50 protein-coding genes and 1 tRNA gene are annotated in these 47,101 nt (G+C 60.8%); 18 read left to right on the top strand and 33 right to left on the bottom strand.

All coding sequences use genetic code 11. The features are described from left to right. Positions 1–171: 171 nt before the first annotated feature. Positions 172–247 (top strand) — tRNA-Lys (locus PKKP23_RS23400). Between the two features lie 254 nt (positions 248–501). Continuing rightward, a complete protein-coding gene (locus PKKP23_RS23405; protein ID WP_126878604.1) occupies positions 502–984 on the top strand; it encodes a DUF488 domain-containing protein in 483 nt (160 codons plus the stop codon). Here PKKP23_RS23405 and PKKP23_RS23410 read toward each other — a convergent pair. Beyond that, positions 941–1,771 carry a hypothetical protein gene (locus PKKP23_RS23410; RefSeq protein ID WP_126878605.1) on the bottom strand — a complete coding sequence of 277 codons (831 nt, stop codon included), beginning with the start codon at positions 1,769–1,771 and terminating at the stop codon, positions 941–943. The two genes, PKKP23_RS23405 and PKKP23_RS23410, sit on opposite strands and share 44 nt — an antisense overlap. Before the next feature lie 302 nt (positions 1,772–2,073). Next, positions 2,074–3,165, bottom strand: a complete 1,092-nt coding sequence (locus PKKP23_RS23415) for a hypothetical protein (RefSeq protein WP_126878606.1) — start codon at positions 3,163–3,165, stop codon at positions 2,074–2,076. 346 nt (positions 3,166–3,511) lie between these two features. On the opposite strand from PKKP23_RS23415, the gene PKKP23_RS23420 reads away from it, so the two are divergent. From PKKP23_RS23420 to PKKP23_RS23430, 3 genes are all read left to right on the top strand, one after another. Continuing rightward, on the top strand, positions 3,512–4,120 hold the full coding sequence (locus PKKP23_RS23420; protein ID WP_126878607.1) for a DarT ssDNA thymidine ADP-ribosyltransferase family protein: 609 nt from the start codon (positions 3,512–3,514) through the stop codon (positions 4,118–4,120). Between the two features lie 6 nt (positions 4,121–4,126). After that, on the top strand, positions 4,127–4,819 hold the full coding sequence (locus tag PKKP23_RS23425) for a DarT1-associated NADAR antitoxin family protein (protein ID WP_126878608.1): 693 nt from the start codon (positions 4,127–4,129) through the stop codon (positions 4,817–4,819). A 109-nt stretch (positions 4,820–4,928) separates the two neighbouring features. Beyond that, positions 4,929–5,279 carry a hypothetical protein gene (locus PKKP23_RS23430; protein ID WP_126878609.1) on the top strand — a complete coding sequence of 117 codons (351 nt, stop codon included), beginning with the start codon at positions 4,929–4,931 and terminating at the stop codon, positions 5,277–5,279. On the opposite strand, the gene PKKP23_RS23435 is transcribed toward PKKP23_RS23430, so the two are convergent. Then, positions 5,276–5,551, bottom strand: a complete 276-nt coding sequence (locus PKKP23_RS23435; RefSeq protein WP_126878610.1) for a hypothetical protein — start codon at positions 5,549–5,551, stop codon at positions 5,276–5,278. The genes PKKP23_RS23430 and PKKP23_RS23435 overlap by 4 nt on opposite strands. Positions 5,552–5,557: 6 nt before the next feature. Beyond that, positions 5,558–5,842 (bottom strand): hypothetical protein, encoded by a 285-nt coding sequence (locus PKKP23_RS23440; RefSeq protein ID WP_126878611.1) that lies wholly within the window; start codon positions 5,840–5,842, stop codon positions 5,558–5,560. Between the two features lie 129 nt (positions 5,843–5,971). Between PKKP23_RS23440 and PKKP23_RS23445 the strand changes: the two genes are divergently transcribed. Together PKKP23_RS23445 and PKKP23_RS23450 are read left to right on the top strand one after the other, a co-directional pair. Beyond that, on the top strand, positions 5,972–6,553 hold the full coding sequence (locus PKKP23_RS23445; protein ID WP_126878612.1) for a hypothetical protein: 582 nt from the start codon (positions 5,972–5,974) through the stop codon (positions 6,551–6,553). Positions 6,554–6,556: 3 nt separating this feature from the next. Beyond that, positions 6,557–7,483, top strand: a complete 927-nt coding sequence (locus PKKP23_RS23450) for a Kiwa anti-phage protein KwaB-like domain-containing protein (protein WP_126878613.1) — start codon at positions 6,557–6,559, stop codon at positions 7,481–7,483. A 290-nt stretch (positions 7,484–7,773) separates the two neighbouring features. On the opposite strand, the gene PKKP23_RS23455 is transcribed toward PKKP23_RS23450, so the two are convergent. Genes PKKP23_RS23455 through PKKP23_RS23470 form a run of 4 tightly spaced genes read right to left on the bottom strand, consistent with a single transcriptional unit; the run spans position 7,774 to position 13,467 of the window. Next, complete coding sequence (locus PKKP23_RS23455; protein WP_240659110.1) at positions 7,774–8,385, bottom strand: suppressor of fused domain protein; 612 nt, start codon at positions 8,383–8,385, stop codon at positions 7,774–7,776. Continuing rightward, positions 8,366–10,009: a PAAR-like domain-containing protein gene (locus PKKP23_RS23460; protein ID WP_126878614.1), complete on the bottom strand. Its 1,644-nt coding sequence runs from the start codon at positions 10,007–10,009 to the stop codon at positions 8,366–8,368. Before PKKP23_RS23460 ends, PKKP23_RS23455 begins: the two co-directional genes overlap by 20 nt. Then, a complete protein-coding gene (locus tag PKKP23_RS23465) occupies positions 10,002–11,345 on the bottom strand; it encodes a DUF2169 family type VI secretion system accessory protein (RefSeq protein ID WP_126878615.1) in 1,344 nt (447 codons plus the stop codon). The genes PKKP23_RS23460 and PKKP23_RS23465 overlap by 8 nt, the downstream gene beginning before the upstream one ends. A gap of 10 nt (positions 11,346–11,355) precedes the next feature. After that, positions 11,356–13,467, bottom strand: coding sequence for a type VI secretion system Vgr family protein (locus PKKP23_RS23470; RefSeq protein ID WP_126878616.1), 2,112 nt, complete (start codon positions 13,465–13,467; stop codon positions 11,356–11,358). 132 nt (positions 13,468–13,599) lie between these two features. Here PKKP23_RS23470 and tssF point away from each other — a divergent pair, with 132 nt between their 5' ends. After that, positions 13,600–15,477, top strand: coding sequence for a type VI secretion system baseplate subunit TssF (tssF, locus tag PKKP23_RS23475; RefSeq protein ID WP_126878617.1), 1,878 nt, complete (start codon positions 13,600–13,602; stop codon positions 15,475–15,477). An 8-nt stretch (positions 15,478–15,485) separates the two neighbouring features. On the opposite strand, the gene PKKP23_RS23480 is transcribed toward tssF, so the two are convergent. From PKKP23_RS23480 to PKKP23_RS35085, 3 genes are all read right to left on the bottom strand, one after another. Then, on the bottom strand, positions 15,486–16,058 hold the full coding sequence (locus tag PKKP23_RS23480; protein WP_126878618.1) for a hypothetical protein: 573 nt from the start codon (positions 16,056–16,058) through the stop codon (positions 15,486–15,488). Positions 16,059–16,077: 19 nt separating this feature from the next. Then, the gene (locus PKKP23_RS23485) at positions 16,078–16,455 is read right to left on the bottom strand and encodes a DUF3592 domain-containing protein (RefSeq protein WP_126878619.1); all 378 of its coding nucleotides are present in this window, start codon (positions 16,453–16,455) and stop codon (positions 16,078–16,080) included. A gap of 103 nt (positions 16,456–16,558) precedes the next feature. After that, positions 16,559–16,777, bottom strand: a complete 219-nt coding sequence (locus PKKP23_RS35085) for an AcrVA2 family anti-CRISPR protein (protein WP_477627949.1) — start codon at positions 16,775–16,777, stop codon at positions 16,559–16,561. Positions 16,778–16,827: 50 nt separating this feature from the next. On the opposite strand from PKKP23_RS35085, the gene PKKP23_RS33800 reads away from it, so the two are divergent. Continuing rightward, the gene (locus PKKP23_RS33800) at positions 16,828–17,256 is read left to right on the top strand and encodes a hypothetical protein (protein WP_161978134.1); all 429 of its coding nucleotides are present in this window, start codon (positions 16,828–16,830) and stop codon (positions 17,254–17,256) included. A gap of 110 nt (positions 17,257–17,366) precedes the next feature. Here the strand turns inward: PKKP23_RS33800 and PKKP23_RS23495 are convergent, their stop codons facing one another. From PKKP23_RS23495 to PKKP23_RS23515, 5 genes are all read right to left on the bottom strand, one after another. Beyond that, positions 17,367–18,032 (bottom strand): DUF799 domain-containing protein, encoded by a 666-nt coding sequence (locus PKKP23_RS23495; protein WP_017772353.1) that lies wholly within the window; start codon positions 18,030–18,032, stop codon positions 17,367–17,369. Between the two features lie 10 nt (positions 18,033–18,042). Next, the gene (locus tag PKKP23_RS23500) at positions 18,043–18,414 is read right to left on the bottom strand and encodes a DUF4810 domain-containing protein (protein WP_017772352.1); all 372 of its coding nucleotides are present in this window, start codon (positions 18,412–18,414) and stop codon (positions 18,043–18,045) included. A 103-nt stretch (positions 18,415–18,517) separates the two neighbouring features. Then, positions 18,518–19,204: a CsgG/HfaB family protein gene (locus tag PKKP23_RS23505; RefSeq protein ID WP_026120954.1), complete on the bottom strand. Its 687-nt coding sequence runs from the start codon at positions 19,202–19,204 to the stop codon at positions 18,518–18,520. Between the two features lie 102 nt (positions 19,205–19,306). Then, positions 19,307–19,525, bottom strand: coding sequence for a hypothetical protein (locus PKKP23_RS23510; protein ID WP_126878620.1), 219 nt, complete (start codon positions 19,523–19,525; stop codon positions 19,307–19,309). Positions 19,526–19,644: 119 nt separating this feature from the next. Beyond that, the gene (locus tag PKKP23_RS23515) at positions 19,645–20,535 is read right to left on the bottom strand and encodes a LysR family transcriptional regulator (RefSeq protein ID WP_126878621.1); all 891 of its coding nucleotides are present in this window, start codon (positions 20,533–20,535) and stop codon (positions 19,645–19,647) included. 182 nt (positions 20,536–20,717) lie between these two features. Here PKKP23_RS23515 and PKKP23_RS23520 point away from each other — a divergent pair, with 182 nt between their 5' ends. Beyond that, a complete protein-coding gene (locus tag PKKP23_RS23520; RefSeq protein ID WP_017772349.1) occupies positions 20,718–21,443 on the top strand; it encodes a pirin family protein in 726 nt (241 codons plus the stop codon). A 155-nt stretch (positions 21,444–21,598) separates the two neighbouring features. Here the strand turns inward: PKKP23_RS23520 and PKKP23_RS23525 are convergent, their stop codons facing one another. The 5 genes from PKKP23_RS23525 to PKKP23_RS23545 form a co-directional block, all read right to left on the bottom strand. Beyond that, positions 21,599–22,390, bottom strand: coding sequence for an ABC transporter substrate-binding protein (locus PKKP23_RS23525; protein WP_126878622.1), 792 nt, complete (start codon positions 22,388–22,390; stop codon positions 21,599–21,601). 147 nt (positions 22,391–22,537) lie between these two features. After that, positions 22,538–23,395, bottom strand: coding sequence for a carbon-nitrogen hydrolase family protein (locus PKKP23_RS23530; RefSeq protein WP_126878623.1), 858 nt, complete (start codon positions 23,393–23,395; stop codon positions 22,538–22,540). Between the two features lie 11 nt (positions 23,396–23,406). Then, positions 23,407–24,561 (bottom strand): pyridoxal phosphate-dependent aminotransferase, encoded by a 1,155-nt coding sequence (locus tag PKKP23_RS23535; RefSeq protein WP_126878624.1) that lies wholly within the window; start codon positions 24,559–24,561, stop codon positions 23,407–23,409. 170 nt (positions 24,562–24,731) lie between these two features. Next, positions 24,732–24,926 carry a hypothetical protein gene (locus PKKP23_RS23540; protein ID WP_017772345.1) on the bottom strand — a complete coding sequence of 65 codons (195 nt, stop codon included), beginning with the start codon at positions 24,924–24,926 and terminating at the stop codon, positions 24,732–24,734. 108 nt (positions 24,927–25,034) lie between these two features. Next, positions 25,035–26,090, bottom strand: coding sequence for a helix-turn-helix domain-containing protein (locus PKKP23_RS23545; protein WP_126878625.1), 1,056 nt, complete (start codon positions 26,088–26,090; stop codon positions 25,035–25,037). 368 nt (positions 26,091–26,458) lie between these two features. Between PKKP23_RS23545 and adh the strand changes: the two genes are divergently transcribed. Together adh and PKKP23_RS23555 are read left to right on the top strand one after the other, a co-directional pair. Beyond that, the gene (gene adh, locus PKKP23_RS23550; protein ID WP_126878626.1) at positions 26,459–27,979 is read left to right on the top strand and encodes an aldehyde dehydrogenase; all 1,521 of its coding nucleotides are present in this window, start codon (positions 26,459–26,461) and stop codon (positions 27,977–27,979) included. A gap of 218 nt (positions 27,980–28,197) precedes the next feature. Continuing rightward, positions 28,198–28,590, top strand: coding sequence for a DUF779 domain-containing protein (locus PKKP23_RS23555; protein WP_017772342.1), 393 nt, complete (start codon positions 28,198–28,200; stop codon positions 28,588–28,590). 58 nt (positions 28,591–28,648) lie between these two features. Here the strand turns inward: PKKP23_RS23555 and eutC are convergent, their stop codons facing one another. From eutC to PKKP23_RS23580, 5 genes are all read right to left on the bottom strand, one after another. Beyond that, entirely contained in the window at positions 28,649–29,443 is a 795-nt protein-coding gene (gene eutC, locus PKKP23_RS23560) for an ethanolamine ammonia-lyase subunit EutC (RefSeq protein WP_126878627.1), read from the bottom strand. Next, positions 29,440–30,834 (bottom strand): ethanolamine ammonia-lyase subunit EutB, encoded by a 1,395-nt coding sequence (locus tag PKKP23_RS23565; RefSeq protein WP_126878628.1) that lies wholly within the window; start codon positions 30,832–30,834, stop codon positions 29,440–29,442. The genes eutC and PKKP23_RS23565 overlap by 4 nt, the downstream gene beginning before the upstream one ends. A 76-nt stretch (positions 30,835–30,910) precedes the next feature. Further along, on the bottom strand, positions 30,911–32,314 hold the full coding sequence (gene eat, locus PKKP23_RS23570; RefSeq protein ID WP_017772339.1) for an ethanolamine permease: 1,404 nt from the start codon (positions 32,312–32,314) through the stop codon (positions 30,911–30,913). Between the two features lie 146 nt (positions 32,315–32,460). Then, positions 32,461–34,917 carry a hypothetical protein gene (locus tag PKKP23_RS23575; protein ID WP_126878629.1) on the bottom strand — a complete coding sequence of 819 codons (2,457 nt, stop codon included), beginning with the start codon at positions 34,915–34,917 and terminating at the stop codon, positions 32,461–32,463. A gap of 471 nt (positions 34,918–35,388) precedes the next feature. Further along, a complete protein-coding gene (locus PKKP23_RS23580) occupies positions 35,389–35,979 on the bottom strand; it encodes a hypothetical protein (protein WP_126878630.1) in 591 nt (196 codons plus the stop codon). Between the two features lie 333 nt (positions 35,980–36,312). Between PKKP23_RS23580 and PKKP23_RS23585 the strand changes: the two genes are divergently transcribed. Together PKKP23_RS23585 and PKKP23_RS23590 are read left to right on the top strand one after the other, a co-directional pair. Further along, positions 36,313–36,816, top strand: coding sequence for an HrpB1 family type III secretion system apparatus protein (locus tag PKKP23_RS23585; protein WP_126878631.1), 504 nt, complete (start codon positions 36,313–36,315; stop codon positions 36,814–36,816). A 154-nt stretch (positions 36,817–36,970) separates the two neighbouring features. Continuing rightward, positions 36,971–38,410, top strand: coding sequence for a pyridoxal phosphate-dependent decarboxylase family protein (locus PKKP23_RS23590; protein WP_126878632.1), 1,440 nt, complete (start codon positions 36,971–36,973; stop codon positions 38,408–38,410). Positions 38,411–38,446: 36 nt separating this feature from the next. Here PKKP23_RS23590 and PKKP23_RS23595 read toward each other — a convergent pair whose 3' ends face one another. Next, positions 38,447–39,142, bottom strand: coding sequence for a phosphatase PAP2 family protein (locus PKKP23_RS23595; RefSeq protein WP_126878633.1), 696 nt, complete (start codon positions 39,140–39,142; stop codon positions 38,447–38,449). Positions 39,143–39,527: 385 nt separating this feature from the next. On the opposite strand from PKKP23_RS23595, the gene PKKP23_RS23600 reads away from it, so the two are divergent. The 3 genes from PKKP23_RS23600 to PKKP23_RS23610 are packed head-to-tail and all read left to right on the top strand — an operon-like array spanning position 39,528 to position 41,502. Continuing rightward, entirely contained in the window at positions 39,528–40,154 is a 627-nt protein-coding gene (locus PKKP23_RS23600; RefSeq protein WP_126878634.1) for a LemA family protein, read from the top strand. Next, positions 40,151–41,002, top strand: a complete 852-nt coding sequence (locus PKKP23_RS23605) for a TPM domain-containing protein (protein WP_126878635.1) — start codon at positions 40,151–40,153, stop codon at positions 41,000–41,002. Before PKKP23_RS23600 ends, PKKP23_RS23605 begins: the two co-directional genes overlap by 4 nt. A gap of 2 nt (positions 41,003–41,004) precedes the next feature. After that, positions 41,005–41,502 (top strand): TPM domain-containing protein, encoded by a 498-nt coding sequence (locus PKKP23_RS23610; protein WP_017772331.1) that lies wholly within the window; start codon positions 41,005–41,007, stop codon positions 41,500–41,502. A 35-nt stretch (positions 41,503–41,537) separates the two neighbouring features. On the opposite strand, the gene PKKP23_RS23615 is transcribed toward PKKP23_RS23610, so the two are convergent. Then, positions 41,538–42,179 (bottom strand): alanyl-tRNA editing protein, encoded by a 642-nt coding sequence (locus tag PKKP23_RS23615; protein WP_126878636.1) that lies wholly within the window; start codon positions 42,177–42,179, stop codon positions 41,538–41,540. Positions 42,180–42,336: 157 nt separating this feature from the next. Here PKKP23_RS23615 and PKKP23_RS23620 point away from each other — a divergent pair, with 157 nt between their 5' ends. Next, the gene (locus PKKP23_RS23620; RefSeq protein WP_126878637.1) at positions 42,337–42,921 is read left to right on the top strand and encodes a hypothetical protein; all 585 of its coding nucleotides are present in this window, start codon (positions 42,337–42,339) and stop codon (positions 42,919–42,921) included. A 401-nt stretch (positions 42,922–43,322) separates the two neighbouring features. Here PKKP23_RS23620 and PKKP23_RS23625 read toward each other — a convergent pair whose 3' ends face one another. The 5 genes from PKKP23_RS23625 to PKKP23_RS23645 form a co-directional block, all read right to left on the bottom strand. Continuing rightward, positions 43,323–43,577, bottom strand: a complete 255-nt coding sequence (locus PKKP23_RS23625) for a hypothetical protein (protein ID WP_126878638.1) — start codon at positions 43,575–43,577, stop codon at positions 43,323–43,325. A gap of 184 nt (positions 43,578–43,761) precedes the next feature. After that, positions 43,762–44,658, bottom strand: coding sequence for a restriction endonuclease (locus PKKP23_RS23630; protein WP_126878639.1), 897 nt, complete (start codon positions 44,656–44,658; stop codon positions 43,762–43,764). A 6-nt stretch (positions 44,659–44,664) separates the two neighbouring features. Then, positions 44,665–45,159 carry a hypothetical protein gene (locus PKKP23_RS23635; RefSeq protein ID WP_126878640.1) on the bottom strand — a complete coding sequence of 165 codons (495 nt, stop codon included), beginning with the start codon at positions 45,157–45,159 and terminating at the stop codon, positions 44,665–44,667. 129 nt (positions 45,160–45,288) lie between these two features. Next, positions 45,289–45,837, bottom strand: coding sequence for a hypothetical protein (locus PKKP23_RS23640; protein ID WP_126878641.1), 549 nt, complete (start codon positions 45,835–45,837; stop codon positions 45,289–45,291). 198 nt (positions 45,838–46,035) lie between these two features. Beyond that, positions 46,036–46,395 carry a helix-turn-helix domain-containing protein gene (locus PKKP23_RS23645; protein ID WP_126878642.1) on the bottom strand — a complete coding sequence of 120 codons (360 nt, stop codon included), beginning with the start codon at positions 46,393–46,395 and terminating at the stop codon, positions 46,036–46,038. Positions 46,396–47,101: the final 706 nt, after the last annotated feature.

A 47,101-nucleotide genomic window follows, 5' to 3' on the forward strand; every position in this document is an offset into this window, starting at 1 on the left:
GCTTTGTCGTGTCGCGACATGATAGCTGCACGAGGTATCTCACGCCCTGAGGACAGGCTCGAGCCTCGTCAGACGCCCCCCCCTGCACGGCCGGGTCGCAGAATTTTTTAAGAAAATCGGCGGAAGGGACTAGGCAAGACAGAAAAAGTCCTGCATAATTCGCAGTCTCTTGGGGCGTTAGCTCAGTTGGTAGAGCAGCGGACTCTTAATCCGTAGGTCGAGTGTTCGAGTCACTCACGCCCCACCAAGGAATTCAAGCACTTAGCCCAGCCTACACGGCTGGGCTTTTTGCTTTCTGGATTTCGTGCAGGCATGGTGTAGGCGTTTTGGGTCTGCACCAATCAACATAGATCCATATCGCTAGGCAAACCGCGACGCGCGAAGTCCCGTTGCCTTCGGCTGCCGGGAGCGAGGTCGGCCCATCGGCGGGCGGCAACTTCGAACACCGGATCTCGCCCAGGACAGTATGCTCACTTTACCGCCTGTCGACGGAGCGCATTGATGACTGTTTTCACCATTGGCTACCAAGGGCTGGACATCGATACTTTTCTGTCACTGCTCGCCGAGCATGGCATCGAGACTGTCGTGGACATCCGTGAGCTACCCCTGTCGCGCAAGCCTGGCTTCTCAAAGAAGGCGCTGGCTAGTGCGGTGAATCTCTCTGGCATCGAGTATGTTCACATGGTCGATCTCGGCTGTCCGAAGCCGGTACGCAATCGGTACCGGGAAGATGGCAACTGGAAGCACTACACCAATGGCTTCCTCAAGCATCTCAAAACACAGAAAGCGGCTATCGCAGAACTGTCCAACCTAGTGAATTCATCGAACTGTGCCCTCCTCTGCTACGAGGCCGACTTCAATTTCTGCCACCGTTCGATGGTCGCTAATGCAGTACAAAAGCATTGCGGTGCTGACATCGAACACATCTCGGTCGCCGACGTTAGAAAAGCGATGCCTGCGAGTCGTCAACTAGCTTGCGCTTAGGTGGGTAGATCAAACTGATGATCAGCCATTGATCTTGGAATCGATGCTGGTTTCCCATCAGGAGCATCAGTTCCTTGCTACCCATATTTTCCTCCAGCTTGGTGCGGAACGGCTTTTCCCAATCGTTGCCATAGCTTCGGCGACAATTCCAAAACAGCGCGCCAGCTTCCCAGTCGACGATCTTGTGCCTGTATTCCTTCTCACCATCCGGCGTGTCGCAGACATATCGGTAATAAAAATCGAACGGCACCTTGCGCAGTTGCTTTACCTGCTTACGCTCTTCCGCCTCAGAGAAAAGATTGCCTTGCATCTGCTCCTGTAGCAGCTTCTCACGCTCCTCGTCCGTCCAGTCCGCGATACGAGCCTTGATGATGTCCAGGCCAAGTAAGCGCTTCGGGCGCAGGAGTGCGAGCGACAGTCCATCTGCGAGCCTCGCCGCATCGATGGCGTCGAAGCTGCCAAATGCAGCCAACTTATCCAACCACTCCCACCTAGACGCCCATCCCTTCTTGGGCTCGATTACATTACCGCAGCTAATTGTGTCTACATAGACCTTGTGGCTTTCTGGTCGGTGATCCTTCGTGGCCTTCTCTACACGCACGTCGATCCACTGCCACTTCCTGAACTGCTGCCCGTCCTCGACCATCCGGAACGGGACAGGGAACAGGCGACGCATTGCGCCGCTCTCAGAAATGCCCGCGACGCAGGAAGTTTCGACGTATTGCGCGCTGGGCGATGGATAGGTCTTCGCCAAGATTAGAATGCGCTCGACTTGCCCCAGTGCCATTGTTCTGCGTCCTCATTTTGCGATTTACAACGCGCCCCGTAGCAATAACGCCGCATTTTGCGTCGAGACAGGCATGCGAGCCAGACGATACGCCTTGGCCGACCCGGCGGCTCCGCGATGCCCGGCAGGTGCACAAGGCAGCCCGAGTTCCGCCTAGCTCCCTACGCCACACAGGACGCCTCTGGCAGCCTCCCCGTGTAGCTCCGGCTGGCGTACAGCCTTTCCATCACACCCCACAGTTTGCTCCCTCGGGTCTTTCCCTCAGTCTCACACCCAACGCTCAGTCAACATCGAGCCAAGCCTCAGTTGTCACTGGCTATTGCAGTGAGATAGCCGGACAGCTCAACCGGGGTTACGAGTACGCTCACACCGTATAGCTGATCCAACCGGATCTGTGCAGCTCTCAGGGTATTGCGCGTGGCCCGGTCCACAAGCAGTGCATCACAGTGCGCTATGGCCTGCGCCACCTGATGATGGTCGGGCAGATCGTTATCACGCAGTCGCTGGTTTCGCATCCACCGGATCTGGGCATGGAGCGCAGCATGTGTGTAGAGTGCCGGCAATCTGCGACGCCCTTCGTCAGTCTGCAACGCCTCCACAAGCCACGCGACAATCGCTGCCTTCTCCACCCGTTCGTCTGGCGACTCCGCCACGATCTCCGGGATGCCCGATGTGATCAACTGACGAACAACATGCCTGCGAACGCGCGCGTGCGTCACGTTCGCCGCCAGCTCGGCTACCGCTCGGCACTCAACGCCCAGCAGCCTGTCAAATCTCGAAATCTCATCGACATGCGCCCAATTTCCCGCATTCAGTCTTTCAATGGCGTCCGAGACGTCGATGCCCGGCAAGTGACCAGTCGCTTCGATGAGGCGACTGACAGGCGTATTCCACACCTCATCAAACGCCCTCTCGAATGCAGGTAAGCCCTCAGGCAACGACACGTCCAGCTCAAGCAAGCTCGGACGCATAAACGTCATGCAGCCTTTTGTCCAGATCACACGCCGCGGCTCATAACCGTCCACCCGGCGTCGCATCTCGGAGTCGACCTCAGCGAGCAGTTGTTCGTCGGGTGCACAGAAGCCAATGCCCAAGCTCAGTTCGTCCAGCAACTCCGCCGTTGCCAAACGCGTAGCGGCATCCGCCTGCGACACCACCTCTGAAATTGTCGTCATGGTCGTCGGACAGAATATCCGGCCAGCAGCGACAAGCTGGCGAAGCAGCTGCAATACAGGAAGCCACGCAATTTGCGTCGCATCGCCGCTGACTGCCCGACGCAGATGAACCCACGCCCTCGTGTCAAGGAAGAGCGCTTTCCTGCCGAGCAACGCGTCGGCAAGCTCTTGGTCACGTTGCAAACAGTATTCGGTCAGTAAGTCGTATCGGGTAATCAATTTACTTCCAGGTCAGGCCAACCGGGATACGCAGTTGGCGTCCGGGGGCGTTTCAATACAACTGGCAATTCGAAGCCCAGTCGTCTTCATCTTTATCCCGGACTTCGTTTCCGCGGGTCATTGTATAACCCTACTAGGCGCCTATCCCGTGAGAGAAGACCAATCAATCACGAACTCGCGCCGAATATGCTAATTGCATTAAACTGGATTCGAATTTAACAATGTGATTTTTCATGCCGCTCTTCGCACTGCGGTAGTCCCTGATCGCGCCGGGGGTTTTCCCAATCTATTCTGATATTGCTCGCGAAGCAGCGATCAATAACCACAGAGCCTGAGAGAGATCAGCATGCAAACTTTCGTCGCCACACGAGGCATCCCGAGCCTCCTTCACTTCACCCGTCTTGCCAACCTCCCCGCCATCCTCGCCAACGGCATCGTGCCGCGCCACACACTAATCGAAGGCGGGGTTCCTTTTGAACACAATGACGAAATCCGGCTGGACGGGCATCAAGATGCCAGTTGCTTCACCATCGGATGGCCCAATTACAAAATGTTCTACACGGCGAGGTGCAACAATCCTGGCGTGAAGTGGGCCGTCATCGAGTGCTCATCTTCGATTCTTTGGGAGAAAGACTGTATCTTCTCCGCCGAGAATGCAGCCAGCGGTACAGCGCGTGCCGTGCCGGATGTCGTTCGTCGCGGCGTGCCAGGCATCAGCGCCATGTATGCAGAAACCATCGGCAAACCTACGCGAGCCGAGATGGGCCTGCCCGCCCACTTTCCCACGAATCCGCAAGCCGAGGTCCTGGTGTTTGGCGTGGTTGAGCCACGTTACTTTCTGCACGTGCATATCGACGACTGGCAGTCACGTCAGGCATTCGCAGCCGCGCACGCGACGTTATCATTCAGGGGCGGCTGGGAAGGACCGCGCGCCGATTATCAACACTGGAGATAATTTTTGATGGCCACCCGACCTGTGTTCGTTCCTCGTACCTCCCACATAGGGGTGCGGGAAGTAACCGTCGATTTCCAGTGGTTCGCCGGCATGGCGCTGTCACAGGCACAGAAGTCCATTGCATCCCTGCACGCCCACGCCGCAGAAGTCGGGCTCCATGATTTGCTCGAAATTTCGAGCAAATCGCCCGACGAGGACGGCGTTGCACTCAGTGCATTTAACCTTTCCTTCACCACCCTAAAATACAGCCGGACGTTCTCCGTCGAGATGGCATTCCAGGCGAGCAAGGTGTTCGAACGCGGCGGCCCTTACAAGGACCTGCTGGAAACCGATTCGCGAACTGCCAAACGGGATGAGCGACTGAAAGCATCAGGTCGCCTCGTGAAGTTCATTTTCATGCAGTCGGAATTTCCCCTGCAACCGACAACATACTTTTACGACTGGCTGTACATCAACGCCCTCGCGAAGAATCGCCACCTGTGGGGTACGTTGAAGAAAGCGGGAGGCTTCACCGATATCGCGTTCAATCCGGCAAAATCCCTGAATTGTCAGGCGTTTTCCGCAGCGCTCTTCGTCAGCCTTGAGCGCGCGGGCAAACTCGATGAAGCGCTCGCATCCCCACAGTCATTTCTGGAAGCCACGCGAGATGCTTATTGTGCGCCTGAACGGGATCAGACCCCGCGCTCCTTGTTTTCGTGATGCCGAGCATCGCGAGAGCACCGATACTTACAGTAAATCTCCTCTGCAGCCGGAATTATTAGCTCTTTAGTCAGTATCCTGCGGGCCAGAACTGCGACACCGATCGCATATGGCCAATCGTGAAGGGTACGAACGGCAGACCTCCGCGACTTCTTTGGACGTGAATATCCGCCTGAATCGCTTCCGTAGGACGGAGAAGCGCAGCAGCCGGCCGCCAGTCACCGCGCGCTCATTCAGCGGGCCGACAGCGGCGACCAGCGAGCGCAGCTTAAACACGCGCAAGAGCATGGACGACAGGCCGTCGCGCGCGAACGCTCAGCGCTTGCCGACCTGCATCGGATCACGCGCGAAGCTATTCGGCTGCGACAAAGCGAAGAACGACGACATTTGCGCGACGCTTGCAACGAATGTCGCGACGCCGTGTGGGCAGACAGGCCTACCGGGCTCGCCGCGTTTCTAGGCCGGGTTACTGGCATTTCGCATCTTCAAGAAAAGTTGCATCGCTATTGCGACAGACAGGAAACGCGCGCTTATCTTGAGTATCGCAGGCAGCTCCACGAGCGCCATCGAACGGAGCAAAAAGAATTCCAGTTGCGACTCTCGGTCTAGGCTCGCGGGATCGAACGCCGCAGTGCCACCCTCGACCGCATCGAGCGCCGCGAACTCGCCGCCTTCGAAAGTGACAACCAGCGCCTCGCCCTCCAGCGAGAACGAGTCGACGAAGGAGCGCATATCCCGTCAGTCCAACAACCCGGCAGCAAACAGAATGAGAATGCCGTTCCGGATGTTCTGGCCGCCTTTGACGGCGGAGGCTCGCGTCGGAACGAGATCCCGGACCTGCTGAACGCGTTCACGCGAGCCGCACAGGGCAACGCAGCCCGACATACCTCCGGCGACGATGTGCGTCTGGTGGACAATGCCGGGCACGGGAGCCGTCATCGCCGGACAGCCCACCGCCGGGGCGTGACTGGGACCGCTGACCGCCACGTGTCCCGGCTCGCTCTGCACTGCCCAAATGCCCATTGAACATCCTGACCGTCCGCGAGCGCCGTTGACCGTTGCCAAGAATAGCGCTGATAGCCTTCACAGCGTAAAATTCACGTCGAGATCATCAAATACCATCATTCAACGCGTGAGCGGATCAGGACAGGAATGCAAGTCAGGCTAATACCGTCCGCACTACTTTTTCTCGGTTCATATTTTCCTCTAAGCGTGATCCTGTTGCTTCAGGATATTGCCGATAAGAGCTGGGCCAAATCACTTTGCTGGTCCTTGAAGGATTGCGAACTGCCGGTCTTAACCAATCCTGGAAGATCACTGACGTTTTTCATTATCTGTCTTGTGAGCCTTCTGTTCTTTATCTGGGTTCTCAACCGGATTCCTGGAGTACATGAACTCACGGTTAAAGAATCAAAGACAGTTCCGAACGATCTGATCAACTACGTCTTTCCCTACGTCGTATCATTCATGGGACTGGATCTCGGGAGCAGCGGAAAATTTTATGGGTTTATTGTTTTTCTGGCGTGGATGTTTCTGATCACTTACCGGTCAGGCCAGATTCTGATGAATCCACTTCTGCTTGCCACGGGCTGGCAACTTTACGAGATCAGTGCAGACATCAACGGCAATAGCAGAAGCGTAATTGCGCTGTCCAGATCGAAGATATATTCTGGTGACAAGCTGAAATCATGCGTTGTGCAGGGTGTCTACGTATTATCAAAATTCAAAGAGTAAATTATGGCCGCTAATGAAGCTCTGGCAAGTATTAAAAATTTTAACGTCGCTGACGCATCCCTGACGCTATGGACGTTCAAGAAGAGCGCCGGAAAAGGCGGGCCTTTCAAGGCGTTCGCCACCGTAACGACCGGCGAGCTTACGGAAGAACTCAAACGGATTGTCACTGATACGCTCGCGCGCTATCAGGAAGTCGAAGACTATCAGTTGCTGGCGCAGCCCAACGAAGTCGGGTGCCTGTATCTGGAGGGAGACGAAACGACGTTTCCGCAGCTGCAGGACCAGATTGACCTGCCACCTGAAGAGCATCTGATTACTAACGTGAAGCAGCTGGAGAACAGCGCCGGGTATGTAGTTCGGCTCCAGACGGAGAAAGAGGTGCTGTACGGAGTCCGGCGGCTCGCAAGTGACTGGCGCGTGAAGAGGCGAGCGTCGGTTGTCAATCTGGTGCTGAACGGAAACCAGCTTGACCTTGCGGGCGATGAATCCTTTCAGATTGCGAAAACATTCGATTTTTTCGCGACGAAAACCGATCTTCTGATCATCAACAAGGCCAGTTTCGAGTCGCTGCTCGAATACAAACAGACGTATGCGACCTCCTTCGTCGAACTCCAGCAAAGCGACGAATTCAGGGCGGTCTTTTCGAATATGGCGCTGCTGATACAGCATGTCGGAACAAATGCGATGCACCTGCGGCGCATGGCCGTCGTGCACGAACGGGCCCACTATGCCAATCCGCAGTACATGCAGCGGCTTCGCGATACGAATGTGGCGCGGAACTGGCAGATTCAATTCGATAATCAGGGTCGCATCGTCCCGACCGAGGACACGATCCGGACGATCATCCAAGTCCTCCTCAACCATCGCCTCCACTCGGAATTGTCCGAGACGGACTTCGACGTACCGTCCGCAAGTCCCGTCGGAGGGTAGCCGCTCTCGCCCACACAATCCGCACAACCGGAGACCGAACATATCTGGTCAATCTGGAGAATGGTCGTAAGCGCTAGTTTTCACGCACCTAGCTTCTGCGTTTGAGAAGGTCCACGATTGCGTCCGCAACCCTGGTGGGTCAGTTCTGCGTGAACATCAACCCACGCTGCATCTCTACGTGTCGCCTGACGACGAGTTTAGCCAAAGAAAAAGCCCGCTCTCGGCGGGCTTTTTCTTTGGCGTGAACCGGAGTCGGGCCGGCTTAAACGGCTTTGCAGGCCGACGCCACTTTATTGCAACGAAGATCGATACAAATCAAAAACATCTACGTTCGCTTGTTCAAGCAAATCTTCAAATTCACTGTCCCCGCGCGTACGAAGGATCTCAAGTTCGGCACCAGAAATAGGGACTCCTTGCAACCAATTGACTTTCTCTCCGCTTTCCAAGTCAAGTTGCTTGAAATGCCCGTCATTCCACAAAAACGGTACAGTCAAATACAGGTGAGGGACTAATGTGTCGCTGTAGTACTCTGCGACATACCCTTCCAGCACGCTCCCTGGCATCACCGCCCGCCGTGATCGCATTAGCGCAAAAGCAGCAGATGCAAGCACATTAGGCCACTGCTCAATATCAGCGGGCATCGAACCACACAACTCAACACGAGTACCTAACTCCCTCTCGCCCCCAAGAGCAGTCTTAAATAGACCTATCGTGCTGTAGGACACGAGACCGGGGTCGGGTGAGTCCACGACTGAGAGTACGTCAACAGCCATCGGCAAGTCATCGTGTAGATATTCCTGCACCTTGGGCTTACCGCCGAACACCGACAAGGCGTGTCGCCCCACGGCTTTTCGACCAGCAGAAATTGGCCCTTTTGTCATGTCACGGTCCGAAATAGTCATCCGTCAAGTCTTCGCCTACGTGACTACGATTGGACGAAGGAAGCTCAGGTCGATAATGGCTGGGATCATTATACTCATCAAGGAACTGTTTGCGCGTGAGATCACGTTCTGCAGCGCTGATAACGTGTTTTCTATACTCGAGCCCAGGTTTGTGCCCCATGTCCCAAGGGTTATCAGGGTTCATTTCTTTACCAGTCACCGGATCCCGCACCTTTCCATCTTGGCTATTCTTCTTGGCGTCTTCCCAAGCCTTTTCCCGGACACCCCTGCGGAACTTACCTCTCTTATAGCGTGGATCTTTGGACGGCTCGACCTTAACTCCATTGCCTGCGGGTTTTGCTTCAGCAGGCTTGACCACTTTAGACCCGTCTGCTGCCCCTTCCGCGACTTCAGCCCCCTTGGCCGTCGCGGCCCCCGCCTCCGCAGCCTCCCCGGTTTTTCCTGCCGCACTCGCGACGTCCGCCACTTCTCCAACCTTGCCAGCTACATTTGTCGCTTCACCCATCTTACCGGCAATGTTGGCGGTCTCACCGACCTTGCCAGCCACATTCCCGACTTCGCCGACTTTGCCGGCCGCACCGACGCCGCCAACAAACAAGCCGCCGATGTCGACCGCGCCGCGCCCCAGCGCTTCGCCATAGTTTCCCTGGCTCCACGCCTCCATATACGGCTTGGTGATGCCATCGACGATCGCGCCAGGATGATCGTAGATCGCCTGCGCCGTCTTTCCGGCTGAGTCCAGCGTCTGCGAATACCCGTGGTAGTCGTATAACCCTGTCAGATCAGACAGACCCTCAGCAGCCTGCGACACTGGCGATAATTTGGCCGCTCCGACCGCCAGCCCGCCCAAGCCCTTCGCCATGTCCCACACCGCACCGCCGGCCCCCTTGAAGAACCCGCCCACCTGATGCATGACCCCCTTCCCGGGTGGCGGATTAGCATCCCCCACGACGTTCCCGCTCGCATCCACCGAGCTTCCCGGCGCGGGCGCGGTTACGTAAGTGCCCGTACAGTTGCCGGAATTCATTGTGCAAGGGTCACCGTCACGAATAACCGGATGGCCGCCTGCGCGAACCGTCGTGCTGCCCTTCGTCGGCCTGGTCTCGCCTCTCACGGTACCGGAGCGCACCCCATCGGCCGAGCCCGCTTCGTCGCCCGTACATGTCGGGACCACACTTTGATCGAGCACGTACGCCGGCTTTCCGTTGAATCGCACGCTCGGCACGATGCCCGATGACCCGCTTAGATCCGAGATGACCTGATAGGGCACCGGCGGCGTCGAACTGCCCATCGGCGTCTTGCAGACATCAGGCGTGCTACTGACGGCCTTGAAGCTACCGTCCTGTCTCGACGCAATCCGATTGCCCGTGGAGAAATGATCGGACGGTTGCGCCTTATCCTGCGGCTTATAGACGCCAGTTTCAAAGCGCCTTTGAACTGACTTCCCCGCCTCATCAAATATATCCCGCAGGTCGGGACGGTCGCTCCACGGATTCGGTGTGTTCCATAACGCATCCAGATTCTTCACCGCGTCGCGGGCCTGCTCGACACTCTGGATGTTGAAGTGCTCACGGAAAACATCGCCCGCGTCACCGGTAACGGTAATCTCCAACGGTTCAGCCATGTTGCGCTCGCGTCGATCGGATCGAAGTTACCGGCGAACCTGCAGCAAGTCGTTCCAAGTCGGCATGGTTCACAAACCTTGCCTCGAAACGCCGCGCACGCACGGATTTCATCAGCGTTGCACGCCACACCAACGTCACCACGGGCGTCGCCGCATCCGACACGTCGACAGACAACGTATCGAGCAGCAGCGGCGCGAACTTGAGCGACTGGTCGGTGTAGACCCATCCCATCGGTAGATGTCCTGGCAAGGCGATGCGTAGGATCGCATTGCCACGCTCATCGACAGTCGATCCGGGTGTGCCGGCGGGAACAAGATTCGTCAGCACGATCATCTCGTTACCCTTCAGGTGCGACACCTGCATCAGCGGATGCGCGCCGTTCCAGTACCTGAACTGAAAATCGTCTGGCAAGCCCGGATGGTGCTCAGCGAGCCACTGGTCATCGTAGGTGCCAGCAAGCTCACGCCTCGATCTCCACGCTTTCCCGACGATACCGAAGCCCGCCGGATGCAGCGACGGATGCGCCTGCCCATTCAAAGCTGCCAGCCATCCTTGTATCGAGATGGGTTCATTGCTGGCTTCAATCTGCGGAGCAGCGACCCTCTGCTGCTTCGTCGCGTTAAGGAACCAACGTTCAGCAAATCCCAGACCGACCGGATTGTCTTCGCAGGCCGTATGCGCCACCGGAACGTTATCCTGATTGGGATGCGCAGCCTGCTGTTTGTCATCGAGCCGGGATGCCTTCGACACACGTTTCGCAGCCGGATCCTGCGCCTCGATCCGGCACTGCCCACCCCACGCGTATTCGTAACGCACGGGCAGCGCGGCGATCGGTTCGGGCAGCGTCAGACGCCAGTCGACGGGACGCACAATGCCGAGCGACGCGATCTTCACGAGTCGATTCATGCTTCGACCAAGCATCGAACACCGAGCAAAGTACCTTTGGCCTGTCACGGACAGCCTGCGATCCAGGAGGACTTTCGTGGTCGGCACACCCGCGTCGTCGTCGGATCGTACGGGCGCCGACACAATCCGGACGCTGGCCGTGAAGCGCGGCACCGGCCGCCCCTGCGGCGCCCATGCCATACCGTTGATCAGCACATCGCAAAACGGCTTGTACGGCGCGAGATCGCTTTCCTCCGCCACGCTGGACTGGTTGGGTTCGCCGTAAAAGCGGTCAGACGTTGCGAGCGGTTTTTGCTGCTGCGTCAACACCAATGAGCCGTTGCGCAACTCATAAGTCTGCCGGAGCACAACGGTATGGAACGCTGCGCCGTCTGGCGCAAAGGACTCGAACGCCAGTGCCGGGAAAGGCGTGTGATTGGAGAATTCCATCGCAGCCCCGTCAATTGATGTCGACGTCCTTGCCGTTGATCTGTACAGGTCCGGAGCCTTCGATCAGCAACTGTGTGCCTCGCAGCGTGATGTGCCCATTGCTTTCCAGAATGAGTACAGCGTCACCGGTCTTCAGCTCGATCCGGTCGCCCGCCGTGATCGTATAGGTCTTGCCCACCATCGTCGTTTTAGAAAGACCCACCTCTTCGGCGCTCGCGAGGCCCGCCGACGTATTGACCGCCCCGGCCACCGTCACCTGGTATCCACCGCCCACTGTCAGCGCTTTCGCCAGTCCGACTGTCTCCGTCGACGTCAGCGCGATCACCAGGTTCTCCATCCCCTCGATTGTCTCGTTCCGGTTGCCGCCGACGGTCAGCGTCTCGTTGTTCCCGACGCGTTCCGTACGGTCCACACCGATCGTAATGGTCTCGTTGTTGTCCACCGTCTCGGTGCGGTCGTGGCCAACGTGAACGGTCTCGTCGTGATCGACATTTTTCGTTCGATCGTTACCGACCCAATGCGACTCGTCGTGTTCGACCTCGATGCGCTGATCCTTCTCCGCGTGCAGCCAGACTTCTTCTTCGCCCTTCTTGTCCTCGAAACGGATCGCGTTGGCGGTGTTGACGTTGCCGCCCTTGGTCGACCGGCTCAAGATGCCGCTCTGCGTCGCGTTTGCCGGCAAGGTCCACGGTGGCATGTTCGCCGCGTTGTAGACGCGCGAAATGATCAGCGGCCGGTCAGGGTCCCCGTCCAGGAATATGACAACCACCTCGTCGCCGATCCGGGGGATGTTCACCATCCCGAAACCACCGCCCGCCCATGGCTGCCCCACCCGCACCCAGCACGAACTGGACTGATCGCTCTGGCCGCGCCGGTCCCAATGGAACTGCACCTTCACGCGCCCCAGGCTGTCCGTATAGATTTCCTCGCCCTTCGGGCCTACCACCGTCGCGGTCTGCGGGCCGATGATCGACGGCCGGTCTGTGGTCAAAGGCGGGCGATACTGAATCTTCTTGCGGATACAGTTGAAGCTGCACACATAGGTGGCCGCACCTTCGCCTGCCTGATAGTTGTTGGAGCCGGAGTGCACCACGTTCATCAGCAGAAACTGCCGGTCTTCAGGTCGCGCCTGTTCATGATCGTAGTGATCATCGAGCTGGAAATAACGGCCCGGCATCAGACGCCGGTTCGCTGTTGTACCGCTGAAAATCTTGCTATGGGCAGCAAGCGCCTGTGTCCGGAAACGGGCGAGTTCCTCACCGCGGTCGCTGTTCGGAAAACCGTGCTCACCGACGTAGTCGTAGATCTCATACGACGGCACTTCGCCCTGATCCACGCCCGAACTGCTTGCGGCGAACCGGCGCGCACCCGGAGCCTTGTAGTCGAACGTCTTGAGGCCCACCTTGTCGGTCTCCAGTTGCCGCCTTGCGGTGAACGATTTCACCACAGACAGTTCGTCGAGCGGCTCGCCTTTCGAGTACTGCAGGACCGGGCTTGCCCCGTCGATGGGCCTTGCGGCAATGGAGTTGTCGGTCACGATGAGTTTGTGGCCGTCCTTCGCATGCTCGAAGTAGTAGAACAGGCCATCCTCCTCCATCAACCGCTGCGCAAACTCGAGATCCGGTTCCCTGTACTGCGTGCAGTAGCTGCGGTTCTGCGTCGGCTTCGACAGACGGAATTCGAACGACGCCAGGCTGCCATATTCGCGAAATACCGTGGACAGAACATCCTGCGTTGTCTGCTCCTGAAAAATGCGGATGTCCTGATGACGGGACAGCATCCATATCCACGGCTTGATGGTCGCGTGATAACGCGTAAATCCACCGTCGGTATCCAGATGCGAAAATGACACCACATAGCCATGAAAATACCGCGCGTCCGAACTTGCGATTGCGTCCGTCACTTGCAGCGTGATCGTCACCGGTTGACCGATCATTTTCTTCAGCTCGATGGACCGGTCCTGTGAAGCCAGTTGCACATCGATATGAAACAGATCGGACAGGCTTTCGTTGCAATGAAAATCGACGAGCACCAGTTCGGAACGCCCCTTCAACGGAGTCTGAATGGTGAACAGACGGTTGCCCTGAAGTTGAAAGAAGCTCGCAATATCGGACATTTGCATGACAGCCTCGGCGCGCCGGAAGAAGTGCCGATCTTACCGTCAGATGAATTTAAAATGCTAGCTCGCTTCTCCAACCTTGGCTTATTTAACTAAAATCCCGGCTTGATCCGAACCCAATAATGACGGAGTGCGATGGACGAGCTGCTGCCGCATTATGAATACGAGCTCGGTCTGCTGGCGCACGGGCTGACAGAGTTCGCCGGTCGCTACCCGAAAATCGCAGCGCGACTCGGCATGCGGGGCGGCCATGCAGACGATCCGCATATCGAGCGGCTGGTCCAGACCTTTTCGTTCATGGCCGCTCACCTCGATTCGCGGCTTGCAGACGACTATCCGGAACTGACGGAAGCGCTACTCAGCATCGTCCATCCGCAATATCTGCGCGGCGTGCCGGCCTGTGCCATCGCGCAATTCAATCCCGCACCGCTGCTGGGCAAACTCAGTGCGCCATTCAATGTCCCGCGCGGCACGCCGCTCGACGCACGGGCTGCACCGTGCCAGTTCCGGACAATCTACGACGTCACACTCGCGCCGTTGCACGTTGACGATGCCCGATATTCTCCCAGCACCATCGCGCCCTCTGCTGTCCGCTTGCCGGAGGATGCAACAGGCGTACTGTCGATTACCTTTGTGTCGCTCGCGCCGTCGGGACAGTTCGATTCGTCTATCCCCGATGGCCCGATCCGGGTTCATCTTTCCGGAGAACGGCCACTGGTGGCCGCCCTCGGCGATGCGCTGCTGTTACGCAGCGCGACCGCGTTCGTCGAGGTCAATCGGGATGGTCGGTGGCGGGCACTCTCGAAGGTGCCTTTGGAGGCGGCCGGCTTTCGCGACGATGAGCGCCTGCTGCCAGACGGACCGAACAGTGCCGCGCTCCCGTTTCGTTGCCTGATCGAGTACTTCGCGTTTCCGGATCTGTTCGACTTCATCAATATCGATCTGGGCCGGATGCGCCGGGGAGTGCATGCAGCCGACGCCCGCTCGCTCACATTGCACGTGGTGTTGCGCGACACGGCCGCGGCGTCCACGGCGGCCCGAACACTGGACTCGCTCGACGCACGCGCGTTCAAACTCTTCTGTACTCCAGTCATCAATCTGTTCCAGCGGGCGGCCATACCAGTCCAGCTCACCGAAGCCGATACCGCCTACCCGGTCACGCCCGCGCCACTCGAAGGCACATCGGCACTCGACATTTATTCGATTGATGCGGTGTATCTCAGTGAACGGACGGACGCCGGCAAGAAAGACGCCCCAGTCACCAGGTCATCACATCGCGCGACCGTGGCGCCGTATCGCGCCTTTGGACACGCGGCAGGAACGCACCAGGACTCAGTCTACTGGCTGGCCTTTCGCGACCGGGACGCCGCGCTCATCCCGAACCGAAATCCGTGGCGACTGTCATTCGTCGGCGTGGACGGTGAACGCGCACGCCCCATGTTTCCGCAGGCAGAGGTCGCTATGACCGTCACGAACGGCACCCTGCCATCCCGATTGCCGATAGGGACGCCGCAGGGCGATCTGCTCAACGAAGGTGCGGCGCTCGCGTGCCCGATAACGCTATTGACGCGCCCGGCCACACCGGCAGGATTGCCACGCGGCAACTACACGCTCTGGCGTGTACTGGAAGCGCTGTCACCGCATCCCTTCGATCTCACCCGATCCGGGCTCGGTGCGTTGAAAACCCTTCTTCGCCTGCACGCCCCACGCTCCGCGACCGTCGCGCAACGCTGCATCGATGCAGTGGTGGGGCTGGACTACAAGCCGGCCATCAGATGGATGGCGCTCGGCAACCAGTTTCCGTCGTTCGTGCGCGGCATCGAGATCTTCCTGTCGATCAACGAAGCCGCCTTGCGCGACGTAACCTTGAGCGTGTTCGGTCGGGTACTGGACCGGCTGTTTGCCCCTTACGCGCCAACGAACGGCTACGTACAGCTCGTCATTCTGGCCGCCGGAACGAGCCGCGTTCTACTACGCTGCAACGCCCAGCCGGGAACCCAGCCATTGATCTAGCGCCGCAATCAGTGAAGGTAGCCGGCCAGTATGCCGACGCTGCCGCCAGCCTGAAAACCCACGGTCTGACCGCGCATGAGCAGAACTGCAGGCGCCTCCGAAATGGCTTGCTGCAGCAGCCAGCTCAACCCGGGGGCTGCGAGCCCTGCGGCCAGCAGGGCCGGGTTCATGCCGAGCAACATAGCGTCACCCGCCCAGCCATAGATGGCCGACAGCGACCCGTCGACGTAAATCGTTCCGCCCTGAAAGTCCGATCGCGACAGCTCGCTGCCGCGAAACGCGTTCGTCATGTAGATGGTCCCGTAACTCGGGAAGTCGAGCGTGGAACCGCCCGCCCCGACGCTGCGGCCGCGAATCGGCGGCAACTTGAGCTCCGGCGTCGAGAGCCTCGGCAGTTTGATTTTGGGGATCTTCAGGCCCACGCCGATCCCGACGCCGACACCGCCGTAGTAAAAACTCTGGTCATGTCTGTCCGGATCGGTCAGTACGATCGTGCCACCCGTTGCCATCACAATCTCGACACTCAGGCCGCCGCCCGCCCCGGTGGAATAGGTCCATTTACTCAGCCTCAGGAATGACATGCGCTCGCCCCAGTTCCGATTACTGCCGCGACGGGAGGTTTATTAATCCCAACATGATGAAACCTAATCCGAATACAGCAAAAAAGACGGCATTCCCCCAAATCGCATCGAACCGGTCAATCCTCGCGGTGGGAAGCGGATTATCGGGCAGATAACGCACCAACGGCCGGTCGCCCACAGCCATTCTGGACACAATCCCGCCCTGCGGATACGAGACATGCTCGCCCGCCCTGGTCACGAACTCGATTTCGGGATGGAACCCCCCCGCGTTCAGCCGGACCACTTCGCCCGGCACGACGATGGACGTTCGAACGAATTCACGGGTGGACTGGATATTTATCACTGTCATGATCAGAAAACCAACGCCGATCACGATAGCGGCTACAGCCTTGAACATAAGTGTTCTCGCTCATTCGTCAGATAGCAGGCGGATCATACAACGGGAGCCTGCAGTTGAATCAGCAATCCCGACAGACGATCCAGCGGCTCCGCGCAGCAGGCTACAACCCCAGCCTGTCTGGACGAACGACGACCGGGCCAATGAACACCATCTTGCGCAGCGTCGAGTGTGGGCCGTAGGGTTGCATCCTGAAATGCGGCCGTCGCCAGTGACCACGCTTCTCGTATTGTGGCGTTGAGAAGTCCGCTTCAGCCGGAGCCGCACTTTCCCAGTCAAGCACGGCGGGACCCACGATATGCCGATCGTAGAGATATTCGATCCCGGCGAGCCGTTCCCTACGCTTGCGTTGCCCTAGGCCCCTGAACTGTCTTGACGCATCACTTACGCACGATCAACAACTACCCGCGCGTCGCGAACCTTCTGGTACAGAAGCAATTCAATTGCGTAAGCGGAGACAAGTCGCCAATGGGAACGGTCCGCGTCCAGTTCGCCATCCTGCGTGGATATGTGAACATCATCGTCGAGAATTTGCTGAATCGTTTTGTTTCGATCTGCCAGAGGGTAATCGACGAACTTGATTCGGATATGATCGCTTCCAAATTCCTGCCACGACACGAGCGACAGCCGTTCATCCGAGATTGCGGCGTCGGTCCCGCGACGATGGAACAATGTGATGACGCGAATACCGTGCCGGCAACCTTCCCATTCGGGACTGGGAATAATTCACATCGCCGGAGCCGGCAGTTGGACCATGCCAATCGGCACGTCGTCAGCAATGTATGCGCTGTCTTCGCCTAACCCGGAGGGAAGCGCGCGAGCCCACCCTTCAAACAGCGCGGAAACTCTTCGTAAAGCGAAGGGCGGCCGCCGCGAGCAGGCACTTCTTTCTGCCCGCGGCCTGCACTTCTTTAATCCGTCCCGTACTTCGGCGACCGCGGCCCATACAGCAGCCCGTTCGGCGGTCCCGCGTGCAGCAGCCGATAACTCGTCACGCCCGCAATATCGTGGCTCTTGTCCGTGAGCGAGTTGGCAATCTGCTTGATTGCAGCGGTCACCAGCATGCCGATCAGGCCGCCGCCGCTATTGTTGTTGCCCTCGTTGCTGCTCGCGCTCGCCGCGCCCTGCCACAGCACATCGCCAGTCTTGAGGTCCACGAGCTTTGCCCCAGCCGTCACGACGGTGGCGCTATCCAGCACGCGGTACACCGTGCCGAACTGCGTCACCTTGCAGTACAACGCGGCGTCGGCGCCGAAGATCTCGCGCAGCTTCGCGGGCGACGTGGCCTGGATGTCGGCCGCGGTCGTAAGGCCGTTCTGCTTGAACGTTTCGTCCATCACGGCCACCGGCACCACGTAGTAGCCGGCTTCGGCGAGCGGCATGGTCATCTGCGAGAGCATGCTGTTCGTCGCCTGCACGTCGGCCGTTTCGTTGGTCGGCGGCAAGACGAGAATGGAACGCGGACGGCTGTTCTTGAACGCGGTGTAGTCCGCGTGCTTCACGGGCTGCGCGCAGGCGGCGAGCAGGGCGAGCGTCGAGAAGGCAAACCAGAGTTTGAGAGAAAGGAACTTGGACATGGTGGCGCGCTCAGGGTTGTTTCGGTTTCTTCATCAGGAAGTCCATGTAGGTCGAGGACTCCGGAAAGAGCTCTTTCTCGGCCTCGAACTCCTGCATGGCCTGCGTGTCGTTACCGACGTTCGCGTACAGCATGCCCAGTTGCGCGTGAAAGCCCGGCGGCGGCGTGTGGCCCTGGCCGCGAATTTCCTGCAATGACTTCTCGAGCGAATCGATCTGCGCCTGCGGTGCCTTGTCGCCCTTCAGGTAGTCGTAGACCGCGGGCTGATAGCCGTTCCATTGGTAGAGCGGCGGCGGACCGTTCGCGACGCATCCTGTGAGGAGCATCGCAGCAGCAGCCGTGGCCGGCAGGCAGATTCCCCGTATCGTGCCGATGTACTTCATTGGTAACCCCGTCTTCGTGGTTGTTGTCAGTGATTGATTCTTCCGGGACGCACCGAGGTGCGCCCACGGCGCGCCGAATCGCGCCCAACTGCTCTTACTGCCCTTACTGCGCCGCCTTCAACGCGCCCGCATCCACCTGCTCTGCGAGATGATTGACGGCTTCCTGGATGGCAAGCTCAAGCACCTTGCCGTTGAGCGTGGAGTCGTAGCTCGCGGTGCCGCCGAAGCCGATCACCTCGCGGTTCGACAGGCTGAATTCGCCCGCGCCCTGGCTCGACGCGACGACTTCGGACGTCGTGGTGTTCACCACGTTGAGGCTCACCTTCGCGTACGCCACCTGGTTCTTGCCGCGGCCCAGAATGCCGAAGAATTCGTGGTCACCCACTTCCTTGCGGCCGAACTCGGTCACGTCGCCGGTGATCACGTAGTTGGCGCCCTTGATGGCCTGCCCCTTCTTCATGAAGCCGGCTTCCTGGCGGATCTCCTCGAGGTTGTCGCGATCGAGCACGTTGAAGCGCCCGCTCTGCTGCAGCGACGTGATGAGGATGGTCTTGGCCTGGCCGCCCAGACGGTCGATGCCGTCGGAGAAGATGCCGCGCATGTAGCTCGAACGGTTATCGAACTTGCCGACGGCGATGCCCACGGGCTTGCCGGTGGCGGGCCGCTGCGCACTCGTGACGGGCGGCACGGGCAGTGTGCGCGACGACTCGGTGGCACATCCGCCCAGCGCCACGGCTGCGACAGCAGCAGCGGCGGCAAGCGTGATCCCGCAGGTTTTGAAGAGCTTCATTATTTCTTCCTCGATGGTCACGAAAACAGCAATGGTCAACACGCGACGCGCGACACCACGGCCGTGCGAAAGCACGCCGGCAAACGCGGACGCGTGAAAGAACTAGAGCGCCTGGAAAGGCAGGGAAACGTTGGGGACGCGGTAGCGGCGGTGCGCCGGCCGCGAGGCATGCAGCGCGCGCGACGACGCGCGGCCCGCTGCGGTCTTATGGTGATCTGCTCGATCTGCTTGATCTAACCGGACGGCGATCGTTTTTTCAACGACCGTGACCGTCATTCCCCGAAGCCCGGTGGGCTTGAACCCGTTGGTGCGGTGGTTCATTTTTATAGTAGAAGCCTGTTTGTAACAGGTTGTAATCTACCGAAATTTGCAATTAGCTGCGACCAAACTTCGCAAGAAATGCATAAATACGACAAATTATGCAATGCGCATCACAGGCATCACAGGCCGAGCCCGCGGGCAAACCGCTGCCGCAGAAACTGGGTGAAGGCGCGAATCGTGACGGCGCCCTCGCGGTGCTGCGGGTACACCGCGTAAAGCGCAAGCGGAGGCGCGACGAAGCTGTCGAGCACTTCGATCAGTTTCCCGCTGCCCAGCGACCCCGCCACGATGAACTCGGGCAGCAGCGCAATGCCGAGCCCCGCCACCGCTGCATCGCGAATCACCTCGCCGTTGTTGGCGCGCAGCGGCCCGTGCACCTCGAAGGTCTGCCGCGCGCCATCCACGACGAAATCCCACCCCGAGCGTCCCTCCTGCCCATACAGCAGACAGCTATGGCGCGCGAGGTCCGCAGGTTCAGCCGGTAGCCGGTGCCCCGCCGCATAGCCGGGGCTGCTGCACGCCACCATCCTGATCTCCGCGAGCTTCTGCGCAATCAGCGTGGAGTCGGCCAGGGTGCCGATGCGCAGCGCCATGTCGAAGCCCTCGCCCACCACGTCCACTACGCGGTCGCTCAGGTCCATGTCCACGCGCACGTCCGGGTTCGCGCGCATGAAGTCGGCGATGAGCGGCGAAAGATGGACGGTGCCGAACGACATCGGCGCGCTGATGCGCAGGAGCCCACGCGGATCGGCACGACGCGACGACATGGCCTGCTCGGCGTCGGCCACGTCCGCGAGGATGCGCTTGGCGCGCTGGTAGAAGTCGTTGCCCAGGTCCGTCACCGCGAGCTTGCGCGTGTTGCGCACGAGCAACCGCACGCCCAGACTCGCTTCGAGCGCCATCACGCGCCGGCTCACGAACTGCTTGGAGAGTTGCAGCCGGTTGGCGGCGGCCGTGAAGTTACGCGCCTCCACGGTCGCCACGAAGATTCGCAGGTCATCCAGTTGCATGGTGCCGTCCGGTTCGGTGTCGAGAAGGCTGGCTGCGCGGCGCGCCGCTTTGTCCACCACAACGCGACAGTGATTCACATTTGATGGCGATTATATCTACATGGATTGACCTACACTGCCTTCACTGCTTCCGACAACGACGTCGTCGCTGCCGGCCCAGAAACAGATCACCGGAGAACGTCATGCTTGAAATCAGACATGCCAGCGAACGCGGTCGCGCCGAACACGGCTGGCTCAGCTCGCGCCACACGTTTTCGTTCGCCAACTACTACGACCCGAAGCAAATGGGCTTTTCGGACCTGCTCGTGATCAACGACGACCGCGTCATGCCGGGCCGCGGCTTCGGCAAGCATCCGCACCGCGACGTGGAAATCTTCTCGTACGTGCTGGAAGGCGCGCTCGAACACAAGGACACGATGGGCAACGGCTCCGTGATCGTGCCCGGCGACATCCAGTTGATGAGCGCCGGCACGGGCGTGGCGCACAGCGAGTACAACCCGTCGGCTACGGACCGCGTGCACTTCCTGCAGATCTGGATCGCCACGCAGAAGAACGGTGAAACGCCGCGCTACCAGCAGCGCATGTTCACGCCCGAAGAGAAGCGCGGCACGCTGCGCCTCGTGATCTCGCCGGAAGCGAGCGGCGAGTCGCTGCAAATCCGTCAGGACACGCGCGTCTATGCCGGTCTCTTCGACGGCGACGAACGCGCGGAACTGGAGCTTGCCGCTGAGCGCTACGCCTACGTGCACGTTGCACGCGGCAGCATCGAGGTGAACGGTGTGACGCTGGGCGAAGGAGATGGCGTGCGCATCCGCGACGAACGCAAGCTCACGTTCAGCGGCGGCAAGGACGCCGAGATTCTCGTGTTCGACCTGCGCAACATCGAGGTCTCGGACTTCTGGGGCTGATGCGCCCGTAGGTAAGTAAATGAGCGATGGCGCGGTACGCAACGTACCGCGCCATCGCTTTGTCGTTTAGCGGGGCCGGCCGAGGACCGCAACCAGCGCCCGGCCCGGCAGTGCGCTTCGCCGGCTTATCCGCTTTGTTCGCGCTTTGTCCGCGCTTATTTCACCGACACGTCGATGTCGCCGAAGTACTTGCGGGCCAGCGTCTTCACGGTGCCCTCGGCCTGCACTTTGGCGATGGCCGCGTCGAGTTGCTTCTTCAGCGCCGCGTCGCCCTTGCGGATGCCGAACGCGATGCCGCTGCCCAGAATCTTGTCGTCGCGCACGGGCTGGCCGACAAACGCGAAGTCCTTGCCGTCCGGACGCGAGAGGAAGCCCGTTTGCCCCGCCGGCGCGAGCACGAGCGTCGCGTCGAGGCGCCCTGCCTGAAGATCCGCATACACCTGGTTCTGGTCCTGGTACGGCACCACCGTCACGCCCGCGTTCTCCCAATGAGCCTTCGCGTAGCTCTCCTGGATCGATGCCTGCAACACGCCCACGCGCTTGCCTTTCAGCGATTCAGCCGTGGGCAGCAGGGCGCTGTCGCGGCGCGCGATCAGTTGCGTCGGCACGCGGTAGATCACGGTGGTGAAGTCGATGGCTTCGCGGCGCTTTTCCGTGGCATTCATGGCCGAGTTGATCGCGTCGAACTTGCGGCCCTGCAACGCGGGAATCAGGCCGTCGAACGAGGTTTCCACCCATTTGCAGGTCAGATGCGCCGCGCCGCACACCGCGTTGCCGATGTCGATGTCGAAGCCTTGCAGTTCGCCGTTAGGCCCCTTCGATTCGAACGGCGGGTACTGCGCTTCCAGGCCGAAGCGCAACACCGAATCCGCAGCGAACGCGCTGACTGAGGCAGATGCCGAGGCGAACGCGCATGCAAGCACGAGCAGTTTTCCGAGCAACTTCATGGATGATCCCCTTTCGTCTGTTTCGTCTGTGATGTGACGCCGCTTGTGGACGTCCATAAGCGATGCGCGGAAGTGTCCGCGCCGCCCTGTTTTCCAACCTCGTGCTTCCAAACTCGTGGTTGCCGGCGTTCATGCCGACCTGCCCGATCATGCGGTGGGTGCCACTTCCGCAGGCGTCGCAATGCGCCGGTGTTCGAGCACCGGCAGGCGCGCGCGCACGGCGTTAAGCGTCTCGGCGCTCAGCGTGGCAAGCGCCACGCCGGGCCCATCCGCGTGGCACGCCAGCACCTCGCCCCAGGGCCCGACGATCATACTGTGACCAAAAGTTCGCCAGCCATTGGGATGGGTCCCGCACTGGCCCGACGCGAGCACATACGCCTCGTTCTCCACGGCACGCGCTCGCAGCAGCAATTCCCAATGCGCGAGGCCGGTGGTGTGCGTGAACGCCGCAGGCACAGCGATGATGTCCGCAGCCGGCTTCGCACGAAAGAGTTCGGGAAAGCGCAGGTCGTAGCACACGGACATGCGTAGCATCCCGAACGGACCTTGCGCGGTGCCGATCGCGTCGCCGCCCACCATCGTGTCGCCCTCGGCGTGCTGTTCCGCGCCCTGGTTGAAGCTGAAGAGGTGAATCTTGTCGTAGCGCGCCGTGCAGGCGCCCGCCGGGTCGAACAGCAGCGACGTGTTGTACGCGTGCGTGTCGCGTTGCTCGCCGCTCGCGGGACGAATCGGCACAGTGCCGCCGATGAGCCACGTCTGCGTGTCGCGCGCAAGATCGGCGAGCGCGCGTTGAATCGGCCCGTCGCCGAATGTTTCGGCCAGCTTCACACGCTCGTCTTCGCCCACGCCGATCCAGCAGAAGTATTCGGGCAGGCAGACCAGCGTGGCGCCGCGGCGCGCCGCCTCTTCCACCCAGCGGCGTGCCTCGGCCAGGTTGTGTGCCACATCGGCCGTGCTGCTCATCTGCACGACCGCTGCCGTCGTTGTGCCTTGCATGGCGCTCATGCCGCGCTCCCTCAGATTTCGCACAGCCGCCGCGCGCCTTCCAGCAGCGTGGCGTCGTCTTTCGAAAAGCTCAGGCGGATCAGGCCGGAGTCCGTGCCATCGGTGTAGAACGCCGACAGCGGAATAGTGGCCACGCGGGCATCGCGAATCAGGCGCAGCACGAAGTCGCTGTCGCGCTCGTCGGAGAAGTGGCGAAAGCGCGCGAGCATGAAGAAGCTGCCTTCGCTCGGCAGCAATTCGAAGCGCGATCCGGCCAGCGCGTGCGCCAGCAGATCGCGCTTGCGTTGATAGAACGCGGCGAGGTCGAGGTAGCTCGCCGGGTCGGCAAGCGCCTCGACGAACGCGTACTGCATCGGCGTGTCCGCGGAGAACACCATGAACTGGTGCACTTTGCGGATCTCGTCCATCAACGCCGCAGGCGCGAGGCAATAGCCCACGCGCCAGCCCGTGACGTGATACGACTTGCCGAACGACGACACGATCACGCTGCGTTCGGCGAGTTCGCGGTGGCGCGCCATGCTGTGGTGGCGAGCGCCGTCGAAGATCACGTGCTCGTAGACCTCGTCCGCGAGCACCACGATGCCCGTATTACGCGTAACGGCCTTGAGCCGCTCGATGTCGGCGTCGCTGAATACCGTGGCCGTGGGGTTGTGCGGCGTATTCACGATAATCATGCGCGTCTTCGGCGTGATCTTCGCGGCCACTTCGTCCCAGTTGACGCGGAAGTGGTCGGTGGAAAGCTTGATGGCGACGGGCGTGGCGCCCTGCAGCCGCACGATGGGCGCGTAGCTGTCGAACGAGGGTTCGAAGTAGATCACCTCGTCGCCCGGATGCACGAGCGCGCTGATGGCCGAATACAGGCCCTCGCTTGCGCTCGCGATCACCGTGACCTCGGTAGCCGGGTCGTAGCGCGTGCCGTAAAGCTGCTCGACCTTTTCTGCGAGCGCGTCGCGCAGCGCGCGCACGCCTGCCATCGGCGCGTACTGGTTGTGGCCCTCGCGCATGGCGCGCGTCACGCCGTCAACCAGCCTTGCATCCGGATCGAAATTGGGTGCGCCCTGCGAGAGGTTCAGCGCGTCGTGTTGCGCGGCGAGCTGGCCAATCACCGTGAAGATCGTGGTACCGACGTCGGGCAGTTTCGAGCGAATCTGCAAGGCGCTCTGCATGGGGCTTTCTCCATCTGACAGGATCTGCGGCCGGCCTGCGCGGCAGGCGGCGCCTCGATCCGATGGTAGCGATTAAGCCCGATCCACCCTGCGCCCACAATCGAAACTTCGTCATGCGGGCCATGCATTTACATCATGGCGGCGGCGCTCACAGAGGCGCCGCGTCGCATTCACTGCAACGGCCGCCCTTCGATCTGTTCATACAGAACGTTGCCCTCGTCGTCCTCGAAGCGCTCCACGTAATTGCGTGCGCCGCACAACGGGCAGCGGAATAGCAGGCCTTGCCCTTCGTTCTTGATGACGACATCGGACAGCTCCCACGGCTGGCCGCAGGACTGGTTTCGGCAGACAAACTGGCTGGACATGCTGGGTTCTCCTGGCGGTAGGGCTGCCAAGACTACCGCATGTGGGCGGACAAGGGAGAAAACGGCGAGGATGGCCAGCGCAAGCCTGTTTCCTGATGGGAGCAGGCCCTAGTGCGCAAAGGCCGGCGTCGGCATGCCGGTCATGCCCTTGAGCGTCTCCGACGGACGCACGCCGAAGAGCCGCCGGTAGTCCGTTGCGAACTGACTCAGGTGCCAGAAGCCCCACGCTGCGGCCACGTCCTGCACCGAGCAGGCGTCTTGCGCGGCGCGGCCTTCGCGCGCCGCGTTGCACAGGTCGCGCCGCGCGCCGTTCAAGCGAATGGCGCGCAGATAGGTGACGGGCGCCATGCCGAGCACGTCCTGAAAGCAGTACTGCAACGTGCGGCGGCTCACGTGCAGCCGTTCGCAGAGTTCCGGCACGCCCACCGGCCGGTCTCGGTGCTCGAGCACGTGGGCGCGCGCCGCTGCCACGATTGCCTGGCGCCGTTGCGGCGTAGTTGCCGCAAGCGGCTGCGCGTGGTCGGCCGAGCAGAGGTCGAATAGCGCCGCCAGCACCGACGATTGCAGGTTGCTGCGCGCGAAGCCCGAAAGCGGCACGCCGGCCTGCGCGCCGTCGTCCAGCATCTGGCGCAGCGACGTGCACAGGCGCAGCTTGCGCGCCGCGCCGATGGAGACCACCTCGGTGTGCGGCACCTGGTTCGTGAGCCCGAGGTGCTCGACCTCGGCCGCATAGCGCCGCAGCACCTCGCCCTGCACCACCACGCCGAAAAACTCGTAGCCGGCCGGCGTGACGAGTTCGAACTCGACGCCGCCGGGCCGGAACGCGAGGGCGTCGTCGCCGATCAGTTGGGCGTCGATGCGCCCATTGCCCTCGCGGCAAAGCGGAATGCCGAACCAGTACGCGTCCGATTGCACCTCGCAGGTCTGGCGCAGCGCGTGGCTCGTCGTTTCGCGAAACACCGTCATGTGGTCGAGAAACAGCTCGGTGAGCGTGCCCGTGAAGCGGCCCGCGCTCAGCTGATCGTAGATCTGGTCCCAGCCGTGCAGACTGCGCGCCTGCTCGTCCGCATCGTGCGCGACCGAGTTGCGCAGACACAGATCGTCGTCCGTGGCGGCGCGAGCGGTGGGCGCAGCGGCGTGGGGATACGGGGAATCGGTGTTCATACCGGGCCGGCAAAAGAGGCATTCATGACGACTCCATCACGCAAGTCCCATGCCGATGGGGGTCGCCGCCCTGCGGCAGGGTGTCGCGGCGAGGTTGCTCCATTCGTGAACAGAACCACGGAATCTGTTCAGAAATGGCGCGCTACATGAAACAGCACGAAACAGTGAGAGAACAACGAGACAACAACGTCATGCCATGCCGCAAAGCAGTCTCGGCCCGCGCATGCATCGCCGCAGTGCGCCGCGCACCGCGATGCATCATGCCGCCTCTGCATTGGCACGCTTCTGGCGTAACGAGCGCCCGGCAGGCGCGCCGCAGCGCCGGACCAACAATGCAGACCCATGCAGACACATGTGAGGAGCGACTGATGAACCACGCGGAAATGCAGTTCCTGACCACCGAATACCCCTACAAAAAGCAGTACGGAAACTTCATCGGCGGCGAATGGGTGAAGCCCGTCGGCGGCGAGTATTTCGATAACGTCTCGCCCATCACCGGCGAGCCGTTCACCTCGATTCCGCGCTCGCGCGCCGAAGACGTCGAACTCGCGCTCGATGCCGCGCACCGCGCCAAGGACGCCTGGGGCAAGGCCTCGCCCGCCGAGCGCGCGAGCGTGCTGAACCGCATCGCCGACCGCATGGAAGCCAACCTGCAGCGCCTCGCCGTGGCCGAAACCATCGACAACGGCAAGCCCCTGCGCGAAACCCTGGCCGCCGACATCCCGCTCGCCGTCGACCACTTCCGCTACTTCGCCGGCTGCATCCGCGCCCAGGAAGGCTCGGTCTGCGAGGTCGATCACGACACCGTCGCCTATCACTTCCACGAGCCCCTCGGCGTGGTCGGCCAGATCATTCCGTGGAATTTCCCGATCCTGATGGCCGCCTGGAAGATCGCCCCGGCGCTCGCCGCCGGCAACTGCATCGTGCTCAAGCCCGCCGAGCAGACGCCCGCTTCCATCCTGGTCCTCATGGAACTGATCCAGGACATCCTGCCCAAAGGCACGCTCAACGTCGTGAACGGCTTCGGTCTGGAAGCCGGCAAGCCGCTCGCCACCAGCAAGCGCATCGCGAAGGTCGCCTTCACGGGCGAGACCACCACGGGCCGCCTGATCATGCAGTACGCGAGCGAGAACATCATTCCGGTGACGCTGGAACTGGGCGGCAAGAGCCCGAACATCTTCTTCGCCGACGTGATGGACCGCGACGACGGCTACTTCGACAAGGCACTGGAAGGCTTCGCGATGTTCGCGCTGAACCAGGGCGAGGTCTGCACGTGCCCGTCGCGCGTGCTGATCGACGAGAAGATCTACGACCGTTTCATGGAACGTGCGCTCAAGCGCGTGGCCGCCGTGCAGCAGGGCCACCCGCTGGACCCGAAGACGATGATCGGCGCGCAGGCCTCGCAGGAGCAGCTGGAAAAGATCCTCTCGTACATCGACCTGGGCCGCCAGGAAGGCGCGCAGTGCCTCACGGGCGGCGAGCGCAACGTGCTCGCGGGCGAACTCTCGAAGGGCTACTACGTGAAGCCCACGGTGTTCCGCGGCCACAACCGCATGCGCATCTTCCAGGAAGAGATCTTCGGGCCGGTGGTGTCGGTCACGACGTTCAAGACCGAAGAGGAAGCGCTGGAGATCGCCAACGACACGCTGTACGGCCTGGGCGCCGGCGTGTGGACGCGCGACGGCACGCGTGCGTATCGCTTCGGCCGCGCGATCCAGGCGGGCCGCGTGTGGACGAACTGCTATCACGCGTATCCGGCGCATGCGGCGTTCGGCGGCTACAAGCAGTCGGGTATCGGCCGTGAAACGCACAAGATGATGCTCGACCACTACCAGCAGACCAAGAACCTGCTGGTGAGCTACAGCGAGCAGCCGCTGGGGTTCTTCTGAGCGGTGGCTTGATGCGTTGGTGAAAGACGGGCGGCGGGCGGAAGAAACGCACGCCGCCCCCACGTTTTCTTCTACAGGGGGGCTCGCATGAGTATGCGCAACTGCGCAGCTTTCCGCGCGGCGGCATCGGCACGCCGGCGCACCGCACGCAGCTATCCGCGTGGGCGTTCGCGCGCTGGCGGCGCGGTCGTCGCGCACCACCATCACGGAGCAACACGATGTCTGTTGAAGACGTCTCTCGCGTAATTGCCACGCCGGCCGCCGTAGCGCTGATCGACAAGCTCAAGGCCGAGCACGGCAACGTGATCTTCCATCAGTCGGGCGGATGCTGCGACGGCAGCGCGCCGATGTGCTTTCCCGCCGCCGAATTTCGCGTGGGCGCATCCGACGTGAAGCTCGGCGCCATTGCGGGCGTGCCGTTCTACATGAGCGAATCGCAGTTCGAATACTGGCAGCACACGCAATTGATCATCGACGTGGTGCCGGGCAATGGCGGCATGTTCTCGCTCGAACGTCCCACGGGCCTGCGCTTTCTCACGCGCTCGCGGCTCTTCGACGACGCCGAAAACGACTGGCTCGCCGCGCATCCCGTGGAGCGGGCCGACGCGTAGGGCTTAAGCAGCAGTGTCCGCCGTTTCAAGCGCTACGCGTCGCAAGCCAGTCAGTTGCTTACGGCTGACCGCCAGGTGCTTCCACTGCCGCTGCCGGTGCTGCTGAAGAAAGCAGCGCGTCGCTATCGTCCTTGAGTCCGACGCCGGTCAGGCCCAGTCTGCGAGCGTGCGTGAGCAGATAGTGGAGCTTGTGTGCCGCGGCCGCGTAGCTCAAGCCTTCCGGCCGCACGTTGGAAATGCAGTTGCGTTCGGCGTCGGTACGGCCCACCTTCGGTTCGTAGGTGAGATAGACGCCCAGGCTATCCGGCGAACTCAAGCCAGGCCGCTCGCCGATCAACATCACCACGAACTTCGCGCCGAGCAGTTCACCAATCTCGTCGCCCAGTGCCACGCGCGACTGCCGCGCCACGATCACCGGCCCGATCGTCCAGTCCGCAAGCTTCGCCTGTACTTCGAGGAAAAGCGGCATCGCCTGCTTTGACGCGGCGAACGCGGAGAGCCCGTCGGCGATCACGAATACGACGTCGGGTGCGTCCTCCGCTGCCGCAGTGCGCAGCGTTTCGCGGCTTTCGTCCGAGAGCCGCCGGCCCAGGTCCGGACGGCGCAGATAGTGTTCGCGATCAGGCGCGGCACTGTGCACATCGAGCGAGACAATGCCGCGCGCGCGCAGCGCATCGTGCAAAGGGCCGGCATCGAACGGCTGATGCACGGCGTCGCGTGCCTGCGCGTGCGAGAGATTGAAGGCGAGCAGCGGCTGCGTAGGCAGGCTGTTGCCCGCGCGGCCCAACGCGATGCGCGCCTGCGTGAAGCGCCGCAGCGCCTGCCACGGGTTCTTTTCGAGAAAGTCGCTCATGCCACGCCCATCCATTCGCTCGCGCCCTCCAGGAGCGGCTGGCGCGGCGACACAGGCAGCAGCGCGCCGCGCGCGTCGATGATCTGCATGGACTCCAGCCATTCCTCGAACTCGGGCGCACGGCGCAGGCCCAGCACCTCGCGCACGTAGAGCGCGTCGTGAAACGAGGTGCTCTGATAGTTGAGCATGACGTCGTCCGCGCCGGGAATGCCCATGATGAAGTTGATGCCCGCCACGCCGAGCAGCGTGAGCAGGTTGTCCATGTCGTCCTGGTCCGCTTCGGCGTGGTTCGTGTAGCAGATGTCGCAGCCCATCGGCACGCCCAGCAGCTTGCCGCAGAAATGGTCTTCGAGCCCCGCGCGAATGATCTGCTTGCCGTCGTACAGATACTCCGGCCCGATGAAGCCCACCACCGTGTTGGCAAGCAGCGGCCGGAAGCGGCGCGCCACAGCATAGGCGCGCACTTCGCAGGTCTGCTGGTCCACGCCGGAATGCGCGTTCGCCGAAAGCGCACTGCCCTGCCCGGTTTCGAAATACATCACGTCGTCGCCCACCGTGCCGCGCTTGAGCGAGAGCGCCGCCTCGTGCGCCTCGGCCAGCAGCGCGAGCGAAATGCCGAAGCTCGCGTTGGCCTTCTCGGTGCCGGCAATGGACTGGAACACGAGATCGACAGGCGCGCCCTTTTCGATGGCCGCGATGGAGTTGGTGACGTGCGTCAGCACGCAAGTCTGCGTGGGCACGTTATAGCGCTGGCGGAACTCGTCCATCATGACGAGCAGCGTCGTGATGGCGGCGAGGCTGTCCGTAGCGGGATTGATGCCGATCACCGCGTCGCCACAGCCGTACATGAGGCCGTCGAGCATCGAGGCGGCAATGCCTTTGACGTCGTCGGTGGGATGGTTGGGCTGCAGGCGCACCGACATGCGGCCCGGCAAGCCGATCGTATTGCGAAAGCGCGTAATCACCGGACGCTTGCGCGCCACGGTAACGAGATCCTGGTTGCGCATGAGCTTCGAAACGGCTGCGACCATCTCCGGCGTGAGGCCGTCGGTAATACGCAGCAGCGCGTCGGAATCCGTCGTGCCTGAGAGCAGCCAGTTGCGAAAATCGCCCACGGTGAGGTGCGCGATCTCGGCAAACGCCGCTTCGGAATGACCGTCCATGATGAGGCGCGTGATCTCGTCCTGTTCGTACGGAATCACGGCTTCGTTCAGGAACGTGCGCAGCGGCACCTGGGCCAACGCCATCTTCGCGGCCACGCGTTCCTCTTCGCTTGCCGCGGCCACGCCCGCGAGCTGGTCGCCGGAACGCAAGGGGCTCGCCTTCGCGAGCAGCGTCTTCAGGTCGGCGAAGCGATAGGTGCGTGCGCCGATTGTCTCCGTATAGCTCATCGTCTTTGCTCCATCGTGCGAGCGCCGCACACGGGCAAAAGGCCGTGTGCGGCGCCGCGCGCGTCTTGCGGGTCGCTTACTCTTCGAGCAGCGCGTCGGCCGGTGCCGTCTCGCGCTGGCTGCGCGTGGCGAGGAAATACACGTAGCCGAGCGCCATGAACACTGCGAACACCAACGCCACTTCGAGGTTGAAGTACACCATCGTCGCGAGCGAAATCACGGCGGCAACGAGCGCGAACGCCGGGAAGAACGGGAACAGCGGCGCGCGGAACGGGCGCTCCATATTCGGGTCCGTACGGCGCAGCTTGAAGAGCGCCAGCATGCTCACGATGTACATGACGATAGCGCCAAACACCGACATCGTCACGATGTTCGCCGTAAGCGTCTGGCCGGCGAACTGGATCAGCTCGTCGCTATAGATGGCTGCAATGCCGATCACGCCGCCCGCCAGAATCGCACGATGCGGCGTCTTGAAGCGCGGATGCACCTTGGCGAGCCACTCGGGCAGATAGCCGGCGCGAGCCAGCGCGAAAATCTGCCGCGAGTAGCCGAGGATGATGCCGTGGAACGACGCGACGAGCCCGAACAGACCGAGCCACACGAGCATGTGCATCCAGCCGCTGTGCTCGCCGACGATGTACTTCATGGCTTGCGGCAGCGGGTCGTTGATGTTGGAGAGCTTGGTCCAGTCGCCCGCGCCGCCGGCGAACACCATCACGCCGATCGCGAGCGCAACGAGCGTCAGAATGCCGGTGACGTACGCAATCGGAATGGAACGCTTCGGGTTCTTCGCTTCTTCGGCGGCCATGGCCACGCCTTCAATGGCGAGGAAGAACCAGATCGCAAACGGGATGGCTGCGAACATGCCGTGAAACGCGCCCATGCTGAAGTGATCGGCGCCGGCCCAGCCGCCCTTCGTGAAGTTCGACCATTCGAAGCCGGGCGAGACCACGCCCATGAACACGAACAGTTCGAAGATGGCGAGCAGCGTGACGAAAAGCTCGAAGGCGGCCGCTATCTGCACGCCTACGATGTTGAGCGCCATGAAGACAAGGTACGCGCCCATGGCCGCGTGTTTCGGTTCAAGGCCGGGAAACTGCACGTGCAGATACGCGCCAATGGCGAGCGCAATGGCAGGCGGTGCGAACACAAACTCCACAAGTGTCGCGGCCCCCGCGATGTAGCCGCCCACCGGACCGAACGCGTGCCGCGCGTACGCGAACGGGCCGCCGGCATGCGGAATCGACGTGGTGAGTTCCGTGAAGCTGAAAATGAAGGTGGTGTACATCGCGGCGATGAAGATCGCCGTTACGACGAAACCCAGTGTGCCGGCGCTCGCCCAGCCATAGCTCCAGCCGAAATACTCGCCGGAAATGACGAGCCCCACCGCGATGCCCCACAGCTGCCACGTGCCCAGCGTCTGCTTCAGCTCATGATGCGTGACTTGCCCTACATGCTGGCCCTTCGACTCTGCTTTCATCGGAATCTCCCCTGACGTTGCGGCCCGGCGCCCCACGCGGACCGACAGCCTTGGGCGGATAGTAGAAAGCCATAAATCGAGGCGTTATCGAAAATCGGCAAAGGTGTGCTGCGCCGCCGTACCGCCGTGTTTTAAGGAGCGGCTGCTTACTGCGCGTCGCCCGGCCCTTCGATTTCAGCCTGCGCCTTGCGATCCACCGCATGACGCCAGCGCGCGCCGAACGTGAGGTTGTGCAGCCAGATGGTGAGTACGCCCATGAACGTTTCGTACGAACCCGCTGCCGCGTAGGCGATGGGCACATGCAGGAACAGCGGGCCGAGCAGCGCGCCCATCGCGGGCGCCGAATAGGTGCCGAGCGTCAGGCCGAGCCGCGCGGGGTTCACGCCCATTGCTTCCTTCATGCCGGCGCGCCACGCTTCGAGCCGCCCTGCGGGCGCGCTCTGGTTCAGCAACGACTCGATGGCCTGCGGGCTGTCCAGTTGCCTCATTTGCGCGACGATGCGCTCGCGCTCGGTGCCGTCGGTACCGCATTGTTCGAGTGCCGCGTCCACGATGCGCGCCAGTTCTTCCGGCGAGGGGTTTTCCGCCGCGAGTGCGTCGAGCCGTTCGCGCGTGGCGGCATCCAGCACAATGCGCTCGGGCAATTTGCCTTCGCGTTCCAGCTTGCGATAGTTGTCCGCGAAGTACTTCACCGACATGAGCCCCGTTGCCGCCGAGAGCATCACCGCGCCCGTGGAAAACAACGCGCCGCCCGCGTGATCGCCCACCGTGTGCGAGACCTCGTCGATGGAATTCGCGGCGAACAGCGCTAGCACCGCGACAGGCGCGAGCGTGGCGATGCGCTTGCGCATCTCGTCGTTGCTCATACCTGCGCCGCGCAACGCGGAAAGTTCGGCGCCTTCGGCCATCACGTCGTCCGCGGAGGCGGCGAGGAACTTCGCAAAGCCGCCCATGTGCAGCGCGTCCTGCACGACTTCCACCGTGGGCGCCATGACGGCAAGCGACGTGAGAATGGCGCGCGCGCCTTCGGAGGTGCGATTCGCGTCGTCGGCACTCAGGCGCCGCAACGCGTACTCGCGGCCGAACGTGTCCGCGAGCAGCGTGTCGAGCCATGCGACGTCGGCCTGCGTGCGCGCATCGTGCTCGCCGCCGGACGCAGAAACGCTCAGCACGTCCGACGAAAAATCGCGAATGAGGTTGATTGGCGTGTCGAAGTCTTCGTCGTCGGCGAGCGCACCGCTCGACATCTGCGCGAGGACCGCGCCGCGAAAACCGTCTCGCGCCTGTGGGCCTGCTTTTTCGAGCGCGCGGCCCAACTGCTTGCCGCTCTCTTCACGCAGGCGTTCGAGGTCGCTCTCCAGCACCTTCGGGCGCGTACCCGCGCGCACGAGCCCCGGCAACCACGTCGTGACGAACTTGTGCTGCGAATGCGTCGCAACGTGGCGGATCGCGTCGAGCACAGCGTCCGGCGTCTGCGAGCAACGCACGAGATGCAGCGTGGCGCCCTGTGCATAGAGGCGTTCTACGATCTGTGCGGCCTCTGGATACATTTCAACGAGCGCCGCCATTTCCGTGGGCATTTCATCGCTGTCAGCATCAAACGATTCACGCTCGAAGTGAGCCTCGACGAATTCCTCGGCCTCGGGTCCGCTCGTCACGCCGAGCGCATTCCACCGCTCGCGGCGCGTCTGCAACGCCTCGCGAGCTTGCTGCGGCAGCGCGACCAGCACGTCGGCGGGTACGTTGAGCATGTGGCCGGCGTCGAACGACGTTTCGTGCTCGCCGTCGCGCGTTGCGATCTTGAAAGCGCGTGTCCATGCGGGACCACCCGACGCTTCATGCACCACGTGCAGGCCCGCACGCTGCTGCGGCGTCAGTGCGCCGACCCAGTCCGAAAGCGCATTGCGTTGTCCCCACTCGTCGTGCTCCCAGACGGCGCGCTCGTGCAGATGCGAGACCACGTCTTTCACGCGCTCGTCGCAACTCTTCATGCGCGGCATGACGCGACGCACGGTGTCGGCGCTGCGGCGAAAAAACGGTGCGCGTTCGTAGCCGAGCACGTACGCGATGTCGCGCGCGGAAAGCTTCACCTCGGCAGCATTGGCAGTAGAAAGCAATGTGATTGCGCGGCCCAGTTCTTCGCGGCCGGCAGCGGTATCGAAGGGCGGCGATGAAGGCGTGGGCAGAGCCTGCGGCTCGTGTGCCTCGTCTTCATCCTCGTCGCGCGAGCCACCAGCGATGGGAAATATCGGGCCGCGTGCGCCGGCGCCGATGGCGGCGAGACCGGTGCGCGGATCGATTGCGGTGTAACCCTTCGGCAAGCCGGTGTTCGCGTCGGCTTCGATCAGCGCGTAACGCGTCGTTCCGCTCGCTGCGTCGTAGCGCATTGCGAGGTAGGCGTCGGTGCCCGCCGGCTTCACGAACTCGCCGCCGCCCGGCGCGGCGATACGCGCTTCCTTGCCGACCGCATAGCCCAGGCTCGATAGACGGACCATCGGCACGGTGCCCTGCTCATCGAGCAACGCACGGTTGGCGGCAGCACTTTCGCGCAACCGTGTGGCCCCCGTCCCGGAGGACGAAACGCTCGCACTGTTGGCCGCCATGCTGACGAAATGCGTGAGAACAGGGGCTGGCTGTGGTGGTTTTGACCTGCTCGAGAGCGTGGCTGGCAACGCAGACGTGCGCCGAAGCGCTGAGGGCGCGTTCGCTGACCCCGCTTCTGCAACGTCCACCCCTCGCCCAACCGATTCACCATCGCGCTGGCCGCGCGGACTTGGGCCGAGCGCCGAAAGCCCGGCGCCGGCCGCAGGCCGAGACATCGGCGCGGGCGGGGTGGCGCCGCCTCCCTTTGCGGGGAGGTTGCTATTGTTCTGCACCCCAACATTTTTTGCGGCATCGCCGCCCGAAGTCACTTTCACGCTGGATTCCTTACTGATGGTCGGGTGGTATGTCGCGACGTCTGCCTGCCGCGCGAATGCAACGCGGCCCGCGTGACGCCTCCATGCGTCACGCGAGCCGCCTCATGCACGCTCACCAGCCAAGCGGCAGGTGCGATGGCGCTGTGCCGGCAGACGTCAGAAATCGTTCTGCTGGTTCAGATCGCCGGCGCTCACGGTCACGTCGGACGACGAGAACGTGACGTTGCCGCCGTCGCCCGTCTGGCCCTTCACCGCATGGCCCGACAGCATCGCGAGCGGATTGCCGCCGTCCTGCAGGCGCTCGATCTCTTTCGTCGCGCCGGAATTCAGCGTGACGTTGCCTTGCGAATCGATCACGCCCACCGAATCTCCGCTCTTGTTGTACAGGTTCCCGTTCGAGTCTTCCTGTAGATGCAGTGCCTCGCCACCGGCCTTCGAATTGATCTTCACGTCGTGCAAGCCCTGCCCGTTCGGTGCTCCGGTGCCGGTGGTGGACGGCTGGCCCGTGAAGTTGACCGGCGTGTACGGCGACGGAGACTGGCCTGTCGTGCTCGCGCCGCCCTGCTGCGGGAACTGCCCGGTATTCGGCTGATTGGTGGGCGTGCTCGCGCTGTTGCTGTCGGCGAGCAGCTTCTCGATGTCCTGAAGAATTTCTTCGGTGAAGCCTGCATTGTTCGACGCGCCGGTCTCGAAGGACGGTTGCGTTTGCGAATTCAGATATTGGGTTGTGATGGAGTTCGTGCTCATGGAGATCTCGCAAAGGTTGACACAGTGGGTCAGCAAGACAAACCAGACAATGAAAGACAGGCGGCCCGCGCACGGACAACGCCCCATCGCATAGCGTAGAAACTGCCTGTGGCAAAGCGGTGCGCAACGCGAAGCCAGGTTTTGCGCTGCGAAACGTTTGATGCAGGCACGAGAGCAAGTGCCGCTCATTGCGGCCATACCTTCCATGCCGCATCGCGCATCCAATGCATCGATTCGTTCGCGCGTGCGCGTCTTCGCATGTCATACGCCAGCAACGCATCTCAGCAAGAGAATCGGGAACCGGCCTTGCGGACAGGCTGTGCAGGCGTGCGCATGTACGCTGGCGCACATTCGCGTTTGCCGCATCTGCGCTCACTCACGATGCTCGATATTCAATGCGATCCTGTGGTGCTCGGCGTGCTGCTCTCGATCTTCGCGACGGGGCTGCGTATCGGCGCACACGCGGAGCTTGAAGACCTGCTTATCGTGTTGCGCCTGCTGCATCCGAAGCAGGCTGCCGTGGACATCTGCGAGGTGCGTTTGCTGATCGCAAGGCACCGCTGGGTAGATGCTTTGAGGCTGCTGCGGCAAATGGAGGAACAAGGCAACGGTTCGCCCGTGGTGTGGGCGCTCCAGGGCTGGTGCCTCTACGTGATGCGCGATACGGACTGGCGGCGCTGCGTGTCTGCTGTGCTGCGCGCGGGCGAGCCCACGGCACTCGCCATTACCGCCCGATTCCTCGAAGTACCCGAGGCCGGCGACGCCACCGCGGAACGCATCGCCGACGCGATGGAGCGCGGCCGCCGCGTCGGCGCACGCCTCGTGCAGCGCTGGTAACGCGCGCACGCATCGACATTTCAGCGCTCCCCGCAACGTTGCGCGCTCGCCTTCGCTAGAATCATCCGCGAACGCAGCGCCGTATCGCATGCTGCCGATACCGGCATTCACCGCAGCGCATCATTGGTGCACCGCACCGAACGGGGATCCCTCCATGACGGACAAGAGCAACACGAGGAACGCAAGCGCATTTCGTCCTGCCCTCGACCGGGCGCTGGGTCATTCGCTCGACTATCTGGAGGCGCTCGACGAAAGCCCCGTGGCTGCAAGGGCCAGCCTCTCCTCTTTGCGCGAACGTCTGGCAAAGCCGCTCGGCGACGAAGGCGTGGCCGCTGAACGCGTGATCGACGATCTCGTGAAAGACACGGCAGGCGGCATCGTAGGCAGCGCGGGAGGCCGCTTCTTCGGCTGGGTGATTGGTGGATCGTTGCCGGCTGCGCTCGCGGCCGACTGGCTCACGAGCGTCTGGGACCAGAACGCCGCGTCGTTTTCGTGCGCGCCCGCCGAGGCCGTAGTGGAAGAAGTGTGCGGCACGTGGCTCAAGGAACTGCTCGGATTGCCGGCGCAGGCGAGCTTCGGCCTGACGAGCGGCTGCCAGATGGCGCATGTCACGGCGCTTGCGTCCGCACGTCATGCGTTGCTCGCGCAACGCGGCTGGGACGTGGAACGCGACGGCCTGTTCGGTGCGCCCGCCATCCGCCTGCTGAGCAGCGATCAATTGCACGGCAGCATCTCGCAAGCCACACGGCTGATCGGCATGGGAACGGGCGCGGTGCAGACCTTGCCCTGCAACGACACGGGGCGGCTCGACGCAGCGGTGCTCGAAGCGGCCCTGCAACAGGCGCCCGATGCACCGACCATCGTGCTGCTACAGGCGGGCGATCTCAACATCGGCGCCTACGATTGCTTCGCGGAACTCATTCCGCTTGCGCACCGGTACGGCGCGTGGGTGCATGTGGATGGCGCCTTCGGCTTGTGGGCGAACGCGAGTCCCCGTTACAGGCACTTGCTCGCGGGCGTCGAACACGCAGATTCGTGGACCACGGACGGCCACAAATGGCTCAACGTCCCCTACGACAGCGGATACGCGTTCGTCGCACATCCCGACGCACACCAGCGCACCATGGGCTACCAGGCAAGCTACATCAGCTACAACGAACAGGTGCGCGAGCAGAAAGATTGGAGTCCGGAATGGTCTCGCCGCGGGCGGGGCTTTGCTACTTACGCCGCGCTACGGCAATTGGGTCGCGGCGGCGTGGCGAACCTGATCGAACGTTGCTGCGAAGCGGCGCATGCAATCGTGATGGGCGTTGCGGCGCTGCCCGGCACTCAACTCATGTGGAAGCCGCAAATCAACCAGGGGCTCGTGCGCTTCCTGCATCCCAAGCCAAACGCAACTGAAAGCGATCACGACCAGTGGACCGACGCCGTGACGGCCGCCGTGCTCGCGAGCGGCGAAGCGCTGTTCAGCAACACGACATGGCGCGGCAGACGGTGCATGCGCACATCGGTCTGCAACTGGCAGACGGACGAGCATGACGTGAAGCGATCGATTGCCGCGGTGGCCGCCGCATTGCGGCAACTTCGCGGATGAGCCCACACGATAGGCATCGGCGCGCTTCGGTGCACGTCAAAGCACCTTCGTCGCCGAATGCCACAACTGCATCAATTCGTCGAACTGCGTGATGAGCTCGTAGCTCAAGAGAAAAGCGAACATGTAGCCGGGGCCGGGAAAGCGCTCCACGCTGTGAAGAATGGGTCGTGCGATGCGCGCCCTTAGCACGTCGCGCGTGAGCGCCCACGTGATGACAATACCGATCACTGCGCCGGCAATCACGTCGGTGGGATAGTGCAGACCGAGATACACACGTGGCGCACAGATGAACACCGCGGTGTAGATCAGCGCCAGCGTACCGATGCCTCGCCACACGAGGAAGATACCCGTGGCTATGGCGAACCACAGCATGGCGTGATCGCTCGGAAACGAGCTCCACGTTCTCATCACGCTATCGCCCAGCCCCACGGCAGGGAAGTTCAGATGCAGGCTCCTGTCGTAGATGGGCCGCTCGCGAAACGGGAGCGCGTGGGCGAGAAGCCGGCCCGTCATGAGCGCAATGAACCCACTTGCGATCGTGGCCACCACCATTTCGCGCGCCCATTCGCGGCGCTCGCCGGGCGTGAACCAGATCCACCACAGCGCGGCAATCAGCATGAGGCCCTTGAACAGATACAGAGCCGCGATCGTTCTGATTGCGTGGTTGATTATCGCGGAGTGGGCTGCGTGGTTGACGATGAAGGTTTGAACTGCTGTATCGAAACCGCTCACTTTGACGTCCTGAGTTGCAATGGAAAATAAACGAGGTCTTGTTCTCGTGTTTTCCTCTCGCTGTCCCCGTCAGAAGATTGCGCGTTCGCTGCTGCATTGCGCAACCGTGGCGCGTACAGAGCGCCGTGTGGTGAGGGACGATGATACGGTCAAAGCCCCAGCCAGCAGGCATAAAAATCGTAACGGGGGGTAACGGGAGCGAAGCGGGACAGCAAGCGGCGCACCAGAAAGCCGCAAAGAGACCGATTGACCTGCATCAAAGGGGCCTGATACCGGCCGCGTAGCGTGTTCGTAGTCGCGCCTTATATTGAGAGCGGCGGCCATTCGAGCCGCTGCGTGCATCGCACTTGCCGGAACGGCGATACCCTCTTTGCGGATTTGAGATATGCGGATACGTGCACTGTTGAGCCTGTTGCTGCTGGCAATCGTCGTGGTGCTGCCTGGGTGCGGCTACAACGCCATCCAGACCGAGGACGAACAGGTGAAGGCGAGTTGGTCGGAAGTGCTGAATCAGTACCAGCGCCGCGCAGACCTCGTGCCTAATCTCGTCAACACGGTGAAGGGATACGCAAATCAGGAAAAAGATGTGCTCACGAGCGTAACCGAGGCACGCGCGAAGGTGGGTTCCATTCAAGCGACGCCCGGCCTTATTTCGGATCCCCAGGCATTCGCCAAATTCGAGGCTGCACAAGGACAACTCACGTCGTCTCTCTCCAGATTGCTAGTGGTGTCGGAGAACTACCCGCAACTCAAATCGGACGCGAATTTCAGAGACTTGCAGGCGCAGCTCGAAGGAACGGAAAACCGCATTGCCGTCGCGCGGAATCGGTATATCAAAGCGGTTCAGGCGTACAACGTCACGATCCGGTCGTTTCCCAGCAATCTCACCGCAAAAGCTTTCGGCTATCAGGAGCGGCCCAATTTCTCGGTGAGTAATGAAGCCGAGATTTCGAAGCCGCCGCGCGTGGACTTTGGCACCCCGCCAGCATCGGCGGGCGGAGCATCCAATTGAACGTCGTCCGTCTCGCGATTGCACTCGTCGTCGCGTTGCTCGTCCTTGTCGGTGTGCCCGCTCACGCCGACGCACCGGTGCCCGCGCTAACTGCGCGCGTCACCGACGAAACGGCTACGCTCACCAGCGAGCAAAAGGCCACGCTAGAACAGTCGCTTAAAGACTTCGAAGCCCAAAAGGGGGCGCAGATCGCCGTGCTGATCGTTCCCACCACTGCGCCCGAGACGATCGAGCAGTACTCAATTCGCGTGGTCGAGCAGTGGAAACTCGGCCGCAAGAACGTGGACGATGGTGTCCTGCTTATCGTGGCGAAGAACGATCGCACGCTGCGCATCGAGGTCGGCTACGGCCTTGAAGGCGCGCTCACGGATGTCACGAGCAACCGCATCATCAACGAGACCATCGTGCCGCGCTTCAGGCAGGGCGATTTCTACGGCGGTATCTCAGCGGGTGTCGACAGCATCATGCGTGTCGTGAGCGGCGAGCCCTTGCCGGCACCGCCCGCACAGAAGCGCAGCGCCGACGGCAACGGGCGTTTGCTGCCCGTACTCTTCCTGCTGACCGTGGTCGCCGGCGGCATCTTGCGCGCGATATTGGGCCGGCTTCCGGGGGCGGTGGTAACGGGCGGCGCAATCGGCTTCCTCGCCTGGCTGCTTTCCGGCGCGATGCTCATCGCCGTCGTGGCGGGTGTAATTGCGCTGCTGTTCACGCTGCTGGGCAGCGGCATGGGCGCATACGTGGGTGGACGCTCCATCGGTGGTGGAAGGTTCGGGGGCGGTTCGAATCGCGACATCTTTCGCGGCGGTGGTGGCGGATTCGGTGGCGGCGGCGCCTCGGGCAGGTGGTAGCAATGGACGTCAAGCGCCTTCTCAGGCATCTCTTCATGACGCGCTGGCGAGTCAACGCAGCGTTTCCCCGTTCATCGCTGCTTGTGATCGAGAAAGCTGTGCACGAGAGCCATCAGACCCATGTGGGCCAGATCCGTTTCGCCGTAGAAGGGGCATTGCATAGCGGGGCGCTGCTCAAAGGCCAGTCGGCCCGCGAACGCGCAATCGACGTGTTCTCCGAACTACGTGTCTGGGACACCGAACACAACAACGGTGTACTGATCTATTTGCTTCTGGCAGATCGCGACGTGGAGATCATCGCCGACCGCGGTATCGACGCCAAAGTCGATCGCGAAGAGTGGGAGACCATCTGTCACGCCATGGAATCGGAGTTTCGACGCGGAAACTACCAGATCGGTGTGATGGGGGGAATTGCGCAGGTCACACAACTGCTGAAGACGCACTTTCCGGCTCATCGTCCTCCGCGCGAAGAATTGCCGAGTTCGCCGGTGGTGCTTTGACGCGTTCAGGTAGTCCGGATACCTGACGATATGCGTTACTCGAGTAACGTGATCTCGATTCGCTCCTTTCCTTTCCCCGTATTTTTTCGTTTGAGCTTCAGGGCGCCAACTTCGCCCGTCGATTTCGGATGCGTGCCGCCGCACGCCATCGTGGCAAAGCCCTCCACCTTCCAGTAGCGACGTTGCGCTTCGACATCGCTGAAATCGGTCACGATAGCCAGATCGCGCTTCGTCAAATCCAATACGGCCTGTTCGATATCGGGAAATAGCGGCGAGACGCTCTCATCGCTCGCGAAGTCGATGCGAGCCTTGTCTTGCGCAATATGCGCACCAATGCGCTCGATACCCGGCCTGAGTCGATACACGAGTTGCAGCACCATTTCGGCTGCGAAGTGCAAACGCATCAGCCGGTAGCGACGTTCCCAGTCGACTCGCCACGTCACTCGGTCGCCCACTTTGAGCGAATGCTCAGGTGGAAGGGTGTAGATGATTTCGAGGCCTATCTTTTCGGCCTTGATGACGGGATAAGCGCCAAGCCAACCCGAGTCGCTTTCCTGACCGCCTGAGGCGGCGAAAAAAATCGTCGCCTCCACCTGGACCTGCTTGCCGTTCACCTGGCTCACCACGGTATCTAACGTGGTTCGATAGGGCTCGTCCCAGAATACTTTGCGCGTCATGACTGGGTCTGTTCTTGTGAAAGGGAGAGACAGCGTAGCCAGGGACGGGTGGTGTGGCTTGTACGATCTTGCGGCCCCGCCAGGCTCACCAACGAGTTCACGAATTCCATGGCGAATCGTTCATACCGGCAGGACGCGCACGGGAGGAGCCACGAGCATGCTGCAGACACAGATCGCATTGCAAATGCTGCTGAATGCCATCGCTCGCCGCCCGGCCCGTCCTGCAGCCACGCATGTAGCCGCGGCTACCACTGCCAGTCCGCCCCCCGCCACGAAGGAGAGCAAGATGCCGAGCGAATTCGATTTTCTTGACAAGCACTACGATAAAACGGACATCCCCGAGGTCGCCGCACAGTCCGCGCGGGAGCGGTTCGGCAACTATCCCGTCGCACGCACGAGCACGGTCATATACGGCATCGACTGGGAAACGCTTGTCGATTCGATTATCAAAGCCGTCGACAACTATTCGTACGGCGCAATCTTCAACACATCCGCATTCGCGTATCTCGGCCAGTACAACGGCGCGCCGCAATGGAACATCGTCCTCACCGGATTGAAATACGTGAACGCCACGATCAAGGTGGTCGGCTCGACGCCGACGTACACCATCGAGGACTACGACAACGGAACGATCGTGGTCAACGCACAGGTCTCAGGCAACAATCCGCCGATGCTCGGCGATATCGTGCATTTGCAGGCTGCGATCGGTAACTACATCGGGACGGTGCAGTTGAAGAATTGAAGACGGGGGCGGCGTTGTTGCTGTGGGACGCGAGATGTGCGATTGGGGTGCGATTCGGGTGCCCCGTCGGGCTTGCTGCGAAGCTGTGGATAGGTGCCAATGAAAAGACCCATAAGTCTCTCGACTTATGGGTCTCGGTTTCTTGCGTTATGAGGCTATCTACCTACCCACCCTTGTACGTTCTCAGAGAAAGTGAAAATTTAGTCCATTAAAAATCAAGACGTCCTGCACACTAGTTCAAACGTGAACGCGCTCGCGCTTGCGCAAAATGTGAAAATTCCCCACAAAATTCTCATTCTTCGCGATAAATGCCGCGAACATGCGCCCCACTGTAGTGGTTCATGGCAGAGCCCAGACCAGCGCATCCATCGGCACCAGCGTCAGCCCCCTTGCGGTCACAGTTACATTTTCTTGTCCGGATCAGCGGCCGACTCCCATCTTGTCGGTGGCACGACCTTATCTATACCCAACTGCCTTACCGTCTCGATCGGCAACTGCAGTACGACATCCGCACCGCCTTGGGTGGTGTGCATTTCGACATGTACACCGCGCAGTTCGAGATAGATGACGCCCGCCTCGAAAACCTCTTCGTACAGGTGCCATGCCGGTTCGTCGCCCATTGGCTGATGATGCGCAAGGGTGGATTTCGTGCTCATGATCGCTTCTCGTAGTTAGCGGGGTCGGTTGCGGTGAATAACAGCTCCTCCTAGTCTACGTTCGAAAGTTGGCTTCTGTTGTCGCTTCCGGATGTATATGCATCATTCGTGCGGACAATGACATATGCACTGCATGCTCGTCCTTGAACTCGAGGCTCGGTGTCAGGGTTGACGCGGAATTTGATTAAGGTCTAACGAATCGTGCTCTGGATGGTGCGACGAAGGGTTTCTCTGGAGGAAGTGCTCCGCAAACACAAAATTCGTCAATCAAATCTGAGCGAGAAATTTCGAAACCACCAAATATCTTTTTCCCGCGCTCATCGATATGCGATGCACCAATCGAGAATCGACCCGCAAAAGCATCGACCATCATAATGAAACTTCGCAAGTGAAATTGATTTAGTCCTCGAACAGCCCACGTCTTATCAAGATTGTGCTCATGCAAAAATTCTTCCGCCTGTTTTTTAGAAAAAAATAAAACGGAGACTATGTCGTTACCGTGCCAACTTCCGTACGGTGATCCATTAACTTTTCCGCTCTCCAGTTCAAACAGTGTCCAGAACGGCTCTCCGATGGTCTTCTCATCGGGAATAGTGTAGAGCTCCAAACGTGCTCCAAGCAAATGGCTTAATGATGGAAGATCATCCAACGAGAGCGGGAGGATCCCTCGATCGACAGCGGCCTTTTCTGCGCCTTTTTGATATCCAGCGGCGGATACCATTACCCCAATTAATCCATGGCAATCATCAATTGTTAGCCAGAACGCACCAACTTTACCTATGTCAATTGGGCGCTTTGTATTTTTACATTCAATGGCGACGCGATGTCGCACACCCGCTTTTTCGAATTCATAATATACGTCAACCTGATGCGATTGACCGGTTTTCCCTCGTATCTGCACATTTCTAGCCACAACTATCTGTTCGCCTTGCAGATTCAGGAGCGTCTCGTAAACATGCTTTACGTGATCTTCCAGTTCACTCCAGTCCATCTTTGGCGTCGATGACTGCTGCGTCTTCAGGATATGAATCAGTGCGGCGAGAGAAGGTTTTTTAAACATATTCACTTTTTTAGCTAACATTGACGCCTAGACATCTTCTCTTTTTATTCTAGGCACTTGGGCGCCATAGTACTCTTCAACAAGCTGCTGCCTTGAAATTGGCACGCCAACAAAATTGGCGTCGTCCTTGGCCCCCGGCGGGAGAAAGAGAATCATTGCCCCGTGGCCCCGCATCTCAAATAATTCCATCGTTAATATGAACGCACGAAGAGAAAACTTTGGAAGGCCTCTCACGGCCCACCGACTAGGGTCGAGCGCGGCCTGCCTCATCACCCTTTCAGCATGTGGCTTACTGAAAAGAAGAGGAATATGCATCCGTTGGGTTCCGGGGTGTGCGTTTGCATAATACGAACCTGTCGTTCTGCCATCTGCGAGTTCCATGATTGTCCAGAATGGCTCGCCGATGTATGTGTCGTTCGGCAGTGCCGCTGTCTCAAGGCGTTTTACGAGAAGTGAGCCCATTGACGGAAGGTCCTCGCGACGGAGAAGATCAATGCCATAGTGGATCGCGAGCGTATCCACTCTCGCGATCCAGCTCATTAGGTCAGTTGGACGAATAGGTGAGCGACGATCATCACGTAGGCCGACCAACTAGCCCTGCCAGCCTGTGTCTGTTCTTGTATCTGCGACTCGCCAAGTCCCATCACACCGTCAACGCGTGGTTACGGGCGTGAAAGTGACGATTACATCGAGATCTCGATGATCGCCTTCGGTATATTGCCGCATGCTAGTGAGCACAAGGGGCTTGCCAGTGTGGGACATCATGGTTGATGCAGTCGAGTCACCTACCGAATGAGCCATCGAGATGTTCCCGCATTTTCCCTCATTCAGGACATTGTATTTGATGAATTTGTGGGCGACGATTTCGTCCTGAAAACCCACAACTCCGGTGGTGGAGTGCAGCTCCGGGGTAATCTTCACGACGACCCCGTCATCGATATCTTGTGGAGGATTTTTCGCGTCCGCCGTGATTTGACAGGGACCATCGTTCAACACGGCTTTGTGATGGGCGCCGAGGTTACTAAAGGCTGCGGTTTCCCCGAGATTCACGTCACGCTCCTGCGTAAAGGAACCGTACAGCTTGGACTTAACCTCTACGGTAACGTGAACCGGTTGCTTCGTCGACTGGCCGATATCGTCGGACTGTTGAGCGATAGCTGCGATCGGAAGAGCGAGAAATGCGACTGCGAGAAATTTCATGGTGCCTCAATGCGGTTGATTTACAGGGTACTACACCGTGAATATTCGGAAAATCTGACAAAAACTTTAGCCCTTACATATGCAATGTCGCTGTCCGCAATCAACCTCGCACATTTTTATGCAATTAGCATGTTTCGCTCTTCGCGCCGCAAATAGTTTGGAGAAGTAGGTGGTACTGGCAATTTCGGTTGACAGATCTCAGTCCGGATATTCCTCGCTATTTTTCTGTTCAAGGCCGCGGATCGAGGCAATCTTGCTCATAGCGTCAATCCGCTCGACAAGGGTCGCTTGACTGGCTGGCTTCGGATGCGGAAACAGGGTGAAGAAGCCTCGAGCGTGCCCCATGGCTATAAGGATTCGCGTAAGGGTTTCGATGCTGCCAACCCCATTCAACTCAAAACGCTTGTAGGTGCGCAGCGCGATACCCGCCTTCTCTGCGAATCCCGCCTGGGAATATCCATTCCGGGTGCGTTCCACTCGCACTCGCATGGCCAGATACTTGGCCACATCTTTCTCGGTCGCTGATTGCAGGAATTCGAGTTGTTGTTCCGGCGTCATGGAGAAGTGCCAGATTTGGCACCACCTGTTGATAACTTATCGTGGGAGCTTACGCCCTCTGGCACAATAAAGCATGGACGCCAAGGAAAGAAATCCCGCGCCAAATACCAAAAATACACTATACTTTGTGCAAAACGAGGCGCTAACCACTAGATATAGTGGTTGCGGTCAAAAGGAAAACGGCCGGGGTGGTGCCCGGCCGCGTGCGACGAGGGGTTAGTGGTGTCCTCCCGCCGGCTTACTTTGCTTCTCAAAGAGCAGCCAGTGTATCACTTGGTCATTGACCATTGCTGGTTTGTGGGCTTTTACAACTGCTACTTCACCCCCGTTCGGCATGTCTGCCGCACTCTTATCACGCGCTACGTGCCGAACAGTGTGATAGGAGCACAGGTTATGGCGAAAACTTGCCATTTCCCGAAACCCGTCCATGTCCGCGCATATGTGCGTTTCCGTCGAGGTCGTCTCGAAACGGTGTGCGAGCATTGTCGGTCTTGGCCGTCCGCCTAACGGCGGAGTTGTTTAGCAAGCTGGGCCGGATAGCCGGCCCAGCTTTATCCTTAATCGCAACGCATTGGGCTCTGGATTTGCCCCCGTACTTCCGGACACCGTCTCACACTAAGGTTGATGAATCGGTCCTACGTCGGAACTCGCGTGGCGAGCGGTATTTCAGCGCGCTGTGCGGGTGCTTCTCGTTGTAATGCTCGAA

Origin of the sequence: Paraburkholderia kururiensis JCM 10599 = LMG 19447 (assembly GCF_003986935.1) — a bacterium.
Taxonomy (GTDB): Bacteria; Pseudomonadota; Gammaproteobacteria; order Burkholderiales; family Burkholderiaceae; genus Paraburkholderia; species Paraburkholderia kururiensis.

Bases quoted from the DNA above. Each gene is read 5' to 3' on its own strand.
- PKKP23_RS23405 (WP_126878604.1), top strand. From the start codon at position 502: ATGACTGTTTTCACCATTGGCTACCAAGGGCTGGACATCGATACTTTT.
- PKKP23_RS23410 (WP_126878605.1), bottom strand. From the start codon at position 1,771: ATGGCACTGGGGCAAGTCGAGCGCATTCTAATCTTGGCGAAGACCTAT.
- PKKP23_RS23420 (WP_126878607.1), top strand. From the start codon at position 3,512: ATGCAAACTTTCGTCGCCACACGAGGCATCCCGAGCCTCCTTCACTTC.
- PKKP23_RS23425 (WP_126878608.1), top strand. From the start codon at position 4,127: ATGGCCACCCGACCTGTGTTCGTTCCTCGTACCTCCCACATAGGGGTG.
- PKKP23_RS23430 (WP_126878609.1), top strand. From the start codon at position 4,929: ATGGCCAATCGTGAAGGGTACGAACGGCAGACCTCCGCGACTTCTTTG.
- PKKP23_RS23435 (WP_126878610.1), bottom strand. From the start codon at position 5,551: ATGCGCTCCTTCGTCGACTCGTTCTCGCTGGAGGGCGAGGCGCTGGTT.
- PKKP23_RS23440 (WP_126878611.1), bottom strand. From the start codon at position 5,842: ATGGGCATTTGGGCAGTGCAGAGCGAGCCGGGACACGTGGCGGTCAGC.
- PKKP23_RS23445 (WP_126878612.1), top strand. From the start codon at position 5,972: ATGCAAGTCAGGCTAATACCGTCCGCACTACTTTTTCTCGGTTCATAT.
- PKKP23_RS23450 (WP_126878613.1), top strand. From the start codon at position 6,557: ATGGCCGCTAATGAAGCTCTGGCAAGTATTAAAAATTTTAACGTCGCT.
- PKKP23_RS23455 (WP_240659110.1), bottom strand. From the start codon at position 8,385: ATGACTATTTCGGACCGTGACATGACAAAAGGGCCAATTTCTGCTGGT.
- PKKP23_RS23460 (WP_126878614.1), bottom strand. From the start codon at position 10,009: ATGGCTGAACCGTTGGAGATTACCGTTACCGGTGACGCGGGCGATGTT.
- PKKP23_RS23465 (WP_126878615.1), bottom strand. From the start codon at position 11,345: ATGGAATTCTCCAATCACACGCCTTTCCCGGCACTGGCGTTCGAGTCC.
- PKKP23_RS23470 (WP_126878616.1), bottom strand. From the start codon at position 13,467: ATGCAAATGTCCGATATTGCGAGCTTCTTTCAACTTCAGGGCAACCGT.
- tssF (WP_126878617.1), top strand. From the start codon at position 13,600: ATGGACGAGCTGCTGCCGCATTATGAATACGAGCTCGGTCTGCTGGCG.
- PKKP23_RS23480 (WP_126878618.1), bottom strand. From the start codon at position 16,058: ATGTCATTCCTGAGGCTGAGTAAATGGACCTATTCCACCGGGGCGGGC.
- PKKP23_RS23485 (WP_126878619.1), bottom strand. From the start codon at position 16,455: ATGTTCAAGGCTGTAGCCGCTATCGTGATCGGCGTTGGTTTTCTGATC.
- PKKP23_RS23495 (WP_017772353.1), bottom strand. From the start codon at position 18,032: ATGTCCAAGTTCCTTTCTCTCAAACTCTGGTTTGCCTTCTCGACGCTC.
- PKKP23_RS23500 (WP_017772352.1), bottom strand. From the start codon at position 18,414: ATGAAGTACATCGGCACGATACGGGGAATCTGCCTGCCGGCCACGGCT.
- PKKP23_RS23505 (WP_026120954.1), bottom strand. From the start codon at position 19,204: ATGAAGCTCTTCAAAACCTGCGGGATCACGCTTGCCGCCGCTGCTGCT.
- PKKP23_RS23510 (WP_126878620.1), bottom strand. From the start codon at position 19,525: ATGAACCACCGCACCAACGGGTTCAAGCCCACCGGGCTTCGGGGAATG.
- PKKP23_RS23515 (WP_126878621.1), bottom strand. From the start codon at position 20,535: ATGCAACTGGATGACCTGCGAATCTTCGTGGCGACCGTGGAGGCGCGT.
- PKKP23_RS23520 (WP_017772349.1), top strand. From the start codon at position 20,718: ATGCTTGAAATCAGACATGCCAGCGAACGCGGTCGCGCCGAACACGGC.
- PKKP23_RS23525 (WP_126878622.1), bottom strand. From the start codon at position 22,390: ATGAAGTTGCTCGGAAAACTGCTCGTGCTTGCATGCGCGTTCGCCTCG.
- PKKP23_RS23530 (WP_126878623.1), bottom strand. From the start codon at position 23,395: ATGAGCGCCATGCAAGGCACAACGACGGCAGCGGTCGTGCAGATGAGC.
- PKKP23_RS23535 (WP_126878624.1), bottom strand. From the start codon at position 24,561: ATGCAGAGCGCCTTGCAGATTCGCTCGAAACTGCCCGACGTCGGTACC.
- PKKP23_RS23540 (WP_017772345.1), bottom strand. From the start codon at position 24,926: ATGTCCAGCCAGTTTGTCTGCCGAAACCAGTCCTGCGGCCAGCCGTGG.
- PKKP23_RS23545 (WP_126878625.1), bottom strand. From the start codon at position 26,090: ATGAACACCGATTCCCCGTATCCCCACGCCGCTGCGCCCACCGCTCGC.
- adh (WP_126878626.1), top strand. From the start codon at position 26,459: ATGAACCACGCGGAAATGCAGTTCCTGACCACCGAATACCCCTACAAA.
- PKKP23_RS23555 (WP_017772342.1), top strand. From the start codon at position 28,198: ATGTCTGTTGAAGACGTCTCTCGCGTAATTGCCACGCCGGCCGCCGTA.
- eutC (WP_126878627.1), bottom strand. From the start codon at position 29,443: ATGAGCGACTTTCTCGAAAAGAACCCGTGGCAGGCGCTGCGGCGCTTC.
- PKKP23_RS23565 (WP_126878628.1), bottom strand. From the start codon at position 30,834: ATGAGCTATACGGAGACAATCGGCGCACGCACCTATCGCTTCGCCGAC.
- eat (WP_017772339.1), bottom strand. From the start codon at position 32,314: ATGAAAGCAGAGTCGAAGGGCCAGCATGTAGGGCAAGTCACGCATCAT.
- PKKP23_RS23575 (WP_126878629.1), bottom strand. From the start codon at position 34,917: ATGGCGGCCAACAGTGCGAGCGTTTCGTCCTCCGGGACGGGGGCCACA.
- PKKP23_RS23580 (WP_126878630.1), bottom strand. From the start codon at position 35,979: ATGAGCACGAACTCCATCACAACCCAATATCTGAATTCGCAAACGCAA.
- PKKP23_RS23585 (WP_126878631.1), top strand. From the start codon at position 36,313: ATGTACGCTGGCGCACATTCGCGTTTGCCGCATCTGCGCTCACTCACG.
- PKKP23_RS23590 (WP_126878632.1), top strand. From the start codon at position 36,971: ATGACGGACAAGAGCAACACGAGGAACGCAAGCGCATTTCGTCCTGCC.
- PKKP23_RS23600 (WP_126878634.1), top strand. From the start codon at position 39,528: ATGCGGATACGTGCACTGTTGAGCCTGTTGCTGCTGGCAATCGTCGTG.
- PKKP23_RS23610 (WP_017772331.1), top strand. From the start codon at position 41,005: ATGGACGTCAAGCGCCTTCTCAGGCATCTCTTCATGACGCGCTGGCGA.
- PKKP23_RS23615 (WP_126878636.1), bottom strand. From the start codon at position 42,179: ATGACGCGCAAAGTATTCTGGGACGAGCCCTATCGAACCACGTTAGAT.
- PKKP23_RS23620 (WP_126878637.1), top strand. From the start codon at position 42,337: ATGCTGCAGACACAGATCGCATTGCAAATGCTGCTGAATGCCATCGCT.
- PKKP23_RS23625 (WP_126878638.1), bottom strand. From the start codon at position 43,577: ATGAGCACGAAATCCACCCTTGCGCATCATCAGCCAATGGGCGACGAA.
- PKKP23_RS23630 (WP_126878639.1), bottom strand. From the start codon at position 44,658: ATGTTAGCTAAAAAAGTGAATATGTTTAAAAAACCTTCTCTCGCCGCA.
- PKKP23_RS23640 (WP_126878641.1), bottom strand. From the start codon at position 45,837: ATGAAATTTCTCGCAGTCGCATTTCTCGCTCTTCCGATCGCAGCTATC.
- PKKP23_RS23645 (WP_126878642.1), bottom strand. From the start codon at position 46,395: ATGACGCCGGAACAACAACTCGAATTCCTGCAATCAGCGACCGAGAAA.